This is a genomic window from Paraburkholderia sp. HC6.4b (genome assembly GCF_014200875.1).
In the GTDB taxonomy this organism is placed as follows: Bacteria; Pseudomonadota; Gammaproteobacteria; order Burkholderiales; family Burkholderiaceae; genus Paraburkholderia; species Paraburkholderia tuberum.
On the sequence record NZ_JACHDC010000018.1, the window covers coordinates 57,672 to 115,342 of the forward strand.

A 57,671-nucleotide genomic window follows, 5' to 3' on the forward strand; every position below is an offset into this window, starting at 1 on the left:
CCGAGCCCCGACTGCGATGCAATGTATTCGCCGACGACCGCGCCGATCAACGCGAAGCCGATGTTCACGCGCAGCGTCGAGAAGATCCACGGCAGCGCGCTCGGAACGATGAGCTTGGTGAAGATCATCGACGGCTTCGCCTTGAACGAATGGAAGAGATTGAGCAGGTCCTTGTCGACTTCACGCGCGGCGGCGCAGGACGAGATCATCGCGACGGCGAATGTGGAGATGCCGGCGAGCCATATCTTCGACGAGGCGTCGGAACCGAACCAGATCACGATGAGCGGTCCGAGCGCAATCTTCGGAATACTGTTGAGGATGACGGACAATCCTTCGGCGACACCCGAGACTGTCGGCAGAAACCACAGCAGCAGGCCGAGACCGATCCCGAGGCCGCTACCGATGGCGAGACCCGCCAGCGTTTCATAGAGCGTGACCCAGGTGTCGGACACGAGCGTGCCCTGCGTCAGCCCGATGACGGCGGCCTCATAGATGCCGGACGGCGAGCCCAGCAGCTTGCCGTTGATCCAGCCCGCGCTAACGGCAAGTTGCCAGGCAAGAACCAGCGCAACGACGATACCGAAGACGGCGCCCGTCGTGCCGAACTTGCGGCGCGTACGGCGTACGGCTTTCCTTGGCGTGACGTTGGTGGACAGAACGGCTTCAGTCATGGACGGCTCCTGCAAGGATGCTCGATGGAGCGACTTCATCTGCGTCGCGCGAGGTGACGTGTCCGCGCAAACCGTTCCAGACACGCGCGTGATAGCCGCGGAACTCGGGCGCCTCGCGCGCGGAGACGGCATTGCGCGGTCCGTGCGTCGTCAGTTCGATGTCGATCTGGTCTTCGATGCGTGCGGGACGCCCGCCAAGCAGGATCACGCGATCGCTCATCGCGATGGCTTCTTCGATGTCGTGCGTGACGAGCACGACACTCGTGCCGCTTTGCGCACGCAGCGCGATGATGTCGTCCTCGAGTGCGAGACGCGTTTCGTAGTCGAGCGCGGAGAAGGGTTCGTCGAGCAGCACGAGCGTCGGATCGACGAGCAGTGTGCGCGTGAGCGCAACGCGCTGTCTCATGCCGCCTGAAAGCGAATGCGGATAGGCATCGGCGACGGCGCCGAGCCCGTAGCGCGCGAGCATCTGCCGCGCGCGGGCGATATCATCGGGCCGGACCTTGCGATACAACTCAATGCCGAGCAGCGCGTTTTGCAGCACCGTGCGCCACGGCATCATCAGGTCCTTCTGCAACATATAAGCGATGCGGCCCGCTTCCCCATCTGCGCGTCTGCCGACCGATATCTCGCCTGACTGCGGCGTGAGCAGGCCTGAAATGAGATTGAAGAGGGTGCTCTTGCCCGCGCCGCTTCGTCCGACGATGGACACGATCTCGCCATGTCCCACGGAGAAGTCGAGCCGGTCGAAGATGGTCACGGTCGAGCGATCGGGCGATTGAAATCCGTGACTGAGCTGCCGCACGCGCAGCGGTTCCGCGAACGTGTTGACTGTTGCGTTCGATCCCTTCATGTCGTTCCTCGCAAGGTCTCGTACTGGTGAAGTAGTTGCTGCAATGCATAATGCACAATCAAAAATCGGAAGCTGTCCTCGTCAAAAAAGTTTTTTCTCGGTGGACTCGCATGGGATGCGTCGGTGCGCAAACTTGGTGCCGCTGCGCCTCTGCAGTGCGCGTCGCTGTGCGAATCGGTGCATGTTGCGATGAAACTGTGCGGGGCGAGGCGTGAATTCAATGGCACATTAATCGCTTCGTGCAAGTCTCTGGAACGACGTTCATTCCGTTGGAAAGCCACTGCAAAGAGACGATTGCAAAGACAGGAAGTGTTCGATCCGTGCACGAGCGATCAGCCGATAGCCGCCCGAATCGTCAGCTTGCTCGACGGCGACAGCCTTGATGCTGTCTATCGCGACTGGCCGCGTTCGGACGCCGCACCGATGGCGCGTGTCTCGAGAAGCGCTGACACCGATCGATGGCGAAGCGCGGCGCGCGCTGCTCGACGAGGCGCGAGATCGCGGCTGGGAGACTTACGTCGACGATTGCGCGAACCTGTTCTTTCGTCGCAACGGTCTCGAGGATCTGCCACTGGACCTGACCGGCAATCGATACACACGCAGGCGGACGCCTGGACGGCGCTTACGGCGGGCTGGCAGGGCTCGAAGTGCTTCGCGCGCTGGATCGAGCGGGCATCGCGACACGGCATCCTGTCGAGGTCGTCGCGTGGACGAACGAGGAAGGCAGTCGTTTTGCGCCCGGCGCGGGGGCTCGAGTGCGTTCGTCGATCCCGCGTTGCTCACGGCTACCGCGAATCGCGCGACGCCGGAGGCATCCGGTTTGGAGATGCGCTGGATGAAGCGCTTCCGGCAACGCCCGTCATTGCGGTTACATGAAGGCCCGCTATCGTGGTTTGATGACGAACATCGCCCAGATCACCACGGTTCGGGAAAGTCGAAGGACGCGATCGGACAGCAGCTCGCCGGTGAGAAATGCGACGGGAATAACGCCTGCCCACGCGAAATGACGCCTAATGCTATCAGCACCCTCCTTGCCAGTGGCTCCGTCGCGCGGCCGGATATCGGTGACGATGAGATCGGGAATGCGGCTGTCATCGGCGAGGATGACGTCAAATCCATCCATCGATTCTGCGGCGTGCACGAACGCGCCCGCGCTCGCGGCACGTTTCAGTGGAATGGTGACGAGCAAACCGACGACATACATCATCGGCACCATCGTGGCGTGCGCAATCACCGACTCCACGCGCGCGTCGACGCTCTGGCCGCTGGGCTTGAAATAGAGCATGACCAGGTAACTGACAACGCATAGCCCGATCAGCCACGCCGCCGTGATCCCTCGGAGCCGGAATGCCATGAATATCACGAAAAGGGAAAACGTCAGGATCGGATAGGCTTGCCGCCAAGCCAGGTCGCCCGGATAGATCTGCACCATTCTCAGGACCGCGCACCAGCAACTGATCGTCCAGACACTGAGCAGCTCGACGGCCCTCCGCTCGACGAAATAGCATCGTTGAGATCCAGAACTGAGGGATCTATACACGCCGACGACGGTGAAGGTGACGGTTCGATAGTCGAAACATCCTTCTGGCCCGCGCCCCTCACCTAGCTGCCTCGGTAAAGCTCGACCATCTTCGCTGCTTCGCCATTTTTCTGGAAATCCTCCAGCTCGCGCATCACCTGCTCGCGTGTTTTTCCGGGGAGAACAGGATCTGCCGATGTGGCAGCCGGAACCGCGACCGCCGGAGCCTGCTGGGTGCTGCCAGCCGCTACGGACTCCTGCTGGTTGGTCGCTGATTGGGCGAAGCATCCATCTGCTGTCACTCCAGCCACCACGACAAGACAGACGGTAACCGATTGATAAAGTTTCATGAGAGTACTCCTTCGAAGTTTAAGAGATCGGCGTGTTCACTCTCTCGCCGACCCACAGCATTCTTCGCACGAGCCAACGCAGATTCGGCCTCCTTGCGACGATCAGCCGATCCAGGTGCACTCGATGACTGCCCTGTCAGCGTTGCTGTCATATTCATTCTTGGCCAGCCGAAACGCCATCGCAACGCACATGCGTAGGCGATGAACAACCACCGTCGGCGAAAGATGTATGCACTGTCGATGTCCGATCCCAATCCCGATCCCGATGACGTGTCGGACATTCGCCTCCCGACGGCGGTCCTTCCTGAACGGTCCAACTGCGGGCACGTCACGTCGCTGATACATTTGTGGCTGATGGTAGGGAGGGCGACCTGCTATTCTGTTTTTATCGCACCGCGGCTACGGACGAGGGCGTTGTGCATCCGTGGCCTTCGACATCGCTTTCGCTGCAATTCGCCGCATTGCTCCGTTAGCCACGATCGGTGGAGATCTTTCCAGCCAGTGGTGCGGCGATAAAGCTCATCGATGTGGAGCACTATCCCACGGTGATTTTTCTGGTCCGGCAGGCCTTATGAAATTGTCAGGCTTCGTGGTACGCAAGTTTGCCTCGGCAGATCTCGAGCGCGCGTTCCGTACTGACTATGCGCGCCGCTACGCCGGCCAACGCAGGCTGGCTGGCGCCGCCAGCCTCCTGCTGTGGATCCTGTTTGCTCGCCGCGATTGGTGGCTGCTGACCCGGGTCGATCCCAGCATCATCTTTCACGTTGGCTATCTGCGGCTCGCAGGTGCCGTGGGTATGGCTGTGCCGATATGTTTGATGTGGGGACCGCGTGCCTTCGACGAACGCTGGGTGGTCGGATTGCTTTGCGTATGGATGCTGAGCTGCTGGTTCACCCTCTTGCAGTTGATGGAGCTTTACCCGGCGGCCTTGGCTTTCCGGGAAGTATTCCCCGAATTTTTACTTGTCCTTTTCACGATATTCACATTGCTCCGACTTCGAGCAATCACGGCAGCGTGGTTAGTCGGGCTGGGCGTTGTAAGCTTTCACCTTACCCTTTCTCTCTGGCCACGGACGGGCGCTTCCACGGTGGGCGCTGGCTGGGCGTCCCGTGGGTCTGTGTTGGCCATCATGTATTTTATGGGCGTTGTCATCTGCATTCAGTTTGAACGCGCTGCCCGCCGTGAATTTATGTTCAGGCGGACATTGCGCGCAGCAAACGCACGCGTTCAGGCGGCGTCCTCCGCTGTCAAACGGCAGAATGAACGCATGAGAGAGCTGGTCAGAGAGAAGGAACGGTTCTTTTCATCGGCCTATCACGACATCCAGCAGCCGCTCGCCGCAATCAACCTCTTCATCCGCAGCGCGCGGACAAAGCTCGAAGCTGGTCACGCCGCAACGCATGATCTCGACGTCATCGAGGAGACGGCAGGCGACATCCTCGACATGTTCAAGAACATTCAGGACTACAGCGAACTAGGTTCGTACGTTCCAAGCCTGTCGCCGATCGATACACAAGCCGTGCTGGCCGATGTTTTTGAACAATATCTTGAACCGGCGAGATCGCAGGGCATCGAAATCAGAAGCACCATGCGCTTGCGCCGCCCGCCGCCCATTGAAAGCGACCGCTCGCTGTTCAAGCGGGTATTGTCCAACCTCGTATCGAACGCGATCAAGAACACCCGCATGGGAGGCGTCGTTATCGGGTGGGTGGAGGTCGGTGAACGGCTTCGCATCGACGTCTGGGATACGGGCGTCGGTATCTCGCCCGCACATCGGGATGCGATATTCGCCGAGTACTATCAGATTGACAACCCGGGCCGCGATCGCTCGAAAGGCTTGGGGCTCGGGCTGTCCATCGTCCAACGGGTCATTGGGATTCTGCCGGGGCACAGCTTGAGGTTCTATTCGGTCGAAGGGCGCGGGTCGCACTTTTCCCTGTACGCTCCAATTTCGATAATGACGCCGGTCATCGGGACGGAGGACCGAAAGGATGACGCATACACGTCCGTGCTCAAGGGCAAATACGTCCTGCTTTGCGACGACGAACCGACCGTTCTCGAAGGTCTGCGGCGGCTGTTTATCAGCGCGGGCGCACTCGTGGATACTGCCGGGTCAATGACGGGCTTCGAAGCGATTCTGGCCGATGAAGGCCGCGCACCCGACGTCCTCGTCACCGATATACGGCTGCGCGAAGGGCCAAACGGCATTGAGCTTGCCGAACGGATCAGGCGGCGTTTCGACTGGGCGGGCGCGCTGCCCGTTGCGTTCATCACGGGCGAGCTGATTTCCCCGCCCTCACTTCGCGATTTTTCCCAGCCTTTCGTGTTGCTGCGCAAGTCTTCCGCGCCAGAAAACACGCTCGTTGAAGTCAGCCGGTTCGTTGCCGCCCAACAGCCGGCAGACTTTTGTCATGTGCGGGATCCGTGACTGGCGGAACGCCAAGTTTGATCCCTCTATCTGCAAGCATCACGATCAGTTCCGTACGGCGCCGCAGATTGAAATGCGCGAGCAGATGACTGATGTATTTCCGTACGGTAATGTCCTCGAGCCCCATTTTCAGCGCGATGACCTTGGATGGAAGCCCGCGCACCAGCCACGCCAAGGTTTCGAACTCTCTCGGAGTCAGTCCCAGTTCAGATGCGGTGCTCATTTCTGAGTTGCCTCCCGACTGGTGGTTCCGAGGTTCATCCGCGGGGGCGTCGTCTGTGCTCATGTCACGCCTGAGCGTCGCGATGCTTGACGCAGGCAGGAATACGCCGCCGGCCAGCACCGCGCTTATCGCCGCATGGAGCGCTTCAGGAGATGACGATTTGGGCACGTATCCCATGGCGCGAAGTTCGATGCATCGGCCAATGGTTTCCACGCTACCGTCGGCCGAGATCACAATCACCGGTAAAGACGGGCGCGACTCCTTCAATTCGGCAAGCGCGTCGCAACCGTGACCATCGGGAAGGTCGAGATCGAGAAAAACGATGTTCAGGAATTCGCCGAGCGCATGATTCAAACCTTGTGACAACGTACTCGCGTGCAGCAACTCGATGTCCGGAAAGATCTGTCTCAGCAGAAGCGCCAGTCCGGCTCTGAACAGTTCGTGATCGTCGACGATCAGTACGCGCATTCCATCGTCTCCCTGAACCGCTTTCGAAGCGGGCCGCAATGACGCAGCGGATGATGCTACATCCGTGGCGGTCTTGCGTTGTGTCAGACCAATAGTACATGCAGTGTACCAATGCCCCGGACGGCGACGGCTGACCAATAGGACATTTCCTCGAATGTGGCGGTTTTTGCCCGTCGTCCGGCGATTCAAGCCTACCGGAATGGGGATAAACTCACGAGCGGACGCTTCAACTTCACCTGCTCGCGCAGCGGTTGGCGCAAGAAATCTCCCTCTGGCACCGGCGTCTTCGGGCCAATCCCCACTTCGTCAAAATTTGCAGGATTCGTGCGGCAATATGCATGCACCATGTAAATCACGCAACTCCATTTCCGCATCGGATTCTTGCTGCGTAAGCCGCTGAGAGTTGTTCGGGAACGCCTACTTGGGCAGAGCGATGTTGGCACTCAATTGCGCGAATTCAGTTTTGCTCATCGATAATTAGCCGTTAGTCTTAAATCGTTGCACCATTTATCTATTGAGTTGACTAAGGCCAAATTCAAATTCCCGTCTCAGTACGCCGGACACATCAATGAACATTTGTTCGGCCGTCATCTCGTTCTGCTCGATCTGAAGCGACATGAAGACGCCGTCCAGCAATTGAAGTAACATTCGCCCCATTCTTTGGGCAAGGTGCTTCGCACCGTCGGACTCATAGCCCTCTAAAAGGGGGGCCACAGATCGCTCGACATAATCCCTCCATTCGCGCCGGATCTTGACCGCAGCGTCCCGTATTTCATGGCGACTGGCTTGATGTTCGGTTGCGACGATCATCATAAGGCGCAAAAATTCCGGTGCCTGAACGAAGCCAGAAGCGAATACCATCAGCTTTTCATAGGGGTCGGTCTTCTGATCCGAAAAAGGCTTAAATTTCCGCCTCCATTCCTCTGCAGTAATGGTAAGGACTTCTGCAAAGAGCCTCTCTTTGGATTCAAACGCCCAATAGATTGACCCCGAAAGCACGTTCGCTTTTTTTGCGATCTTTGATATCGATGCCGCTGTATATCCTTGCTCGGCAAACACCTCGCGCGCGGCCGCCAAGATACGGTCGCGAGCGAGCTGCGGATCGACGTTTTTTTTTATTTTTTCGTTTGCATTAGGCATAAATCTTCTTTCTGAGTTTGTTTCAGCCCTCCATGATAACTGGGTTTTCCAGTCTGATCGGGGTGAATGACGACGCGGTGCAAATCGCGCAGGGACGCCTCGGCGGGTGCATCGAGGGTGCTGCGATCCAGCGGGGGCGCTGCATGCATGAGGGACGCCTCCTGGCACGAACGGAACCAGGCTCGGCCGACGGCGCACGCGGGGACCGCATCGAAACCCAGTCTACTCGAACATGCGAGACGATGTGTCTGCCAGCCCGCCGTTGCCGTCGAAATCGCCTGGCAAGGCAGCCACGCGAGCGCGGGCCGATCCTGCCGGCGCAGACCGGACGACGCTCGCGGCGTAACCGCGCAGCCGGCGTGGCTCGTCAGTGTTCGTCGGGCGCCACCAGCCCCGAGCGCTGCTGCCGGCCCCACGAGCGCCCGCCGCGCAGGAAGTGCAGCCAGCCGAGCAGCGCGCCGGTATGGCGAATCAGCTGGAACGTGAAGGGCTCGGCAAGCGCCGCCGCCATGGCCATCCACAGACTCGAGCTGGGGCGCTCGCCGGTCCAGCGCCGGTACAGGTGGATACACCAGAGATAGAACGCCAGGTCGATGGCGGTTTTCAGGCCGATCACGCAGAAAATCGACACCACGATCGCGCGGTGCCCGCCGAACAGAAAGCCGGGCAGCAGCGCGAACGCGGTCAAGCCGTAGATCGGCTGCATCGTATCGATCGCCTTGACCGGCAGCATCAGCATCCCGAGCGTGCCGTAGCGCGGATTGCCGGTCATGTCGCGATTCCAGTACTGAGTCTGCAGAAAGCCGGCGAACCAGCGGCGCCGCTGCCGCAGAAAGCTGCCGAGCGTGCCGGGCGCGTCCGTGCGCGCATGCGCGTCGCCGACCACGCGCACCGCCCAGCCGAGCCCGTGATCCGCCGAATGGCGGCGCAGCCGGTGAATCAACTCGTAGTCCTCCACCAGACACTGCGGGTCGAAGCCGCCTACCGCCAGCAGCGCATCGCGCCTGAACGCGGCGAACGCGCCCGACACCAGCAGCAGGCTGTCGGCGCGCATCCACGCAAAGCGCGCGATGAAGTTGCGCATGTACTCGTAGGTCTGGAACCACTGGAACACACGGCCCGACACGCTCTTGCCGCAGACCGGCACGAGAATGCCGGCCGCCGCGACGAGCTTCGGCTCGCTCGCGAACGCGGCGCGCATCGCGTAGGTGGCGTCGTCATCGAGCAGCGTGTCGGCGTCGACGGTCATCACGGTGTCTGTCGTCATCACGGTGATCGCTGCGTTCAGCGCGCGCGCCTTGCCGCCATGCGGCACGCGCAGCCAGTACAGATTGGGATAGAGCGAACTGGGCGCGCTCAGTTTGCCGTCCGCGGCCGGGGTCAGGCCGAAGCGCTCCGTGAGCAGCGCGCGCGTGTTGTCGGTGGAGCCGTCGTCGGCGATCACGATCTGCGTCAGGCCGTGCACCTGCCGCAGCAACGCGGCAAGCGTCATGGGCAGCACGGCGGCTTCGTCATGCGCGGCGACGATCACGCCCATGGCCGGCAAGCTGCGCGTCTCCGAGGCCGGATCGAGCGGCGCCGCGGGGCGCAGGAGCGGCAACGTCTTCAGTGTGACGAAGCCCAGCAACAAGGTGTCGTAGGCCACATACGCGAGGCCGGTGGACCACGCCACCACGCCATGCAAAAAGAACGCCCGGGCGAACAGCAGTAGCCATACCACGACGACACTCAGGTGAATCAGCGTGCTCGGCAGCGGGGCGGGGCGCGGCAGAATGCGCGGCGATATGAGCGCGAGCGCCTGTTCCAGTGATCTCTTCAAAATGGCTGCTGAATCTGTCGATACCGCGTTGATAAAAGGCCTGCGTCAAAAGGAACAGCGACGGCCGTCACGGCACCATGCGTTTGAGCACCGACTTGCGATCGATCCATTGATGCTTGAGCGCACCGCCCACATGCATCAGAAGCATGGCGTAGAGCGCATAGCCGAGCCACGCATGCAGGGCGCCGAAGCGATCGTGCAAGCTTTCCTTCAGCGCCGGATCGAGACGCGTCACGTAGCCGATGCGCGGCCACGGGAACAGGTTGAACAGGCGCATCGGATGAGTCGCCGCGTCTTTCCAGGCCGAATCGTGCAACCAGCCCGACAGCGGCAAGCCGATCATGAGCAGATACAGCACGAAATGCGCGACGTGCGCGGCGCGCATTTCCCAAGCCGGAAAGTCGGCCGGCAACGGCGGCGGCCGGTGCGACACGCGCCACAAGATGCGCAACAGCACGAGGCAGAGCACGGTGATGCCGATCGATTTGTGAGTATCGATCACCGGACGCACCCAGTCGTCAGGCAGCGAATCCGCGCTGAGCCCCAACACGACATTGCCGATCATCAGCACCGCGATGATCCAGTGCAGCAGCATCGCCGTGCGGGTGTAGCGCCACGAAGCCTGCGCAGCGCTCGACTGCGCAAGCGGGACAGGGGCCGGAGTGGTCATCGATGATTCCGTCCGGACATGAAGGCGATCCTGCACAACCTGTTTAAAACGGCGTCGTCGAAATAGTGCCTGCGTCTATAAATTGACCCCGATAGAACGTTCGCTTTTTTTGCCATTTTTGATATAGATGCCGCCGTGTATCTTGCTCGGCAAGCACCTCACACGCGGCCGCCAAGATGCGGTCGCGAGCGAGGTTCGGATCGACGGTCTTTTCGTTTTTCCGTTTGCATTAGGCATCAATCTTCTTTTTGAGCTGGTTTCAGCCCTCCACGATAACTGGATTTTCCAGTCTGCCTATGCCTTCAATTTCTACCGAGATGGGCTTGCCTGAGCGTCGGAGATCCCAATGAGCCAGCATGAGATACTTGCCACCGATCCGCGGCTGCATCGCAGTGCCGCAATGCAGCACATCGCCTGGTTCAAGCGTCATGTATTTGGACGCGTGGGCGATAATCCTTTGTACCGAGAATGTCAAATTAGCCGTTGAATCTTCGAAGACAAGATCATCGCCGTCGAAGGAGTTGATCGTCAGCCGATTGGGGTCCTGAATTTCATCGCGCGTGACGATCCAAGGCCCCATCGGACCAAAGGTATCGGCACCTTTGGACAATGTGTGATACGTCAGATAGATCGAGCGCTCGTGCTCCTCGTCTCGTACGTGACGCCAGGTCAAAAGTTCCCGGTATCCGCCACGGACCACCCCGGGAAGAACAATCTCCAGGCTGTCTTGTTCCTTCAGCCCGGGTGAGGTCACGTCATTCACGATGGTGTAGCCAAAGACGTGGTCGAGTGCCTGCGACTCCGCAATCATCTTGCCGCCGCGCCCAATCACTACCCCAAGCTCTGGCTCGGGGTGAGTCAGACCGAACTCTTCTCGCACGATTACGGGTCGTCCGCAACCTATCAGCGAGCTGGCAGGCTTGAGAAAGAAGGCGGGATTTGCAAACGGCCGAAATGCCAACTCTTGTCCCATCCGATTATTGATGGCGACGCCGATGATCTTACCAGGTCGAGAAAGCGGAGGGCACCACGAGACCTGGTTCAATGGAATTGGCTGGACTCCCAACAATGCGGCCGTGATCGTCTCCTGTCTCAAGCGATGATCGGCCATCGCTGCAATGAGCGCCTCAAGGGATTCCGGTGCTTGCGCACCCAATGCACCCTTAAGATCCACGACACCTGCGTCACACACGACGCCATAAGTCCGCCGCTGAGCGGTCTCAAAACTACAGAACTTCATCTCGGAACCTCCACGTTGCTTGACCAGTAGAAGTGGCCATGATACCGTGCCTTGGTTGATCGATCAAGCAAGAGACAAATTTTTGTTCTCGGGCCGCCCGGCAAAAGGGCTTAGATGGCGGCGCGAGCCGCTCTGGAGTGAGTAAATGGATTTCATGATGGTGTGCGCGTCGCACTCTCCCATCCTGGACTTCCCTGCAAAGCAGAGTCGTTCAGTGCGCAACGTTCTCGAGGCACTCGAGGGTCAGCGCGCGCGCATCGCTTCGTTCGCACCTGATCTGGTGATCCTCTTTGGCGTCGATCACTATGGGGGGCAGCAAATGAATTGCATGCCGTCGTTCTGTGTCGCGGTGCAAGCGACGGCGCTTGCTGATGTGGGCGGGACGCCGGGCCATCTCAATGTCCCCAGGGACCTGGCGGTGCAGGCGGTAAAGTCGATACGTGGCCAAGGTGTGGACACGGCCGTTTCATACGCCATGGAGGTTGACCACGGTTTCTCGCAGGCACTGAAGTACCTGACCGGCGGGCTGGCCGCCTATCCTGTCCTGCCGATCTTCGTGAGCTGCCTCCAACCGCCATTCAGCCCCTATGCGCGCGCCCGGGCATTGGGGGAGGCGGTCGGCAACTTTGCGCGCTCGCTGCGTCAAGCTCGCGTGCTCTTTATCGGTACCGGCGGGCTGGCCCACGACCCGAGCAGGCTGTTTCCTCCGATCGACTCGGTTAAGGACCGATGGAGACCCTACATCCTGCAAGGCAAGGCGCAATCGCAGGTGACGCAACAAGCCTGGATCGACTACGAGATCAAAGCCCACCGAACCGTTGCAAAAATCCTCGCTAGCGTCCTCATGCCTGCAAAACTGGCCGGGCTCAACGACGGCTGGGACAAGGCGTTCATGGAGGCGTACTGCTCCGGTCGATTGAACCAGTTCGACGACTGGGATCCCGAACAGGTGATGGCCAAGGCAGGAATTGGAGCGGTGGAAACCCAATCCTGGGTCGCCGCCGCAGCTGCCATGCATGTCGCAACAGGCGCTGTTCCTCACAAGGTATTTCAGGAGCTATCCAAAGAAATTGGCATTGGTTTTGGCATTGCGGAAGCCGGTCCAGCAAAAGGGCGCAGTGTCTGCGCCCCCCAGCTTTGAACTGCTTCGGATCCGAGCCAGAGATCGCAGACAAATTTCGATACATAGGTCTGCGAAATGACGCTCCGCGCCGATTTAAATGGTGTTGAGACTTCGGCTTGTTGCAAGCGCCTCCGCATGCGCCGGCCGCCAGACTTCGCACGATCCGGACGATTAGCCCAAGCCTGTTTTTTGTGCCGGCTGCCGCTTCCGGCAAGCCGCGATTTTGCCCAGGACAGGGTGCACGGATCTCATCGCGGCCGCGGGCGATGCAGACCGCTTCGATATCCAGAAAAAGAAGCCTCCAAAAGGCATCGGGTCCATGCATGCACGAACAGTCCGATTCTCCCAAACCACGTGTTGCCCCTGCCGCCTAGGTATAAACGACAGTATCGTCACGATGACGATACTGTCACCATGAACACCACATAACGGCCATTGCGTCGTGTAATGGGTGATGCGCATGCCGCATGCAACACCAATGCTGGCCGACGGCAGACATAGCCCTATCGGCGCGGTCAGGCTTGCGCCGAGCGAAGCCCCGACAAGCCACCGTGCGCGGCATCGCCTACCGCTGCTGGAGAAATCATGGAGAACACGATGCGGCTAACCAGATATGCAACCTTGCCCGGGCTGCTGTTGCTGCTCAGTTCATGTGGCCGATTGCGAGATCCGTTCATTGAGTCGCAGGTACGCGATCGGACCGACTATTCGGTGATTCAGGACAAGTCGACGAATTGCGTAATCGTTTGCGGCACCGGGTCGCCGCAGATCACGTCGGTGTGCGCTCAGGGCTGTACCCTGGCGGCGTCCGGAACGCAACGATTCCTGTTCCGTGCGGGCGAGAACGCCATGCGCAACATCGAGGTCAGCCACGTACCACTAAAAAGCGGTTGACGGAGCATTCATCCCTGTGGTTCCAGAGCTTTCATCCCGCACCGGCGTGTAAAAACGCTGGTCCAGAGCAGTCCGTTGCCCAGCTAACGCGCCCGCCACGCTTCTTTCAACTAGGAGAAACACATGTCTTCCGGAGCCGATGGATGGCTCCGGTGGGACACCGGTTGCCGTAGTTCTACAAAAAAGAGGAGGAGACACAGATGTTGCATCGTTCCATTTATCTTGGCTTGGCGGCGGTAAGCAGCCTTACCTCCATCGTTGCGCATGCAGGGGAAGATTTCCAGGTGAGGTACAACATTGCCGGCGCCATTGGCGGTGAAATGTTCGCGCCTCCCGATTCCTCAGGGCTTGCCGTCGGTGTTGCCGCGACCTACATCGACATTAAGAAAGTGACCGGTAACGACGGCAATACGCTCACAGCCCCCATTCCGGGCGGAACCGTGCCGCTGCCCGCGCCGAACCCCGCGGCGCTGTATCCCTCCTATGGCGCCAGCACCGCCCAGGTCGACGCCACAGGCACGTTCAAGATTTTCAACCTCGCTGTGGGCTACATCACGAGCGACACCTACGGCGGCGGTCGCCTGGTTTTTGGCGGCCTCCTGCCGTACGGCACTCAGACAAAGACGACTCAAGTCAACGCTTCAACGCCCGCTCTGCATTGGAATCCGGCGGTTCCTTCCGCAGCGCAAAGCGCTGTGGCGGCCCAGTTCGGCGCATCGTATCAAGGGAGCCTTGCTAGCCAGGCAGCAGCTGGCTCTGGCGACGTATCGGGTATCGGCGACCTTGAATTGCAGGCTGGCTGGCTCTATGCCGCCGAGCAGCTTCGTGTTCTGGCAGGCGTTTCACTTGTGCTGCCGACGGGCCAATACAACGCGTCGAACCCATCAGCCCCAGACATCGGCTTCGGCAATTTCTATACGGTGCGCCCGGCTATCCAGGTGGCTTACCTACCGACCCCGCGCACTGCGCTCACAGTGAAGCTGAGCCTGGGCTTCAACACCACGAACCGGGACGACAACGTGCGCAGCGGCAATTGGCTGGGTCTGGAAGGGGCGGCAGCATACAAGGCTTCCATCGGGGTGTTCGGACTACATACCGTCTTCGTTCAGCAGTATCAAAGCGACTCCAACAACCCCTGGGGCTCGAGTCGTTACCAAACGCTGAATGCCGGGGGGTTCTTCACCACCAAGGTGCCGGTCCTCAATGCCGCGCTGACGCTTCAGTACATGGCGACGGTCAGTTCACGTAATGCAAGGGCGGGCAGCTTCAGTCAAATACGACTGATCAAGGTCTTTTGACAGGGATATCGGCGAGGACTCGGCGAGAAGCCCGGCTGCACATCAGCGTGCTCGCGGTCGAACGAGATGTCTATCGTTCGTCGTGTAGCATGCGTAACGACATTTGTGTCATGATGGCAATATCGTCATTATTATATGGGGACACGATGCTGCGCTCAACACGCTCGACCGGCCGTGAATGTCAACACGAGCTCGATCCTGCGCGCAGACGCCGCGCCGTCCGCAATTTCCGGCAAGAGCTTTCGAGTATCTTTCCAGTAGCACCGAGGACGTCATGAATCTGCATCGAAGACAACTATTGATAGGCGCCGGCATTGCGGTTGCCGGCGGAATGATAGCTGCCCGTGCTTTAGGCAACGCTAAGCGTCCGCGCGCACACTTTGGTGCGCGCCGCGCCCGGCAGCCGAACATCTTGCTGGTTGTCACCGACCAGGAGAGACACGGTTCCATGCTTCCCCAAGGTCTTCATCTACCTCATCGAGATCGGCTGTACGAACGCGCGATGAGATTCTCGGGCATGAACGGAGTAACCGGCCTTTGCTCGATGGCGCGCGGGAACATTTACACGGGACTCCACTATCAATACAACGGTGTCTACGAGAACGTGCCCGTTCCATTTGCGCACGACCTCTATGAGTCGGTTCCCACGCTTGGAACCATGTTGCAGGATGCCGGTTACGAAACCGCCTATTTCGGGAAGTGGCATCTGAGCCACCTACCTTCCCAGCCGGTCGGAACCGATCGGATGCGGGCCTTGTTTGGCAGCTACGGTTTCGCCATCAGCGACCAGGATCGCGAATTCGACGGCGCCCTCGCCGGGTTCGATGCCGATCGCGGCATCGCGGAGAAGGCCGCGCAGTTCATCGGCAGCCGACGAAACGCCCGCCAACCGTGGTTTGCGGCCGTCAACTTCGTCAACCCGCACGACATCATGTATTTCCTGGCGACGCAGCGCCAGTTCGAGACCTATGTCCAGCTGCCGATCGGCGGCGTGTCGCTCAAGCCCGCGCCCGACGATCCGCTCTTTCGGCAGAACCTCGGCTTCGACCTGCCAGCCAATTTCGGCAAGGATGCCGACAGTGGGCGGGTGTCTGCGCACAAGCTCTTCGAGTTGGACTATGACATGGGGCTCGGACGCATTCCGCTCGATGATCGCGACGCCTGGCGGAACTACCAGAATTACTACTTCAATTGCCTGCGAGACGTGGATCGCAACATCGGCATCGTTTATGACGCGCTGGATGCCTCCGGAGGGTGGAACGACACAGTGGTCGTCTTTGTGAGCGATCACGGAGAGCTAAGTGGGGCGCACGCGCTGCGAGGCAAAGGCAACGTCATCTATCGCGAGAACTGCTGCCTGCCGTTTGCAGTCTGGCATCCCGATATGCCCGCTGGCGGGGACACCGCTGCCCTTGCCAGTCACATCGACATCGCGCCAACCCTCCTTTCATTCGCCGGGATCAATGAGGTCGAGCGACGTGCGGCGTATCCGCAGCTGCAGGGAGTGGACTTGTCGGAGGCAATCCATGCCAGCGACCGCGGAACGACGGGCAGTGGCCGCAAAGGCGTTCTGTATCAGTGGGACAGCCGCATCTACGGCGTGCCCCCCCAGGCGATCCAGGAGGTGACCTCGGCGCACGGCGCCCTGTCGAGGACACTTTTCATGACCAAGGGTCTGCTGCTGGAAAGCATGAAAACGAGGAGCGGAATGCGGGGCGTGTTCGACGGGCGGTACAAGTTTGCCCGCTACTTTCGGTCTACTGAACACAATACGCCGCGTTCGTTTGCCGAGCTCGTGCGATTCAACGATCTGGAGCTGTACGACACCTTGGCGGACCCGCTGGAGCAGACCAATCTGGCCGCCCGGCCGGGAAACGAGGCACTGCTTTGGAAGATGGCCATGTTGTGCAACGAATTGATTGCCCTGGAGATCGGCGAGGATCGTGCGCAAATGCTGCCTGGTCCCCAGCTGCTGTGGAACGTAGGTTGACACCCACAACCGAGTGCCCCGTCAGGGTGATCAATGTCACAAAGAGCCGGTCGGAACCGGCGAAACGGATAAGCGGAGTTCCTAGTGGAAACAATTGCGCAGATGAGCGCTCGGCCCGGTGGGTGCGTTGATTCGTTGCGGCGGACAGTCGGAGCGCTGCCGTCGGTCGTCGACGTGCTGGTCGTCGGCTTTGGGCCAGTAGGCGCCGCGCTAGCCAATTTGCTCGCGAGTCATGGCGTGCAGGTCCTGGTCATCGACAAGGCAACCGACATCTTCATGGCGCCGCGGGCCATCGCGCTGGACAACGAGGCACTGCGTATCTTGCAACTGGCGGGCGTGGCCGAAGGCGATTTCGAGACGCTGGCCATACCCTATGTGCGGATGCGCTCGCCGGCGCTGGGCGAGTTCGGCAAGGCCAACACGCTGGGTAGCCTGGACGGTCACCCGAAGCTCGTGACGTTCTATCAGCCGGACCTCGAGCGGTGCCTGCGCAGCCGGCTGGCGGGGTGTGGCCACGTGCAGACCGCCCTCGGGGTTTCGCTCAGCGGATTCCAGGCAGGGCACGAGTTTGTCGTCGCGTCGCTGGACCTGGGTCAGGGCCGTACGCATTCGGTCCAGGCCGGCTACCTGGTCGGCGCAGATGGTGCCAGCTCGCTCGTGCGCCAACTGATCGGGCAGGAGTTCAAAGGCAAGACCTTCGTCGAGGACTGGCTGATCGTCGATGCCCGCAACGTGCCACGCCCGATCGACCATGTCGAGTTCAATTGCGATCACCGGCGGCCGACTCCGCATATGCCCGCACCCGGCGGGCGTGAGCGCTGGGAATTCATGCTGCGGCCCGGGGAGACGCGCGAGGACATGGAGTCCGAGGCGCGCATTCGCGAGCTGCTCGCTCCGTGGGGCAACGTTGACGACATGGTCATCGAGCGCAAGGCTGTTTACCGCTTTCACGCCAGGACGGTGAACGCGTTCAGCCAGGGACGCGTTTTCCTGGCGGGCGATGCCGCGCACATCACGCCGCCATTCGTCGGGCAGGGACTGGTCGCCGGGCTGCGCGATGCAGCCAATCTGTCCTGGAAGCTCGCCTGGGTCATTCGCGGGCGCGCCGCTGCGCAGATTCTCGAGACCTACGATCAGGAACGGCGTCCCCATGTGAAGGCGATGATCAACTTCGCGAAGTTGATGGGGAAATTGGTGATGCCGCGCAATGGCGGTCTCGCGCTGTTCACACACGGCTTGATGCGTATGGTGCGGCTCGTGCCACAGCTGCGCGCGCATTTCGAAGAACTGGGCCTCAAGCCGAAGAACGCCTACTCGCGCGGGCTCTTCGTCAAGGGCCGGACACGGACCAGGCTGGTGCGCGGCGCCGTCATTGCTCAGGGCTGGGTGCGCGGCTGCGACGGCACAACCTGCCTGAGCGACAACGTACTCGGCAAGGGCCTCACGCTGGTCGGGTTCGGCAGCGACGCGGGCGCTGCGCTCGATAACGAGACGGCCACCGCGTTTGCCGCTGCCGGCGGCACTGTCGTTCAGATCGCGCATCGCGGGCAGCGGCTGCATCTTGCGCCAGGCGGCAGCTGGGAGGACCTGGACGGCGTCTTCCTTCCTCGCGTCGTATCGGTCGGCTGGGCCGCCGTGATCCGCCCTGACCGGACGATCCTCCACGACGGACCGGCGACCGAAGCGAGCCGGCTGGTGCGCGAGAGCCTGGCCTTGCTTGGCGCGCCGATCAGCGCCCCCGTCGGCGCGCCTGCGCCCTCTGTCGCACTTACCGTACCCGCCGCCTGAGGCTTCCGCCATGAACCTGACCACTGTACAACCGGCTCGCCATCCGCGCCCGACGACGAAAGCGTCGGCGCTGGCGTACCTGATTTTTGATCGCCCCGACCTCGCAAAAGCCGAGCAGTTTTTGAACGACTTCGGGCTTCGTACCGTGTCGCGCGACAGCGAGCGGATGTTCCTGCGGGGCACCGGAGCCGCGCCTTTCTGCTACGTGGCTCGCAAGGCGGCGAAGGCCCGTTTCGTCGGCTTCGGCTTGCGCGTGAACAGCAGGGCCGATCTTGAGGCGCTTTCGCGCGTGCCCGGTGCATCGGACGTGGAGTCGTCGAAGTGGCCAGGCGGCGGCTACCGTGTGGGCCTGGTCGACCCGTCGGGTTTCCGCGTCGACGCAATATTCGGCCAGGCGCCGGCGTCAGCGCTACCTCATCGGCCGCCGCTGCCGTTGAACTCCGTGGACGCCGCAGTGCGCATCAACGGGACGCAGCGCCCGCCGGTGGGGGCGCCGGACGTCATCCGCCTCGGGCACGTCGTGCTCGAACTGGCCGACTTTCAGCAGACCTGCGCGTGGTACACGCAGCACTTCGGGTTCATCCCAAGCGACGTGCAGGTGCTTCCTGACGGCTCGCCCGCGGTCACCTTCATGCGGCTCGATCTCGGCACCACGCCCGCGGACCACCACTCGCTCGCGTTGGCCCAAGGCTTCGCACCGCTCTACAGCCATAGCGCTTACGAGGTGGTGGACGCCGATGCGGTCGGGATGGGACAACGCGTGCTGCGCGAGCAAGGCTGGACGCACGCCTGGGGTATCGGGCGACACATCCTCGGCAGCCAGGTGTTCGACTATTGGCAGGACCCGTGGGGCGACAAGCACGAGCACTACTGCGACGGCGACCTGTTCACCGAAGACGCACCCCTGGGGGTGCATGCCGTCAGCCGCGAGGCGATGTCGCAGTGGGGGCCGACCATGCCGCGCAGCTTCACCAAACCCAGGTTCACGCCGGCCAGTGTGGCAGCGCTCATCCGCAACCTCCGGCACAGTCCCGACGTGACGGTGGAGAAGCTGAAAACGCTCGCCAAGCTGTTCGCCTGACGCGAGTCATTTTGCAAAGCCATTCGAGGCGTATTTATGTCACTGCACGTTCTGCATTACAAGCATCAAGGCCGCGCCCAGTGGGGCGTCGTCCGCAAGGGCATCGTCACGCCGATTCCGGGCGAGTTCGAGACGACGGCCGACTTCATCCGCGTGAACCATATCGAGACGCTGTCCGCGTTGACCGGGCCGGCGATTCCCGAGTCCGAAGTGGAGTGGCTCTCGCCCGTCACGCGTAATCAGCAGTTCGTCTGTCAAGGCGCGAACTACCGCCAGCACATGATCGAATCGGGCATGGACCCGGATGCGAAGACGTTCAACATGATCTTCACGAAGGCGACAAGCTGTGTCGTCCCGGCCGACTCGCCCGTCGTGCGGCCCCAGGAGGTGCGGTTTCTCGACTACGAGATCGAACTGGGTCTGGTGATGAAGCGCGACATCACGTCCCTTCAGTCGATCACCGATGCGAATCTGCACGAGTACATCGCAGGCGTGGTGATCGTGAACGACTACTCGGCCCGCGACATCCAGATCCCGCAGATGCAGTTCTATAAAGGCAAGAGCTACCGCACCTTCGGCCCGGTCGGCCCTTACTTGTGTCTGCTCGAGCCGCGCGACATCCCGAGGCTGCGACGACTCGATCTGACGCTGACCGTCAACGGCGCCGTGCGCCAGAAAGACTCGACGGCCAACCTCGTCTATGGTCCCGCCGAGACGCTGACCGAGCTGTCGGGCGTGCATGACCTGTATGTCGGCGACCTGCTCTCGACGGGCACGCCGTCCGGCTGTGCGCTCAGCGTTCCGTCCCCGGGCAAACAGAAGATTGCCGCACTGCTGCCTGAAGCAGTCAAGTGGAGGATGTTCATGAATGTGCAAGCGGGCAGGAGTCAGTATCTGAAGGCCGGCGACCTCGTCGAAGCGCGTATCGCCAGCCCCGACGGTCTGATCGATCTCGGCGTGCAGCGCAATCGCATCGTCGGAGAGGCGGCATGAAAGGGATCGCAAGCCAGGCGGACGTCCTTGCGATCGAAGCGCAAGGAGTGCCGGCGGATCTGCCCGCGAGCACCTACGAGATGATCTGCCGCGGTGCGGCCGTCGATCCGTCAGCGCCCGCGCTCTCGTTCTTTCTGCGTGCCGACGATCACCGGAAGGCGGAGTGCTGGACCTACCGGGAGCTCCTCCGTGACATCACTCGATCCGCGAATCTGTTTGCGCGCCTGGGCCTGCGCAGCGACTCCGTGGTGGCCTATGTGCTGCCGAATCTGCCGGAAACCCATTTTGTCATCTGGGGCGGGGAGGCGGCCGGCATCGTCTGCGCCATCAATCCCCTGCTGGAGGGCGCGGCCATTGCCGACCTGCTCAATGCATCGGGGGCCAAGGTGCTCGTCACGCTGGCCCCGTTCCCCGGGACCGACCTTTGGCCTAAAGTGCAGGCCGTCCTCGACGAGGTGAAGTCTCTGCAGCATCTGGTGCTCGTCAATCTCGCAGACCGCGTGCGAGGCCCGAAGCGGCTCGCGGCCCGGTTCCTGCAACGCCGTGAGTGTTCGAGGCTGCATGGCGGCGGCGGTGTTCGCAGCGCCGTTCCTTCGCACGTCACGATCCATGATTTCGGCAGTGCGATCGCCCGGGAGTCCGGGGCCGCACTGGACAGCCGGCGCCGCTTCAGCGCCCACGAGTCGTCCTCCTATTTTTGTACCGGCGGCACGACCGGGTTGCCGAAGATCGCCATGCGCCGCCACCGCAATGAGGTCGCCAACGCCTGGAGCGTCGGCCAATTGTTCGGCGACAGCATCGGCCCGGGCAAGACGGTGTTCTGCGGGCTGCCGCTCTTTCATGTCAATGCCGTTCTGGCGACGGGGCTCGTGCCGTTCTCGCGGGGCGCACACGTGGTGCTCGGTACACCGCAGGGTTATCGCGGCGAAGGCGTCGTCAAGCGTTTCTGGGAAATCGTCGAACACCACCGCATCAACTTTTTCAGCGGTGTCCCTACGCTCTACGCGTCGTTGCTCGATGTTCCCGTGGGCGGTCGCGATATCGGTTCGCTCGAATACGGCCTGTGCGGCGCGGCGCCGATGCCGGTCGAGGTGTTCCGTGTCTTCCAGGAGCGCACCGGCATCAGGATTCTCGAGGGCTACGGGCTCACCGAGGGGGTTTGCGTGAGCAGCGTCAATCCGCCGCTCGGAGACCGCCGGCTGGGGTCGATCGGGCTGCGTATTCCAGGGCAGGCGATGAAGGCCGTCATCGTCGACGACACCGGCCAATATGTCCGCGACTGCGTCGCGAACGAAGCCGGGATTCTCGTGATCTCCGGCCCGAACGTCTTTGCCGGTTATGCGCAGCCCGAGCAGAACAGGGGGCTCTGGCTGGATCTGGGCGACGGCAAGCGCTGGCTCAATACGGGAGACCTGGGGTGCTGCGATGCCGACGGCTATTTCCGGCTCACCGGCCGCAAGAAGGACCTGATCATTCGGGGCGGCCACAACATCGATCCCGCGACGATCGAGGAACCGCTTCACCGCCACCCCGCAGTCCAGATCGCCGCGGCGATCGGGCGGCCCGACGCGCACGCCGGAGAGTTGCCGGTGGCTTACGTCCAGCTCAAGCCCGGCGCAAGCGCCACCGAGCAGGAACTGGCGGAGTTCGTGCGCCGCGAGATCAGCGAGCGGGCCGCACTGCCCAAGCAGATCCGGATCGTGGATGCGATGCCGCTCACTGCCGTCGGCAAGATATTCAAGCCGGAGCTGAAGCGGCGCGAAACGGCCGACGCGCTACGCTCGGCGCTCGTCGAAGCCGGCATTGCGGGCGCCCGCGTGAGCGTCGACGAGAACAAGTCGAGCGGCATCTCCCTGCATATCGAACTTCCGGAAGCTGCGCTTGAAGCGAGGGCCAGTGCGGTAGTGGGGCGGTTCCCGTTTCCCTTCTCGATCGCGGCAGCCGCAGAGGCGGTGCGGGTGGGCAACAGGAAGACGGCAGGCGCGGACAATGAGGGCGGCCAATAGTCGGGTCGACAGGAAGCTATACAGATTTGTGGTGATATGAACGAAGACCTTTTGGAGGCATTTCTAGCCATGACTTCTGCGGGAAAGAAAGCATTGGAGCCGCCCCTTGGGTGGAGAAGCCTGCGCGCACCTCGGTTGAGCCCACTGCGCCGGGACCAACTCCCGTTGATTCCGCGCGTGATGTTGAGGATCTTGGGAAAACGCGCACGCGTCAATGCACCCAATCTCTTCTTGACGTTGATGCGGCACCGGCGGCTCATCCGTCCCTGGCGGAAGTTCGCCTCGACGCTGATGCCTTACGGGACGCTGAGCCGCATTGATTGTGAACTGGCCATCTTGCGCGTTGCGTGGAACTGCCGAAGCAAATACGAGTGGTTTCAGCATGTCAGCATCGGGCTGGGCGCCGGCTTGAGCCCGACCGACATCGCGAGGGTCGCCGAAGGCCCTGATTCGCCCGCATGGAGCGCACACCACGCGGCCGTGCTCAGAGCGGCGGATGAAATCCATCATGACCGGGTCATTGCCGATGCGACGTGGAGGCAACTTGCCGAGCAGTACGACGACAAGAAGCTGATTGAACTCTGCATGTTGATCGGCCACTACGAGATGTTGGCGTCTGTGCTGAATTCACTGGGGATCCAGGTCGAAGAATCGCTTGACAAGCGCGTCCTCGCCGCCGGTATTGGCGGCCCCGTGAACGATGACCGAGCCCAAAGCGCGATCGGCGCGAGCCCAATGAACGCGGGGCGGCAGCGCTGACACCCCGTCAGTGGCTTCAGGCTGTCACGCCGCGCCTCCTGACGGTGTTCTCCTCCGCAGTGGCCGGTTGGTTGAGCACCTCTGACATCAGGCCCGTTGGGAAACTCGCGAGCGTCGGGAGCGCTCGTGTCGCTAGCCGATCGGCAGTTTTGCCCGGCAGGCCGAGCGCGCGAAGGGCTGCGGCTGCACTTTGTTCGGCGAAATCCGGATCGCAGCCCGGCTGCAACATCGAATGCGTTGCGCCGAGGACGGCGCCGGCGACAACGTTGAGCGCCAGCGCAAGCGGCATTGGCCTGAAGCGGCTTGTTCGTATGCCGTTGGCCAGATCCCGTCGCGCGAAATCGAGCAGAAGCCCCGGTCCTTGCGCATCGGGCCAGCTCACGCGCACGAGGAAGCTGGCAACGACCGGGTAGTGCAGAGCGAGTCGCGACACCAGACGAATGCCGCAGGCGATTCGTTCAGCCGGGTCTTCGGATTGCAGGACGACCGGCTCGGCGAAAGCAATCAGCTCGTTTGCGACCGTCCCGGCCAGTTCCCGGATCAGCGCTTCCGGAGAGGCAAAGTATTTGTAGAACGTTCCCCGGGAGACTTCCGCGGCAGAGATCACATCATCGATCGACGTCGATGCGGGGCCTTTCTCCGCTACGAGACGAAGTGCGCTCTTCAGCAAGCGCGCCCGCATGCGCTCTCGGCGCTCTGCTGCGACGCGTGGGCGATGGTCATGAGTTTTCATTCACACGATTGTACGCTGTCCGTACTCGATCAAACGACGATCCTGTCATGATGACTACAAGATCACTCGGACACGCGCGAAAACCACGCCAACCCCGCCACGATGGCACGGGCCGCATGACGTGCCGTTGACGTCATTCATACGTCGGGCTCGGACCAGCGCGAGGCGCGTTTTTTTCAACCGCCAGGCGCCCAACCGGAGGCGACGGCACTGGAGTAGCAGCGTTCCGGATGCATTGTCGAACAGGTATGAGTGTCATTATTGTCATTGTGACATATGTGTTATTATATGAGCGCGTGCTGTTCGCCATGTCGGTCGAACAGTGCGCGGCGGAGGAAGCAGGCCTGCTCTCATCCTGTGAGCTCCTTGTCTTCCCACCTGCAACGGTTAGTTCAGCCGCCATCGAGCGACGCCATCGAGCGCGCGTTTGCATTGAAGGCTAATTGACTCTCAGAAGGATTTCCTATGGCAGGCTCATGCAAGACCATTGCGATCTATGGCGGCGGAATCGGCGGTGCATTGCTCGCGCGGCGCCTGAGCAAAGACTTCAATGTCACGCTGATCGATCCGCTCGACTACTTCGAAGTACCGATGTCGGTGCCGCGAAGCCTCGTCGATCCTGAATTTGCCGAACCCGCGATGATCCCGTTCGCCGTCGCGTTGCCAAACGTCACGCACGTCCGAGCGCGGCTTGTCGAATGGACCGCGAACGGGGGCAGGATTGCCGACGCGGACGGCCTGATGAGCCTGGTGCGCGCCGATGTTTCCGTGCTTGCGACGGGCAGTCGTTTCTCCAGTTCGCTGATGCGATCGGAGGGCGAGACGATGGACGAGCGCAAAGCGTTCTATCGTCGCTTTCATGCGAGGTTGCTGGCCGCAGACAGGATCCTTATCGTCGGCGGCGGCCCCATCGGAATCGAAGTGGCAGGCGAGATCAGCGAAGCCCTCCCGCAAAAGCGCGTCACGGTCATCGAGGCAGGTGCACGAATCCTTGGCGGAACGTCTTTGCGACTGTCCGAGCATGCCCGAGGAGTTCTCGCGGCGCGCGGGGTGACGATCGTGACTGATGAGCGCCTTGCCGATGGCGCTGCGCCGTTACACGAGACTCTCGCACCCGCCGGGGAGGCGCTGACGAACCGTGGACGGTCGATCCGGTATGACCTCCTGATCTCGTGCATCGGCGGGCGGCCCAACACCGACTTCATGCGCTCTCAGTTCGGGCATCTGCTCGATTCAATGGGGCGCATCCGCGTCGACGGCCACCTGCGCGTGGCTGACGAGGATCGCGTCTTCGCACTGGGCGACATCACCGATCTGGCGGAGAACAAGATGGCTTGGCATATCCACGGGCAAGTCATCGTCGCCGAATCTAATATCCGTGCGGTACTGTCGGGCAGAGCCGGACCGCTGAAGGTCTATCGTCCGAAGACCAACGTCCCGACCATGGTGGTGACTCTCGGTAGTCGCGAGGGCGTCGCGCATCTGCCGGTGCTTGGCTTGGTGACGACGCCGTGGGTCAACAGGATGGCGAAATCGGCGCACATGCTTGTTCCGAAATTTCGCAAGGCGCTCGGGCTTGTCCAGGGCTAAGGACGGCCGGCGGGCCACCGTCGCTACCAGCGGTCTGCGGCGGGAAGTGCGCGGAGCTGGTTCCGGGACTGGTAACACTTGACGCCGCATCGTTGCGAAGTCCGCCGGGCATGGCGGCAAGGCAGGCTTGCGCCGCCTGTACGCCGGCCCGCCGTCCGGATGCCGTGGCCAGCAACACTTCGTCAGCAGCCGGCGCAGCAACCGCTGACGCGCTCGGCCGCTTTCGGGGAATCCACGTAGTGACATAGTCGTCACCGTGATGATAATGACACTATGCAGCGCGTGGCATGCTAATCCGCCAGCAAGGCGCCAATGTCATGAGTTAGAAATTCGCATTCAAAGCTCTCGCCATGGTAGCCATCGACACAGTGCCGCAATAGCCGTCTGCGAGTCGTGCAGAGGCATCGAGTTCTCAATGACACAGGATTCGTAGCCCTAAGCCTGACAGGTGGATGGCTGAATCAAGGAGAGCGAAGTTGAAGGAGAAGTCGATGGGTATGGCGGACAGGTCTTTGCGTTTGGTGGTCGAAAAATGGCTTGGGCCGACTCCGACGATGCCGGTTCGGGTAACCCGGTTTGGTCGCATGCCCTCGAGTCAACGACGCTATGTGTGCGTCGAGGCATTGCGGCCAGCAGGCGCGTTGGCAATTTATTTCTTCCTTCACGCTGACCGTACGTGGTGCGTGTTTCCGCCTGAGGTCGAGCGTCCGGCGATGAGCGTTAATGACATGCATCGTTATCGCGGTAATCCCTGGGCTTTTTAACGACAGCCTCGTCTGCACGTACAGTGCGTGACGTGCCGCGAGAAGCGCACGATCGTCGCCGGCATGACGCTGCGCAGGCGTCACGTAACGGATGCCGCTATGACGATGCTCGAAGTTGTACCACTGCACGAAGCCGGCAGCCCAGTTGCGAGCAGCGTTCAGGTCCTCGAAGCCTGTGACCGGAAACTCCGGCCGGTACTTCGCGGTTCGGAACAGCGCTTCGGCGTAGGCGTTGTCGTCGCTGACACGGGGGCGTGAGTACGACGGCTTGACACCCAGCCAGTGGAGCATCGCCAGCACGGTCGTGGCCTTGAGCGTCGCACCGTTATCGCCGTGCAGCACCGGCCGGGTCTCAAGGACGGCAATGCCTTCGGAGAGCGCCGTACGACGCACGAGATGAGCAGCGTGTTCGGCTGCGTCGCTGTCGTGCACCTCCCAGCCGACAATCTTGCGGCTATACAGGTCCAGGATCAGGTACAGGTGGAACCATCGACCTGTTACCGTTGCCGGCAGAAACGTCATGTCCCAGCACCACACCTGGCGCGGCGCCGTTGCGACGTGCGTGGTCGGCGGCCGGGCGCTCGAAGGCGTTCTGGCACGACCACGGCGCGTCATCTGCCCATGCTCGCGCAGCACGCGCGCAAAGGTCGATTCGCTGGCGATGTACACGCCTTCGTCAGCCAGCATCGGCACGATACGCGCCGGTGGCATGTCGGCAAAGCGTGGCTCGTTGGCTACGCGCAGCACGTTTGCCCGCTCCTGCGGGCTCAGGGTGTGCGCGGGCAGTGGGCGCATCGCGCCGGGCCTGGCGTCGCCCTTGACGAGCCCCTGATGGGCCTTCCAGCGTTGCAGCGTTCGCACATCGATTCCGGCGACCTCGCAGGCCAGACGCAACCGTGCGCCAGCCCGATTGGCCGATTCGATTTCCCGGGCCAGCCGCTGGCGATCCTCGAGGCCGATCATTCGTCCTCGCCCTTGTCCGTGTTGAAGATCGCCGCGACTTTTTTTGACAGTACCAGCAGCGCTGCTGTCTCAGCCAGCGCCTTCTCCTTGCGCCGCAGTTCGCGTTCCAGTTCGTTGATGCGGCGCTGATCCTGCTTCGTCTGCTGCGGGCTCGTGCGGGCTTCTTCGGGCTCGGCCAGCGCCTGCGTGGCCGCTTGCCGCCACTGCGCCAGTTCCTGCGGATACACGCCATGCTCGCGGCACCACGCATTGCGCGCCGTCTCGTCCATCGCTGCCGTGTTCAACACCGCCTCGAAACGCGCGGCCGCTGTCCATGCCCGCTCGCGAGCGGGCATGGACAGCGCATCACTGCGCCAGCGCTCCAGCGTCTGCGCGCCAACACCGATCTCTCGCGCAACCTTTTCCACTGATGCGCTCTCCGGCGGCAGCAACCGCGCCACCGCTCTGTCCTTGAATGTCTTTCCGTAACGCGCCAACTTGTTCTCTCTTTATCGCCCCCAGATTCCAATTTTATCCAGGCGACAACCATTGTGACGCGGGGGGATTAGACGGCGGCCGAAGGTCTGAAAAGTCCTTCGAAGCACTTTCATGGTAGATATCAATAACGACTGCGATCGCAAAGTTAACCGATAGTTGACCTTTCTAGAGGTAAAGCGATAGCTTGTCTCTTGCATCAACTATCGCTTAATTCCTCACCCGCACACACCGAAACCCCGCATACACATACTGATAATGCGGCTGAAACCAGTTGCGAAATTCCGGCCGCAGCATGCACAGCGCGGTACGCGCCGAGCCGCCCTTCAGCACGTAGTGCTGCCCATCGAAGAAGTTGGCCGAATAGCCGGGATAGAACGGAAACGCTTCGAAGCCCGGCAGCGCTTCGAAAAGCGTCGAGGTCCATTCCCAGCCGTTGCCGAACTGACCTTCCGCGCCGAACGTGCTGACGTTGTCCGGATGCGCGTCGACGGGCCGTGGATCCCAACTGCGGAAATCGAAGTTCCCCGACGCCGCTTGCGGCGCACCGTGCGCCGCGCGTTGCCATTGCGCCTCGGTCGGCAGGGTTTTGCCGGCCCAGCGCGCGTAGGCGCTCGCTTCGGCGTGGCTCACGTAGACGGGCCAGTCGAGCGGCAAGGGCACGTCGTCGAACATCGTGCGCAGCGTCCATGCCGGGCGACCGTCTTGCGCCGTGGGTTGCGACCAGCCAGCGGGATGCTCGATGCGCTCCGCTTCCTTCCATGCCCAGTCCTTCGGCGACCACCACTTCGGCTCGCGATAACCGCCGTCTTCGATGAACTCGAGGAACGCACCGTTCGTGACCATGTATCGATCGATCTCGAACGCGGGCACGTCCACGCTCATTTCGCCGAACTCATTATCCCAGCCGAAGCGGCCGGCCTCGCGCGGCATGCCGAGCACGGCCGTGCCGGCCGGCACGCTAACCATCGACGACAACGCGTCGCGCTGCTCATCGCTCGTCACCACCGGCTCGCGCAACGCGGTGTTCTTCTGCGCGAGAGGCAACTGATGGAGCATGTACGCGAGCGTTTCCGCATGCATCAACCGATGCTCGATCGCGACGTTCAGCAGTTGCACGGCCGCCTTGTCGTGCGCCGCGCTGCCGAGTTCGTCGAGCGCGGTGTCGATCTGCCGGCGCGCGCGCGTCGCATACTCGCGCACGGCGGCGAGCGACGGCCAATCGCCGGGTTGATCGGTGGGAAAGCCGCCGTCTACCGGATCGATGCCGAAGGCGAACAACTGGTCGAGTTCCGGCGCGAAAGCCGGCAGATCGAACAGACGCTGGTCGAGCAGATTGCGATCGAACGCTTCGAGATGGCCGATGTAGAACACGACGCGGTGACGCTCGCGGATCGGCCGTTCATAGAGGTAGTCGGGTTTGACGATCGCAAACAGGTCGTCGGTGACTTGACGCGCGTCGAGCAGGCGCTGCACGAGCGGATGATGCGGGACAGGGTCGCGATTCATTGGGGCCGGGTCTCCATGCAACACGGTTGCCGTAGGGGGACGGTCTGAAAACTCTACCCGCTCGCAGGCGGCGTGCCAAGACTAACAGCGCGACCGTCCAGGCCACTCTGGCCGCTAGATCTGCCGCAAGCCTTGGAGATCGACGATGTGAATGTGCTTGCCCCGCGTGTCGATCAGGCCGCGTTTTTGAAATCTTGACAGGGTACGGCTGACCGTTTCGAGCGTCATGCCGAGGTAGCTACCCATGTCCTCGCGCGTCATTCGCAGATTGAATTCCGACCACGAGTAGCCGCGCTGCGCATTGCGCTGTGACACGTCCAGCAGGAAGGCGGCGACGCGTTCGTCGGCGGACAGCGAGCCGAGCACCATCATCTGCGCGGCTTCGCTGACGATCTGCGCGCCCAGTAGCTTGTGCATGCGTTCCTGGATCGAACTGATTTCGCGACACAGCAGCTTCAGCGCGCTATAGGGAACGATGCACACCGTGCTGTCTTCCAGCGCGACGGCGCTGCACGCATGGAGGTCCGCGCTGATGCCGTCGAGCCCGAGCGGCTCGCCGGCCAGACGCAGCCCGGTGACCTGTTCGCGGCCGTCGCGGTGGACCATCACGGTCTTCATCGAGCCGGAGCGCACCGCGTAGATATTGTCGAAGCGGTCGCCGCTGCGATACAGCGCTTCGCCGCGCGGCACCGAGCGCGCCGAACAGATCAGCGTTTCGAGCTTCGGCAGTTCCTCCGCCGACAGCCCCTGCGGCATGCAGATCTCACGCATCGAACAGCTGGAGCAGCGCGCGGCGGTACGTGCGGCTGCGCGTGCCGCCACGGCCTCGCGGTTGCCGGCGGAGCGGGTCGAGGAACGGGTCACAGCAGTAGGATTCAGCATGTTCGATTATTGGTAGTGGTGAAATTGTCCCACCCGCTATGACCCGCAACTGGCGGCAAAGTGACGCGTTCGCTGCTCGGCAGTCCGAGCAACGGCGGTGCTCTGACGAAGGTGAGAAGGTGAGCCGCCGCGGCCTATATCGACGTCGCCCGTCGACGGGTAGCGTGGCTCGATTCCGGCAAGGCAGGGCGTGGCGTGCCGCCCCGCGCCTGATGAAAGAGTCAGGCGGGTTCCTTGTCGGTGCCCGCGGCGGACGGTACCAGCAGAACCGGAAGAGTGGCCTGGCGCACGCAGCGTTCAGCGACGCTGCCGAGAATCAGCCGCTGAAAGCCACGCCGGCCGTGCGTGCCCATCACGAGCAGGTCGGCGTTGAATTCAGCGGCGGCCTGCAGCACGATCTCGGCGACATCGCCGAGCGACAAAGCCTCGGAGACCGCCGGGTCGCCCTTCACACCTTGCTCGGCCATCGCTTTCGAAAACTCGGCACGCAGCTCCTGGCCTTCCTCGATCAGGCGGTTGCGCAGGATCGACGGGTCGTAGCCGGGCGCCTCAAAGTACATCGGCGTGTTTTCGACGACATAAAATGGCCGCAACACCGCGCCATTCGATTTGGCGAGATCGAGCGCCGCTTCGAACGCACGGCGCGAGGTATTGCTGCCGTCGACCGCTACAAGGATGCGAGTGTACATATCGGCTCCGAGTCAAAAATGCGTCTGCCACATTGCTAACCGCGGCAGGTTTATTGATCTTTTATACCAATGAAGCTTAGATGATTGCCCGAAAAGATGCACCGGACCAGGATGTAAATCAAACACTGGCCAAATATTCCGGCGCGGCGCGGACAAAATGGCGGACGCGGCGGCGTGCGCGAAGCAGCCTGGCATGCTTACAACCCGTAGAACTTTGCTGAAGCCGAAACAGGGTTGGCCTTACAATCAAGCCATATTCAGACAAGCTGGCCAGTCCGCTGATGAACGATCGAAAAACCAAGGGCTTACCCGACCAGATCTACGGCGACATTCTCAACCGCATCCTCGAAGGCGAGTACAAGGAAGGCGAGCGATTGCCGACCGAGCACGCGCTGGCGGAGCGTTTCGCCACGTCCCGACCGACCGTGCGCGAAGCGCTCGCGCGATTGCGGGCCGACGGCATCATCTCGACGCGGCACGGCTCTGGCACGACCGTCGCGCGGCGCCCCGATCCGGACGTACGCCGCTTCGCGCCGCTCGAAACGCTGTCCGATATCCGCCGCTGCTATGAGTTTCGCATCGTGACCGAGGCGGGCGCGGCCGCGCAGGCAGCGCTGAAGGCCGACGCCGACGACATCGCCGCGATCCAGCACGCGTGGGACGAGCTCGAGCGCATCATCGAGGCGCAGGGGATCGGCGCGAAGGATGACTTCCTGTTTCATCAGGCGGTCGCGCGCGCGTCGAAGAATCCGTTTTTCATCACGGTGATGTCGTTCATCGAGGAGCAGATCCTGTTCAGCATGAACCTGTCGCGCAATCTGTCGCTCGTCAAGACGGTGGAGCGGCAGCGGCTGGTGCAGGCCGAACACATGGCGGTGCTCGACGCAATCCGCCGCAAGGACGCGGCGGGCGCAGGGGCCGCAATGCGCGCGCATCTCGAGAACGCGCTGGAACGGATGTTCGGTTCCTGAGTCCGCGCGCGGGTGAAGGCGTCGCGACTTTTGTCAGGCCGCGCTTCGGCGCGGCTCAAGCAGCGACGGCGACCGGCCCGAACAGCGAGGTCAGCGTTTTCGCGCTCACCGCGACGTCGAGCGCGACGGCCCGCTCGATGCCAATCTGCAGCGGCGGCCCGAGCCGGCTGATGTCGAGGCCGGCTCGGCGCAGCATCCTCTCGATCGGCGTGGTGGTCACCGTGACGTAATGCGTGATGCCCATGTGCTGCGCGAAGCACATCACTTCCTGAATTGCGCGGATTGTCATATCCGTGAAACCAAACGACTGTTCCTCACCGCCGGTCTCGATCGCCCAGCGGCTCAGTTCCCAGATATGTCGCCCGACCGGCGCGGCCGCGCCATGCAGTAGCTGCGGGAAGGTGTCTTTCAGCATGTTCGGACCTTCGGTCGGCATCAGGCGCCAACAGCCGCGCAACCGTTCGTCTTCGCCCTGAATCAGCATGTAGTACGGCCCGAGCGCGTCGTAGCCGTCTATCTCCATTCCCGCGATGGTCGGAATTTCCCAGCCGAGCCGGCCGTGAAAGACACGGGCGCGCAAGCGGTACATCTCGTTGATCAGTTCGTTGTCGAATTCCTGCCGGAGTCCAATTCGGATCGTGGTTTGCATGACGTTCTCCTGTACGCGTTGGGGGGCTGCCAGATACGCAGGAAAACTTATGCATTCTGAATCTTTGCGCCACCTACCTACCTGGATAGGTGTGGATGCTTATCGGGTATATCAGAATTCAGACACGTCTCCGCCCCCAACCTACAAGGGTCCAAAATGGAACTCCTCGACAATCACTGGCAACCGCAAACCCACCTCCAGGCGCGTCCTTCGGAGGTCTCTTCGGCAGTGGATCGCGTTCTGATCATTGCCTACCGGAAGAAGAAAAAAGAGAGCCAGCGCCGTTTCTGGGCTCGCTTTGGCGTCACGCAATCGCGCGGCAGCCGCTTCGAGTCGGGCGCGGAGATCCCGGCGCCGGTGTCGATCCTGCTGGGTCTGTACTTCATGAAGACCGTGTCGGACGCCGATCTGGGTCGCGCCGAGCGCGTGATGTACAGCCGCGACGCGGCCGCGCTGCTCAACCCGGGTCAATAAGCCCAAGCTGCGCCGCGATCACGGCTGCCGCACGCCGCGAATTCACGCCGAATTTCGCCCTGATGTTTTTCATATGGAAGTTCACCACCGCTTCCGAGCAACTCAGGATGTGAGATATCTCCCACGTGGATTTGCCGCGTGCGGTCCATTTCAGACATTCTCGCTCGCGCGGCGTGAGCTTCGGCATCAAGGTCTGCGCATGTGAATTCAGATGCTGTTTGCTGGTGTCGATCACCAGGTCGCGCAACAGCACGAGGTTCGGCAACGCGGCGTTCACATGGCGCCTGAACCCGTCTGACGGCTTGTCGTCATTGACGAAGCACATCATGCCGGCTTCCTGATTCGGCCCATGAATTGGCAGCGTCACGCCCGCGCTCAGGCCGTACGAGCGAGCTTCCTCATACAGGGATTGCTGCGCCGGGCTGGCGAAAATCTCGGGCGTCCAGACCAGCGGCGATGAGCGTGACAGGCAGTGTGCGACCGTCGGATCGATATGCACCATGCCTTGCTCGTCGTGCGTCTGGCGCCATGCCGGTGCGTAAGTGCTGCGCAGGTAAGCGTCCTCGAGACGCATGGTTGGCCGCGGCAGCATCGCGACCAGAATCTTGTCGAAGCCCCACGTTTCGGCAAAGCCCGTAATTACGCCGAACCATTCCGCCTCGTCGGCGGCGTCCAGTAGCGGTGCCATCTGCTCGATAAAGTGTAGCGGCAATTTTTGGGCTCTCTCAGGCTCGCAAACATCCCGTTCGCGGTTATTGGCAGACAAACTTCGGTCCGCTCTTTTGGTCCGCATAATCTATCACTAAAAACTCGAACGCAATGCGCCGGTGCTCCGCGGGGTAAACGATAGCCGCCACGTGATAGCAACGCCGGCGTCGCCTATTATTATGCTGATTGAAATAAATCTTTAACCCGGCCGGGCTTCTCGGGTGCGCGGCGCGGCTAATCGGCATCCGGCGACAGATTTTAATATGTTTCGTTGACGGCATTATTTCGTCGCGCTTTAAACTAAATCGTATTTACTCGATTATCTCGGAAAGCGGGTTATTGCTCGCCGTGTCCTTGTTGCCAAAAAAGCCTGCGCCGATTCCGCTGGCTGCGGGCCCGCTTCATTGTTATACAAAAGGAAATTTCGTGATCGGCTCCCGCGCAATTGGCCGCCGACGGCATGCTGGGCGATCGTCACGCACAGGTTGTTTGACAACATTGTGATGCCGATGCTACCGTGAAACCTCCGCCTAACGCGTTTCCGCGTCAACCATCATGAACGAATCACCGCTTAGCGACGGCGAGTTCGCCGCGTCGGTCATGGCCGTGCCGCCGCTCGCGCGCCGGGCCGACTACACGCTCGACCCTGCCCAGAATCTCGCGCTGATCCGCCATATCGAAGCGGGCGGTGTACGCACGCTACTGTATGGCGGCAATGCGAACCTTTATCACGTCGCGGTCAGCGAATACCGCGAGCTGCTGGACCTGCTCGCCGAGGCTGCGGGTTCCGGGACACGGGTGATTCCGGCGCTGGGTCCCGACTACGGCAAGATGCTCGATCAGGCGCGCATCCTCGCGCAGACGCGTTACCGCACGGCGATGGTGCTGCCGCTCGGCGGCTTCACGACGTCCGAGGGCGTCGAGACGGGCCTCACGCGGATCGCCGACACGGCCGGCACGCCGCTCACGCTGTATATCAAGAGCGAAAACTACGTCGCTGTCGATACACTCGCGCGGCTCGTCGAGCGTGGGACGCTGAGCGCGGTCAAATATGCGATCCCGCGCGACAACCCCGCTGACGATCCATATCTGCGCCGGCTGCTGCAACGCGTGCCGGCCGCGAAGATCGTATCGGGCATGGGCGAGCGGCCGGCGCTCGTGCATCTGCGCGAGTTCGGGCTCGCAGCGTGGACGACCGGAAGCGGCTGTATCGCGCCGAGCATGGTGATGGCGCTGCTGCGCGCGGTGCAAAGCGGCCGGAGCGCCGGTAACGCCGTTAGCGCCGATCACGACACCGCCCAACGTCTCTACGATGCGTTCATGCCGCTCGAAACGCTGCGCAACGACATCTCGCTGATCCGCGTGCTGCACGATGCAATCACGTTCACGGGCCTCGCCGACATGGGGCCGCTGCAGCCGCTGCTCAGTTCGACACCGCGCGAGCATCATGCGAAGATCGCGCAGACCGCGCGCACGCTGCTCGCTCTCGAGCGCGAGTTCGCGCCCACCCAATCGAACCGCCCCGACACGCAGACAACCCCATGACCGATCACAGCCGACGCTATCCCGATCCTTCCATCCGTGTGTTCGATCCGCGCTTCAAGTCGTTGATCATCGCGTCGGCGTCGGTCGAATGCCTGTATCAGGGCACGCGCTGGTCGGAGGGGCCGGTGTGGTTCGGCGACGGCCGCTATCTGCTGTGGAGCGACATTCCGAACGACCGCATCCTGCGCTGGGACGAAACGACGGGCGCGGTCAGCACGTTCCGTCAATCGTCGAACAATGCGAACGGCCATACGCGCGATCGCGAAGGGCGTCTCGTCAGTTGCGAGCACCTGACGCGGCGTGTGACGCGCACCGAGTACGACGGCTCGATTACCGTGCTCGCCGATCGCTATCAAGGCAAGCGCTTCAATTCGCCGAACGACGTGGTCGTCAAATCGGACGGCTCGATCTGGTTTACCGACCCGACCTTCGGCATCGAAGGTTTCTACGAGGGCGAGCAGCAACAGTCCGAGCTGAAGGCGTGCGCGTATCGGATCGACGGCCAGTCGGGCGAGGTGTCGATGGTCGTCGACGACGTGCTCGCCCCGAACGGTCTCGCGTTCTCGCCGGACGAATCGCTGCTGTACGTGGTCCAATCGCGCGGCGAGCCGCGCAAGATCCGCGTATTCGATGTCGAGGCCAATGGCAAAGGCACGACGCTGTCGAACAACCGCGTGCTGATCGACGCGGGTCCGGGCACCCCGGACGGTTTTCGTGTCGACACGCATGGCAACTTGTGGTGCGGGTGGGGCATGGGCACCGACGAGCTCGACGGCGTGCGCGTGTTCAGCCCGCAAGGCGAGCCGCTCGGCCACATCGCGTTGCCAGAGCGTTGCGCGAACGTTTGCTTCGGCGGACGGCATCGCAACCGTCTGTTCATGGCGGCGAGCCACGGGTTGTATTCGCTGTTCGTCAATACGCAGGGCGTGCGCGGAGGTTGAGCAGTTGTCCGCTAACCAGACAACATGTATTGCTACTCGCGGCGAGGGCTCGGGTTTGCCCTTAACCCGCGGTGCCGGGCATTGAACGACAAGGATTTCAGGTTAAACGAGCCATTTTCTCGCCCGACCCACATCTCGACTATTTGCTTGACATCGGCTGTTGCGCTTCGCTATGTTCCCTTGGTAGAAAGACACCGCCCGCAACGCAACGACCAGCGGGCTTCCATACCAAGAAGCGAGGAGACGCAATGACTGTTTCGCACAGGTTGTCGTTCAAGCTGGTATCCGTCTGTATCGCCGCGAGCGCGGCGTTCACCCTTGCCGCGCACGCGGCCGATCCGGTCACGATCAATATCGTCGACGTGGCCGGCGATCTTCAACTCACTCAGAAGGGCTTCGAGGCGTTCAAGGCGAAGAATCCGAATCTCGTCGCGAACATCACGTTCACGAACGCGCCCGCGCCGCAATTGCCCGGCAAGATCAAGGCGATGCAGGCCGCGGGCCGCTCCGACATCGACCTCGTTTTGACCGGCACCGACGCGCTCGCGGCCGGCATCGAACAGAACCTGTGGATCAAGCTGCTGCCCGACAACGCGGCGCAGTTCCCCGGCGTGCTCGACAAGTACGCGCCGGGCCCGCGCAAGATGCAGGATCTCGCGCAAGGCTACGGGCTCGAGGTCGCGTATATGCCGGCTGGTCCGCTGCTCGAATACAACCCGGCCAAGGTCAGCGATCCGCCGAAGACACCCGAGCAACTGCTGCAATGGTGCAAGGCCCACCCCGACAAGCTGATCTACGCGCGGCCGGCCAATTCCGGTCCTGGCCGCACGTTCCTGATGGGCTTGCCCTACGTGCTCGGCGACAAGGACCCGCAGGACCCGGTGCACGGCTGGGACAAGACGTGGGCGTTCCTGAAGCAGTTGAACGACTGCATACCGTACTATCCGGGCGGCACCTCGGCGGTGATGAAGGAACTGGGCGAAGGCACGCGCGACATGACCGTGACCGTGACCGGCTGGGACATCAATCCGCGCGCGCTCGGCATCGTGCCGGCCGACTTCCGCGTACAGCCGTTCGACAACATGACGTGGGTCAACGATGCGCACTACATGGTGATTCCGAAGGGCGTGCCGAAGGAAAAGCTCGACGTGCTGTACAAGATGATGAACTTTATGCTGGAGCCCGCGCAGCAGGCGCTGACCTATGACGACGGCTACTTCTATCCGGGTCCGGCGATCAAGGGCGTCACCGTCGAGCAGGCGCCCGCGCACAGCCAGGAGGTGCTGAAAAAGTATGGCCGCCCCGAATACGCGAAGATGTTGGCCGATCATCCGCATGCGTTGCCGCTGAACGCAGCGGCGATGGTCGCCGCCTTCAAGAAGTGGGATAGCGAGATCGGCGCGCAGAAGACCCAATAGGCCTTCACCAATGCGACGGGAAACGGGGCAAAACGCAGCGCGGCGTGAGGTTCCGCCGCGCTGCGTGTTTTCAGCGATCACGCGCGTCTCGGCTTGAGTGCCTGATGCGCCGCGCCCACCGCAAGCGCGGCACTCGCGACATCCGTCGCCTCACGCGGAGCAGGGAACCGCCATGAAGCATCACTTTGAGCAGTTGCGGCTCGATTCAGTGAGCCGCAGTTTCACGAACCCGCAAGGCCACGCGATCGCCGCGCTGCAGGGTCTCGATCTGACGATCCGGCGCGGCGAGTTCATCGCGCTGCTGGGGCCGTCGGGTTGTGGCAAATCGACGGCGCTGAACTGCATCGCCGGATTGCAGCCGCTCACCGGCGGCGGCATCTGGCTCGACGAGCGGCGCATCGACGTGCTGCCGCCGGAAAAGCGCGGCTTCGGCATGGTGTTCCAGAACTACGCGCTGTTCCCGCATATGAGCGTGCTGGAGAACGTCGGCTTCGGGCTGAAAATGCGCGGCGTCGGCAGAAGCGAGATCGCGCGCCGTGCACGCGAGGCCTTGAAACTGGTGCAACTGACCGGTCATGAGCACAAGCTGCCCGGCCAATTGTCCGGTGGCCAGCAGCAGCGTGTCGCGATCGCGCGTGCGATCGTGATCGAGCCGCCGCTGATCCTGATGGACGAGCCGCTGTCCAATCTCGATACGAAGCTGCGCATCGAAATGCGCGCGGAAATTCGCCGCATCCATACGCAGCTCGAACGCGCGACGCTGTACGTGACGCATGATCAGGACGAAGCGCTGTCGATGGCCGATCGCATCGTCGTGATGAGGGAGGGCGTCGTGCAGCAGGTCGCGACGCCGAAGGAGGTCTATACGCGGCCGCGCAATCTGCATGTCGCGCGCTTCATGGGTTATCGCAATGTCGCCGAGTTCACGCTGGAGGGCATGCAAGGCGATGGCGTCGTGGTCATTGCGAACGGCGTGCGGCTCATCGGCACGCCGATGGCCGGCTTCGACGGCAAACGCGTGAGTGTCGCGCTGCGCCCCGAAGACATGGAGCGCGCCGAGCCCGGCGCCGACAACGCGTTCGAGGCGCTGATCGACGCGGTCGAATACGGCGGCCACGATTCGCTGCTGCGCGTGAAGACCGCGTTCGGCGACGTGTGGGCGCGCGTGACCGGTGAATGCGCGGAGGGCGAGCGCATCACGCTGCGCGTGCGGCCGTCGTGCGTGCTCGTCTACGACGCCGAGGCCGCATGAACACGCCGACGCTCGTCCCCCCGCTTACGTCCCGCGCGCCGCGCGATGCCAAGGCCTGGCTCGTCGCGCCCGCGCTGCTCTTTATCGTCGCGCTGTTCATCTATCCGTTCGCGTATGGTCTCGCGCTGTCGTTCCGGCCGATGAACGGCGGCGGCGTGTGGGCCAACTATCTGACGTTCTTCACCGACACGTCGATGTGGCCGACGATTTTCGTTACGCTGAAGCTGTCGGTGCCGGCCACGCTGATCAACGTCGGCGTGTCGGTGCCAGTCGCGTTCGCGCTGCGCCGCTACTCGCGGTATCAGAAGATCGTCACGACGCTGTTGGTGATCCCGGTGACGCTCGGCACCGTGCTGATCGCCGACGGCATGCTCACGTACTTCGGTCCGCACGGCTGGCTGCCGCAGGCGTTGCAGGCGCTGCATCTGTACACCCAAGAGGTGCGGCTCACGCACAACTTCACGGGCGTGTTGCTGTCGCTGATCGTGTCGGGCTTTCCGTTCGCGTTTCTGCTGACGCTGTCGTACGTGACCGGCATCGACCCGACGCTCGCAAGCGCGGCCGCGACGCTCGGCGCGAGTCCGTGGCAGCAGTTTCGCCGCATCTATCTGCCACTGCTCGTGCCGGGGCTCACGATGGCCGCGTGTCTGTCGTTCGTGCAGGCGTTCTCGGTGTTTCCGTCGGCGGTGCTGCTCGGCGCGCCCGCGGGTCCGACGCGCGTGATGTCGATTGCCGCGGCCGAAGCCGCGTTCGAGAGCTACGACTATTCGCTCGCATCGGCGATCGCGATGGTGATGGGCTTCGTGCAACTGCTGGTGGTCGCCGCGCTGCTCGGCGCGCGCCGCTGGTTCTATCGTGGTCCCGTAACGGGAGGCAAAGGCTGATGACGACCGATCGTCGCGCGACGCAGCCCGACTGGTCCGCGTCCACCTCCGCTTGCGCGGCGCCTCAGCCGGGCGACGGCGCCCGCGAGCCAGCACAACATGCGCGTCAGCGCGCGAATCTGCCGGGCCGCATCTGGCAGGTGCTGGTGTGGGCCGTGATGGCGTTCTTCCTGATCAACGTCGTGCTGCTGATTGCGACCGTCGCGGTGAATTCGATCGCGACGCGCTGGTTCGGCACCGCGTTGCCGCAAGGTTTCACGTTGCACTGGTATGCGCAGGCGTGGAGCGACTTCCAGCTCGCGAGCGTGCTGTGGGTGACCGTGCAGGTGGTCGGCGCGGTCGTGTTGCTGTCGGTGCTGCTCGGCGTGCCGGCTGCGTATGCGCTCGCGCGCGTGCAATTCCGCGGCAAGCGCCTTGCGATGCTGATCTTTCTGCTGCCGTTGATGGTGCCGCCCGTCACCTACGGCATTCCGATGGCGACCGCGATGTACAAGGTCGGACTCGCCGGCACGCTATGGGGCGTGATTCTTGCGAATCTCGTACCGGCGCTGCCGTTCGTGATTCTGGTGATGACGCCGTTCATCGAGCAGATCGATCCGAATCTCGAAGCGGCCGCGCGCATTTTCGGCGCGAACACGTTCCGCTATTTCCGTTACGTGCTGCTGCCGCTGCTCGTGCCGGGCATGCTGGCGGCGGGGCTGCTCGTGCTGGTGCGCACGATCGGCATGTTCGAGCTGACGTTTTTTACAGCCGGTCCGGCCACGCAAACGCTGGTGGTCGCGTTGTATTACGCTGTGTTTTCGACCGGCGTGCGCGCGCCGCAATCGATCGATGCGATGGCGATGATCTATATGGCGATCACGTTGATCTGGGTGCTGATCGCACTACAATTCGTGAGCCCGACGCAGATCGTGTCCCGCGTGAAAGAACAGAGGCGCTGACGCATGGTCGGCGCCAATCGTGGAGTAGACGTTGACGAATAGAAAGACCCCCGAGGAATTGCGTAGTCATCGCTGGTACGGCGCGAACGATCTGCGTTCGTTCGGCCACCGCTCGCGCACCGCGCAGATGGGCTACAACCGCGACGAATACGCGGGCAAGCCGGTCATCGCGATTCTGAACACGTGGAGCGAGATCAATCCGTGCCACACGCATTTCAAGCAGCGTGTCGAGGAAGTGAAACGCGGCATCTGGCAGGCCGGCGGCTTTCCGATCGAGCTGCCTGTGCAGACGCTGTCCGAGCCGTTCCAGAAGCCCACCACGATGCTGTACCGCAATTTCCTCGCGATGGAAGCCGAGGAGATGCTGCGCTCGTATCCCGCCGACGGCGTCGTGTTGATGGGCGGCTGCGACAAGACCACGCCCGCTTTGTTGATGGGCGCGATCTCGATGGATCTGCCCGCCATCTTTCTGCCTGCCGGCCCGATGCTGCGCGGCAACTGGAACGGCGTGACGCTCGGCTCGGGTTCCGATTCATGGCGCTACTGGGCCGAACTGCGCGCGGGCACGCTGAGGCCGGACGACTGGCAGGGCGTCGAGGGTGGCATCGCGCGCTCGCCCGGTCACTGCATGACGATGGGCACCGCATCGACGATGACGAGCGCGGCCGAAGCGCTGGGCTTCACGCTGCCCGGCTTCGCGTCGATTCCCGCGCCCGATTCGCGGCATGCGCAGATGGCCGCGCAAACCGGCATGCGTATCGTCGAGATGGTGTGGGAGGATCTGAAGCCGTCGGACCTGATGACGGCGGCATCGGTCGATAACGCGGTGACGACTTGTGTCGCGCTGTCCGGGTCGACCAATTCGGTCGTGCATATGATCGCGCTTGCACGGCGCGCGGGCATCGAGTTGACGCTCGACCGCTTCGACGAGATCGCGCGCCGCACGCCCGTGCTCGCGAACATCAGACCGACCGGCGCCTATCTGATGGAGGACTTTTTCTACGCGGGCGGTTTGCGCGGGCTGCTCGCGGAACTGGGCGAACTGATCGACGGCTCGCAGAAAACCGTGAACGGCCGCACGCTCGGCGAGAACCTTGCCGGCGCGCGCATTTTCAATGACGACGTGATCCGCCGCCGCACGAATCCGCTACTGCGCGACAGCAGCCTCGCGGTGCTGCGCGGCAATCTCGCGCCCGACGGCGCCGTGATCAAGCCGGGCGCGGCCGAGCCGCATCTGCTCGTGCATACGGGCCGTGCGGTCGTGTTCAGCGACTACGACGACATGGCCGCGCGCATCGACGACGACGCGCTCGACATCGACGAAAGCTGCGTGCTCGTGCTGCAGCACGCGGGGCCGGTCGGCGCGGGCATGCCCGAATGGGGTCAACTGCCGATTCCGCGCAAGCTGCTGCAAAAAGGCGTGCGCGACATGGTGCGCATCTCTGACGCGCGGATGAGCGGCACGAGCTATGGCGCGTGCGTGCTGCACGCGGCGCCCGAGGCATTCGTCGGTGGGCCGCTGGCGTTGGTGCGAAGCGGCGATCTGATCGAGCTCGATGTGCCGCGCCGCAGGCTGAATCTGCTGGTATCGGACGAAGAACTCGCGCGCCGCAAGGCCGCGTGGGTCAAACCCGCTGCGCGCTTCGAGCGCGGCTATGGCGCCCTGCATCAGGCGCACGTGATGCAGGCGGATCAAGGCTGCGATTTCGACTTCCTGCAGCGCGGCGGCGTGAGTCCCAATAGCTCGGGCGAGCCGGAGATTCACTGAGGTTCAATACCCCACGCGATACACGCGCCCCGTCTGCGCCCCTTCCACACTGCGCAGATAAGCAAGCGCCGCGCGTTGCGCGCTGACGGGCTCGAAGCCGCGAAAGAACGGCGCGTAAGCCTCCATCGACTCGGTCAGCACGGTCGGACTCACCACGTTGATGCGCAGCCCGCGCGGCAGTTCGATCGCGGCGCCGCGCACGAAGCCCTCGAGCGCGAGATTGACGGTCGTCGCGCTCGCTCCCTGCGGGATCGGCTCGTCGCCCAGAATGCCGCTCGTCAGCGTGAACGATCCGCCGTCGTTCACATACGGCAGCGCCGCGAATACGACGTTGATCTGGCCCATCAGCTTGTCGCGCAGCCCGACCCAGAACTGCTCGATGCTCATCTGCTCCAGCGGACCGAAATGCACCTTGCCGGTCGCGGTGACGACGCCGTCCACCTTGCCGATGTCGCGAAACAGCCGCTCGACGCTCGCCGGGTCCGTGCTATCGACGTGATATTGCCCGCGCGTCGCGCCCACCTCGATCACTTCGTGACGCGCCTTCAGCTCCGCGCGGATCGCCTGGCCCAGCGTGCCCGTGGCACCGATGACGACGATTCTTTTCATCCGCAACTCCGTTAAACGAACCCACGTTAAACCAAGCAAAGCACGCACCAGAATAAAACGGTGCGTGCTGCGTGATTGCCTGATAAATCGGAATAAACCCGGTAATTCAAACGCGCGCGTCTAAAGGGATGATGCGCGCGCGCCTATTTCACCCGATGTAATTCGATTACGCGCGCGGGCCGCAAATGATTGAGCGCATAGTGAATGCGGCCACGATCGTGGCGCTGTCCGACCGGACGCGGGTCGTCGTACTGATGGTCGGCCGAGTAGACGTCGAGCGGCTCGGCCATGCCCTTGTCGATCACCGAGTAGCCCGGCTCGAGCGCGAGCAGCAGGTGGTTGCCGCCGACCCTGCTGTCGAAGCCGGCCATGCCATCGAGCGACTCGGGCACGCTGTTGTCGAGCGTCGCATTGCTGGTCGTGACCGCGTCGGGCGAGATCGCGCCGTGGCCCGCCAGACGGGCCGCTTCGCGGTTCTTGCCGTCGGTGTCGACCGTGCTGTCGTGCGTGCGGTCGTTGTGCAGGTCCGTGCTTCGTGGGTCCTTCGGGTCCGGCTTCGTACCGGCGTTTTCGGGTTTGCTGATCGCGCTGTTCATCGTGCATTCTCCTGAAGCGGACATTCGAAGAAAAGAGCAAAAGCCGTTCCGACTGACACGGCGCCGCGGTGCGCGAGAGTCGCGATGCGTTCTCCGCCATCCTTCGATGCGAGTGGCGTTACCTCGCGATTAAACGGCGATGACGTCCGCGATTCATTTCGTTTTTTTCAATGGACGCGTATTTTCTACAGAGTATGATCTTACTCCTGCGACCGACGCGCGGATAAATTGGCGGCATGCTCCGGCTGTTCCAGCATGGTCGGAAAAACTAACAAACAAATGGCCGCGCGACTGAGAAAATGTTACGGGGCTTCAGGGGCGGGTGACTCATGCACTTCGATGCTGCATTCACACATCGCGGCTATCTTTTGAATTGCGAACCGGCGCGCTCGGGCGACGGCTCCTGGCAACCGTATGTGGTGATCTCGCGCTCGAGCGACGGCGAACTGGTCGCTAACCGTTTCTTTCCCACGGAACTGCGCTTCTCCGACGAAGCCGCTGCCATCGCGCACGCGCGCGATTGGGCAGTGCGCTGGATCGACGCGAGCAGTCTGACTATCTGAAGTCAGGGAACGATGCGTGCGTGCCAGCGCACGTCGATGCAATGAATCCGAGCCGACCGGCGCGCTGCCGGCGGGCACCGCTAAAACGCGGTAATCTCTGCTCGATAACCACTTCGAACCGTGCACGCCGCACGGCGCCGTCCCTTATGCCCAACGAGCCTTCCCATAACTGGGGCCTTGAACAGATCGTCGCCGACCTGCGCGCCTCGCGCGAGCAATTGCATCGCACCCGGCATCCGCTCGGCATTCGCGAATTGCCATCGCGCGAAGCGGTGGTCAATATCGTGGCCGGTCTGCGCGCCGCGATGTTTCCGACGCATTACGGCGCGCCCGATCTAACCGACGAAACGGTCGACTACTACGTCGGCCACACGCTCGAAAGCACGTTGCGGCTGCTCGCCGAACAGATTCGCCGCGCGCTGCGCTTCCTGCCCGAGTTCGGCGAGACGCCGGACGCCGAGTTGCGGGAGCGCGCGTTCGCGGTGGCGCGCGAGTTCGCGACGCAGCTGGCGGGCATACGCGCGCTGCTCGTCAGCGACATCCAGGCTGCGTACACCGGCGACCCTGCCGCGCAGCACATCACCGAAATCCTGCTGTGCTATCCGGGCGTGTGGGCGATGACGCATCATCGGCTCGCGCATGCGCTGCATCGGCTCGGCGTGCCGCTGCTGGCGCGCTTCATCAACGAGATCGCGCACTCGGCGACCGGCATCGACATTCACCCGGGCGCGACGATCGGGCCGAGCTTCTTCATCGATCACGGCACCGGCGTGGTGATCGGCGAGACAGCGATCATCGGCGAGCGCGTGCGCGTGTACCAGGCGGTCACGCTCGGCGCGAAGAGCTTCGCGGCCGATGAGGACGGCACGCTGATCAAGGGCAATGCCCGGCATCCGATCGTCGAGGACGATGTCGTGATCTACGCGGGCGCGACGATTCTCGGACGCGTGACGATCGGGCGCGGGTCGGTGATCGGCGGCAACGTGTGGCTCACGCATAGCGTGCCGCCGGGCAGCAGCGTATCGCAAGGCAAGGTCCGCGAAGGAGAGCGCACCGACAACGGACGGCAATGATGCACGGCTAGCCGCCGCGCCCGCGCGCCGGGCCGATTGCATCGCGCTGCGCCTAGCCGATCGGCCAATGGCGCAACCACGGCAACGCATGCATGCCATGCAGCCACACATGCTCGCCGATAAACCACGCGGCCGCCCAGGACGCCGCGACGACGATCAGATCGCAGTGCCCGCTATTCCATAGATTCAACGAATGTCGCCCGGCGATCCACGGCACGCCGAGCGGATTCGGCCAATCGGCGAGCAGATGCGTCAGGCCGCCGCACGCGAAGCCGAACGCGGGCGCCGCGAAGATCGAATGTCCGAGCGTGTGATACGACACCGCGAGCAGCGCGAGCCAGCCGATGCCCCAATGTGTCAACGTGCGATGCGTGATCCACAGCCGCCGCGCGCGCGACCACCATGCGACTTCGAGCCAGTCCGGCGCGGTGCTGCCGGCCACGCCGGCGATGAAGCTCAGCAGCACGCCAGCATGAAACGGACCGCCGCCGTTGCGCGCGACGATCGCCGCCGCGATGATGCCGGCTGCGAAACCGGTCGCATGATGCGCTTTGCTGGATGCCTTCGAAACTCGCGGCACACGTGCCGCGCGAAAGACAAAGGGCGGCTATGTTCGCAGATGGGCGCGTAAAAAAATAGCCGATGCGCCAGATAAAAATTCGCGCACCGGCCTTCCGTGCATGACGCGCACGGCGTTCAAGCGCGCCGCGCCGCTCAGGTCGCGCAGCGCGCGATATCGAAGCGCATTTCCTCCTCGGGCGGATCGTCGGGCGCATTGGCCGGATGCACGACCTTGATGACCGTGTTGCCGTTGAGCGGGGTCAGCGTGACGAAGTACGAGTTGTGCGAATCGGCACCGACCGCAAGTTCGGTCGCCGCGCCGGCGTGCGAGGTGCGCACGCGCGGCAGACGTTCTTCGAGGCAGGCGGCGATGGACGCAGGCGTGCGTGACGACGACACGTACACGAGCGGTGCGGACGCATCGCGCGCGGGGCCGCCCGATGAACCGCAAGCGGCGAGGGTGGCGGTGAGGGCGACAGCTGGGGCAAGCAGGAGAAGTCTTTTCATGATCCGATCGTCGGCATTCCCGGTCATGCATGGGAAGGGTGAGGCGCGGGCGAAGCGCGATGCGCTGACGTACAGCGCGATGCTTCGCGACGAAGCTGCCGTGCAGGCGGCGCGGTTTCGCGGCGTCGCACGGCGGCCGGGGCAGTATACCGAGCATGTGTCGACGTCGTCACTAGCGCGGCCATGCGTTTATTGGTGTCGATGCGCAGCGAAGTGTAATTGCCGCTATGCGGATATTTAATTGCGCGCCTCACAACGGTTTAATTTTCGAATCCGGGATTATGTGAATTAATCGCGTAAGTGCAGGTCCGCAAAAGGAAATTATTTTTAACGATGAATGGCGGGACGCGCTGTCAGGTCAGGGGCTTTTGTCGGGCGGTAACGGCTCAAGGCCTCGCGGCGAGCACAAGGGGAAAGCGGATGAGGCCGTTTGCCCTGATTCCCACGATTTTGCGCAATGCAGTCTTTCGAAGAAAGCCTTAAATCGAGGGGGGATGCCACTTATAATTTTGATAGACCCCTTCGACCAAAGGGTGTCTTTTTCATTTTTACACGCGGCTTTCGGGCCGCGTTTTTTTATCTGAAATTTAAAGCGGATTGATAAATCGTCGCGTAGGTAAATATAACTTTTTGCGCGTTGAGCGGCGGCGCCGTTCCGAACGCGCCTTGTCCGTTCGTCAGAGCGAGCAGGGCCAAGCGGCTGGGCGGGTAGAATCGCGGGTTCGAAATCTGTTTGTGCGCCCCGCGAAGTGAGTGAACCTGTGATGACCGACACGCCCTTTCCCTCGACCGACACGAATGCCGAGTTCCTCGGACCGGACGACAGCGTGCATGAAGAACGTCTGTGGCGCGACAACGGCTGGACCGCGCGCATCATCAAGAACGAAGACGACGAAGGCTGGGCCGTCGAAATGATCAAGGACGGCGAGGCGGAGCCTGCGCTCGTCGGACCGTGGACGATGGGCCGCAACAAGAAGGATCCGAAGCCGCTCGACGTATCGGCGTTCAACACGCTCGTGAAAACCGCGACGGAAGTGCTGCGTCGTCACGAGCAGCAGCTGCGCGCGCAACTCCACAAGACAGTGCGCGTGCCGAGCGCGGACGGCAACGACGAACTCGACATCACGCTCGACATCGTCCCCGACGAAGACGAGCCGTACGCACTGTTGAGCGCGCTCGATATTTTCGGCGAGCAGATCGCGCAAGTGCAGGTTGCGCCGACGTTCAAGCTCAGCAAGGCGAGCGCAGCGGCGTGGGTGGCAAACGAGTTTCGTCGGCCGGGGTAAGTGGCGGTTATAGGCGCGGTTGCGTCGTGATCGGCTCCGCTGGTCGCTGACACTGCCGGCGATCATGGCTGGCCACTCGAACTGGCTCGTGGTCGAAGATATCGACGATCGTGGCGAAACGGTCGGATACGACGTCTCGCCAAACCCTAGCTGCGCTTGCAGAAAATCGCGGTGATGAGCGGCGCGACGTGATGCACGATCGCCGTGCTGCCGGCGTTTTCAAGCGCGCTTTTAACATTGTCGTCGCTGCCGAACACGACCGCGCCATACGCGGACTGGGCGACCGGTTCGCCGTCGCCGACCCGGAACATCGGGTCGTCCTTTTCGAAGCCCACCACCGCGAATACGCGGAAACCGAACGCGGTCAGATGCACATCGGGCATCGGCGAGAACGCGTTGATCGAGTTGCTTTCGACGTGACTTGGCTTCGGTTTGATCAGCTGCTGCTGCATCAGATCGGCAATGAACTGGTGGCCGCTCTCATTGCATGTCAGCGGCGCGTCGAGCTCCACGGCGAACGAAGAAAGGGGCAGCGCGGCGGCGGCGGCAAACAGCAGAGGGACAAGGAGACGGTTCATGAGCGTAGGCGGGCGTCAACAGTCGATGTTCGTGGATTAGCAACCACTGCGCCATCCCCCGGAGGGCACGAGCGGTGCTGCACATCGAACAGATTCCGCGTGACTGGCACAACTGGATTCGCACTTTACAGCGATTCGGTGAATTCCGCTTTGTGACGGACACACGAACGGCATCTGCAAATTGCAGAGAAACGTACGGCATAACAGCAAGCTTTCAGAATCCCGTATATATTTCCGCCCTATGACTTCGCAACCCCGACCTCCAATCAACGTTCCGCCGCCACGTACGTGGGACGCCCGGCTCGCCCGCCGGCTCGTGACACCGCTAGTCGACACCTGGGTCACCCCGAACCATTTGACCACGCTGCGCCTGCTGATCGGCGTCGCAGGCGCGCTGTGCCTTGCGCACGGGGGATTCGCGTGGGCCAATGCGGGCGCACTGCTGATCGTCCTGTCGAATTTCGTCGATCACACGGACGGCGAACTCGCGCGAGTGGGCGGCAAGTCGAGCCGCATCGGTCATTTTTACGATCTCGCCTGTGATGCGCTCGTGACCGTGATGCTGTTCGTCGGCATGGGTATCGGTGTCGGCGGCGCGCAGATCGACGCTTTGAAGCTCGCGCCCGGCGTGCTCGGCGCGGTGGCTGGTGTCGCGGTCGCCCTGATCTTCTTTTTGCGCATGCGGATCGAGGAAATGGTCGGCAAGGCCGGCACGAAGCAGGCGTCGATGGGGGGCTTCGAAACCGAGGACGTGCTGTACCTGCTGCCCATCGTCACGCTGACGAATGTCGTCGCGCCGTTCGTGGTGATCGCGTCGATCGGCGCGCCGCTGTTCGCCGTATGGGTGGTGATCGACTACTGGCGCGTCGCGCGCCGTAGCGCTCGCCCGACGGCCAAGGCTGCCAGCGCGTCTGAATCCCGTCAACAGTGGGCCAGCAAATGAATCTGCACGCCGAAGACGAGGTTATCGCGCCCGTGTCGTCAGGCACGCCCGTGGCGGCGCTCACGCCCGCGCCCGATGCCGACCGCGCGGTCGCGAGCCGTACCCGCACGTTCGACAACGCGCGTCTGCGTAAAGACTTCGCCGCGCAGGACGCGTTTCTGTATCTGGACGATTTCCTCGCCCCGGAAGTGACCGCGCAGCTGGTACACAGCGCGCGCTCGCTGCTCGACGAAGTGAACCGCAACTATCTGCCGGGTCACAAGCAGGGCGGCAGTGTCAGCCGCCATACGATCGACCGTCTCGCGCCGTTCATCGCCGAGCTGTATCGCTCGAAGGAGTTGATCGGCTGGCTCGAGCAGCTGAGCGGCGACCAGTTGCAGATGTCGCCCGCCGACGATCCGCACGCATACGCGCTCTACTACTACACGCGCCCCGGCGACCATATCGGCTGGCACTACGATACTTCGTATTACGAGGGACGCCGCTACACGCTGCTGCTCGGCGTGATCGACGAATCGTCGTGCCGGCTCGACTACGAACTGCATACGCGCAATCCGGAGGTGCCGGACCAGCCGGGCTCGGTGCAGATTCCGCCGGGCGGCCTCGTGTTTTTCGATGGCGACAAGCTGCGTCATCGCATCACGCCGGCCGGGCCGAACGAGATGCGTGTGTCGCTGACGTTCGAATACGTCACCGATCCCAACATGCGGCCGTGGCGCCGCTTCGTTTCCAACATGAAGGACGCAATCGCGTACTTCGGTTTCCGCCAGGTGTTCCGTCAGATGGCCTCGCGCGGCAAGGACGCCGCGTGAGTCGGGCGGCCCTGCTTCTGCTGTCGATCGGCTCGGCGCTGTTCGTCGGCCTGCTCGCCTGGCAGGGCTTCGGCTCGGTGGCGTCGACCTTGCTCGCAGCCGGCTGGGGCCTCGCGGTCGTCGCCGCGTTCCACGTGGTGCCGCTCGTGCTCGATGCGGCTGCGATCGCCGTGCTGTTCAGGCGCGATCAACCTTCGCGTGACGGTGCGCATGAAGGTCCGGCAAGCGGTGCAACCAGCGGCGCGACGAGCGCTGCGCGAGCCGAACCCTCGCTGCGCGATGCGTTGTCCGCGCGCTGGATCGGCGAGTCGGTGAATAGCCTGCTGCCCGCTGGGCAGATCGGCGGCCCGGTGGTGATGGTGCGTCAACTGTCGCAGCGCGGCATGCTGCTGCGCGACGCGGCCGCCGCGATCACCGTCAGCACGACCTGGCAGGCGCTCGCGCAAATCGTGTTCGCGCTCGGTGGCCTCGCGATGTTCGGCGCGTACGCCGCGCACGGCACGCTGCACGACCTGCGCACCGCAACGCTGATTGCGACCGGCGTGCTCGGCGCGCTGATCGCCGCGTTCTACTTCGCGCAGCGGCGCGGTCTGTTCGGCCGGCTGCTGGGCGTGGTGTCGAAGGTGTTCGGCAAGCGCGACTGGTCGTCGCTGATGACGCGCGCGGAAGCCGTCGATGCCGCCGTGCAGTCGCTGTACCGCGAGCGCGGCCGCGTGGCGGCGAGCTTTGCGCTGAGCCTCGTGGGATGGGTCGTCGGCACGGCCGAGGTATGGCTCGCGCTGCGTTTTCTCGGTCATCCGGTCGGCTGGATCGACGCGCTGCTGCTGGAAAGCATCGGCCAGGCGATTCGCGGCGCGGCCTTCATGATCCCGGGCTCGCTCGGCGTGCAGGAGGGCGGCTATCTGCTGCTCGCGCCGCTGGTGGGTTTGCCGCCCGACGCGGCGCTGGCGTTGTCGCTCGCCAAGCGTGCGCGTGAACTCCTGCTGGGCCTGCCGGGCCTGCTTGTATTGCACTTCAGCGAACGAAGCTGGCAACGGCGGCGCGCTCCACGGCGCGTGCCGGTTGCCGATTGACCTCCGTACTTTTTTCAAAGGACCGCGCATGCGCGCAATCATTCTCGCAGCGGGCCTCGGCCTGCGTCTCCAGCAGCCGCCGCAAGCCCAGTTTCCGAAATGCCTGTTGCAGTTCGACGGCATGAGCCTGCTCGAACGGCATCTGCAGATGCTCAAAACCGCTGGCGTGACCGACGTCGTGCTGGCGCTCGGTTTCCAGCCGGAATCCGTGCAGTCGGAACTCGCGCGCATCGACTGGCCGCACAAGGTCGAGACCGTGCTCAATCCGCGCTTCGATCTTGGCAGCGTGCTGACCGTGCATACCGTTGCCGACGCGTTGACGCGCGGCGGCGACGTGCTGCTGATGGACGCCGACGTGCTGTACGACGAGCGCATCCTGAGCGCGCTGGTGGCGGGCGAGTCGGTCAACCGTCTGCTGATCGACCGCGATTTCGAAGCGGGCGACGAGCCCGTCAAGCTGTGCCTGAAGGACGGCGTGCCGGTCGAGTTGCGCAAGCAGCTCGCGGTCAATCTGGAGTACGACACGATCGGCGAGTCGGTCGGCTTCTTCCGCTTCCGCGAGGAAACCGCGCGACGCTTCACGCAGATCGTCGCGGGCTATATCGACAGCGGCCGCGCGAACATGCCGCACGAAGAGGCGGTGCGCGACCTGCTGCTCGAGCGCAGCCAGCTGTTCGACACGGCCGACGTGAGCGGCGCGCCGTGGATCGAGATCGACTTCCCGAACGACGTCGCGCGCGCCGCCAACGAGATCCTGCCGCAGTTGCAGCCGCTCGTCAGCGCATCGCGCTGAGGCGTCCGTGCCGCGCGCGAAGATGCACGGCAGCGCGCGATGGCACACGGCAAAATCCCCTCGCGCGACAACATTTGTTGTCCCCGCGATGCCATAATCGACGCTTTCCATTGATGGCTGGCCGCCCGTCGCCATGACAATGCTGCTTGCTTTAGGCACTTTCATCGTTCCGCTGATCGTCGCGTGCGCGATGTTCATGGAAAACGTGGACGGCACGGTCATCGTGACGTCGCTGCCGGTTCTGGCACGCGACCTCGGTCATGATCCGATCACGCTGAAGCTTGCGGTCACCGCGTATGTGATCGGCCTTGGCGTCTTTATCCCGATCTGCGGCTGGGTCGCCGACCGCTTCGGTTCGCGCACCGTGTTCCGGACCGCGATCGGCATCTTCCTGGCGGGCTCGCTGTTGTGCGCGGCCTCGACTTCGCTCGATACCTTCGTGCTCGCGCGCTTCGTGCAGGGCATCGGCGGCGCGCTGATGGTGCCGGTGGGCCGCATCATCATCTTCCGGTCGCTGCCGAAGTCGGAGTTCATTCGCGCGATGAACTATCTGACGGTGCCGGCGTTGCTCGGTCCGGTGGTCGGGCCGCCGCTCGGCGGCTTTATCACGACCTATCTGCACTGGCGTCTGATCTTCGTGATCAACGTGCCGATCGGCCTGCTCGGCATCTGGCTCACCAACAAATACATCGCCAATACGCGCGAGCCGCATCCGGGCCGGCTCGACTGGCTCGGCTTCGTGCTGTCGGCTAGCGGGGCTTCGCTGTTCATGCTCGGGCTCTCGCTGGTCGGCGGCGAACTGGTGTCGACGGGACTATCGGTCGGCATGTGCGTGACCGGCATCGTGTTGCTGCTGCTTTATGTGCTGTATGCGAGCCGCGTCGCGCTGCCGGTGCTCGATCTGCGTTTGCTGCGCATTCCAAGTTTTCATGCGAGCGTGATCGGCGGTTCGCTGTTTCGGATCGGTCTTGGCGCCGTGCCGTTCCTGTTGCCGCTCGCGTTGCAGGAAGGGCTCGGCATGACCGCGTTCAGAGCCGGCGCGATCACGTGCGCGTCCGCGTTCGGTTCGATCTTCATGAAGACGGTGGCGTCGCGCATTCTCGAACGCTTCGGCTTTCGTACCGTGCTGATGGTCAACGCCGCGTGCGCGGGTCTCGCGATCGCCGTGTACGGGTTGTTCTTTCCCGGCACGCCGCATTGGGTGATCTGGGGCATCGTGCTGGTGGGCGGCTTCTTTCCTTCTCTGCAATTCACGTCGCTCAATACGCTGGCCTATGCCGATATTCCGGGCAGCGACGTGGGCCGCGCGACGAGTGTCGCGAGCGTCATCCAGCAGATGTCGCTCGGCCTCGGCGTGACGATCTCGGGCATCGTGCTGCAGATTTCGCATCGTGTGCAAGGGCATCCGAACATCGTGTTCTCCGATTTCTGGCCGGCGTTTCTCGTCGTCGGTCTGTTCTCGTGCCTGTCGATTCCGATTACGCGGCGGCTGCCGCGAGACGCGGGCGATGAGATCTCGCGCGGCCGTCGCGGGCGCGCGTAAGCCATCATGCGGATGTCGTCGTCGATGAGGAGGTCATGAAGTTGTTTCGCAACGTCAAAGCTTCAACCAGTGCTTCGATCAGCGGTCTTGCCCTGATCGCAATCCTCTGCGTTTCAACCGGGTTTCTCGAGGCGGCGCCTGCTGTCGCGAAAGCGCCCGCGAAGACGCAACCGGCCGTGCTTGCCGGTTCGGCGATTGCGGTGCCGGACTCATACAGCGCCGATGCCGCCGAGCAGATCTTCAACGAAGGTGGCAATGCGGTCGATGCGGCCGCCGCGATCGCCTTCACCCTCGCGGTCACGTTCCCGGATGCGGGCAACATCGGCGGGGGCGGGTTCATGACGCTGTACGTCGACAACAAGCCGTATTTCCTCGACTATCGCGAGCGCGCGCCGCTCGCCGCGACGAAGAACATGTATCTCGACGACAAGGGCGAGATCATCAAAGGCATGAGCCTGGTCGGCTATCGCGCGGTGGGCGTGCCAGGCACCGTCGACGGCATGTGGCAAGCGCAGCGCCGTTTCGGCAAGCTGAAATGGCAGCAGGTGCTCGCGCCGGCTATTCACTATGCGCGCGACGGCTTCGTGGTCGCCCCGCAACTGCAGAAGCGGCGCGACGATGCGGCGAAGAACTTCGCGGGCAGGACCAATTTCGACACCTACTTCGGCAATCTGAAGCAGGGCGTCACCTTCAGGCAGCCTGACCTTGCCGCGGTCCTGCAGCGTATTTCCGATCAGGGCGCGAAAGATTTCTACACGGGCAAGACTGCGGATCTGATCGCCGCTTCAATGCGCGGCCACGGCCTGATTACGAAGGCCGATCTCGCGCAGTACAAGGCGGTTTGGCGCGAGCCGGTGCAGGCGAACTGGAACGGCTACCGCGTGATCACCGCGCCGCCGCCGAGTTCGGGCGGCGTCGGGCTCGTGCAACTGCTGAAGATGAAGGCCGATATCGCGCCCGAGTTCAAGAACGTGCCGCTCAATTCCGTGCAATACGTGCATCTGATCGCGGAGCTCGAGAAGCGCGTGTTCGCGGACCGCGCGCAGTATCTCGGCGACCCGGATTTCTACAAGGTGCCGGTCGCGCAACTGATCGACGACCCGTATCTGGCCAAGCGCGCGGCCGAGGTCGATCCGAATGCGCCGTCGGACACGAAGAGCATTCAGCCGGGGCTCGGGACCTCGATGCCGGAGAAGGCGGAGACCACGCATTTTTCGGTGGTCGACAAATGGGGCAACGCGGTGTCGAACACGTACACGCTGAACGGCGCGTTCGGCTCGGGCGTCGTGGTGGATCGGGCAGGCATCGCGCTGAACGACGAGATGGACGACTTCTCCGCGAAGCCGGGCGCCGCCAACATGTTCGATGTGGTCGGCAGCGACGTGAATGCGATCGAGCCGAAGAAGCGCCCGTTGTCGTCGATGGCGCCGACGATTTTGACGAAGGACGGCAAGGTCGCGCTCGTGATCGGCACGCCGGGCGGATCGCGCATCTTCACGACGATCTTCCAGGTGATCACCGACATCTACGACTTCGACATGCCGTTGCCGGATGCGCTCGCCGCGATGCGTTTCCATCACCAGCTATTGCCGCCGAATACGATCTATTCGGAGCCGTACAAGCCGATCGAGGGCGAACTCGCCCAGCAACTCGAGGCGAAGGGCTACAAGCTGGAAGGGCAGGAATTCACCGGCGATGTTCAGGTGATCAGGATCGATGGGAACGAGCCGGAGGCGGCGGCCGATCCGCGCGGGCGAGGGGTGACGCGGGTGGTTCGGTAGGGAGGAGAGCCGGTCGCAGCCATTCTCTTCGACGATCAGCCTAGTCCTGATCGACTTCGGGCCATAGTCTCGGGAATAGAAATCGAAGACTCTTCAATGGGAGACCGAACGAGAGATTGCCGCGATGGGAAGGCGAGTCGAGCAGTCCAATATCAAGTAGAGAGCGCGTAATTCGGCGAGCCAGAACATCAGTAACGCCAAGTATCTGATTGAATTCGGCGCGGCTGACTGCACGCCGCGTCGCCACAAACTCCATCGCCAGTGCCGAGGCCTCCGGTTTGATCACCGATTTTTCGGAGCCGATCATCCACGGATTCGAATCGAGGTAACGCAATAGATCGAGCAGGCGATCTGCAATGCCATCGAACTCGGTCATGCGAACCATAAAGCTTACCTGGTCCAGGCAGCAATCGAGAAAGAACCGCGCGAAACGCACCAGGCCCTCCTGGGATAGATTGCCTCGGCCATCGAGGTCATTGCGGCGCGTCTGGTCGGCTTCGCTCAATCTTGCGTAGTACAGCTCATGTTCGCGTGCGAGACCGCGAAGCGGAGACCATAGGCCATGCGTCAAGTCGGCCGATTGTAAAGCGAGATGTGAATGCAGACGTGCCACCCGGCCATTGCCGTCTGCGAACGGGTGAGTCCATGCCAACCGATGATGCGAGCAGGCGATGCCGATCAACTGATGGTCCTTGATCCGTAGGCGCGCATATCGCTTGGCCCATGCATCGAGCAATGGCGCGATCATTTCAGGTTCTGGCGCGAGATGCCGGCCCACGGTGACGTCCGATCTGCGAAGTTCGCCCGGCACGATTGGTTCGCCCTCGCTGGTAAATCTCTCAGCGACCGGCAAATAGGAAAAAAATCGCTCATGAATGGCCGTAAGTCGTGCGGGCTCGAACAGGGCGGGCGTCGCAAGCAAATCCCACTCTTCTTCGAGCGAGGATTCCGTTGCAATATGCGCCATCGCAAGGCGCTGCTTTTTGCGCTCGGCGACGTCAGCTGAATAGTCGCGCTTGAGAGCGGCCTCGATCCTGGCGGGCGTGGTGTGCTGGCCTTCGATCTTATTTGTGTAGTACGAATTCATCGCACGCAATTGCGGGACGAGCGCCGCGGCAAATGGCGTCCCGCTTACGGCAAGGAGCTTTTGCGATGAGTCGACGAGTTCGGTCGTGCGCTCGATCAGCGGATCCAATACACGGTCCTCAGGAAACAAGGGTTCGAACGATACGACGGTCGTCATCGCGGATTGTAGGGTTTAATGTAGAGTTAGATGTTGTTGATTATATCGTTCAATAAATTGATTTATAAGGATTTTAATTATTTCTTGTAGAGTCTAATGTAGGGTTTGCGGTAGGGTGGCGCCTGACTGTCCACCCCGCAGTCCCCCGGCAATCCCCCCATCACCCTGCCTGCTCCACCGGCGTCACCGTCAACTCCACCCGCTGCGCGCCGCGCAACACCGTCACGTTGACCGGCTTGTCGATACGCGAAGCATCGAGCGTGCGTTGCAGTGCATCCACATCCTGCACCGGCTGCGCGTCGATCGCGACCATCGTGTCGTCGGTGCGCAAGCCGCCGAGCGCCGCCGGACTGCCTTTGACGATCTCCATCACGCGCACGCCGCTTTGCGTGCCGAGCCCGAAGTAGCGCTGCACGCGGCGCGACAGCGGCGTCGTCGTGCCGGCCACGCCGATATACGCGCGTCGCACGCGACCGTGCGCGAAGATCTGCATGATGACCCACTTCGCGGTATCGATCGCGGTCGCAAAACAGATGGCCTGTGCGCCAGGAATGATCGCGGTATTCACGCCGATCACCTGACCCGCCGAATTGATCAGCGGTCCGCCCGAGTTGCCCGGATTCAATGCCGCGTCGGTCTGGATCACGTCGTAGATCATGCGGCCGGAGTTCGAGCGCAGCGACCGGCCGAGCGCCGAAACGACGCCGGTCGTCACGGTCTGTTGCAGCCCGAGCGGGTTGCCGACCGCAATGGCGATCTGCCCGACGCGCAGCTTCGATGATTCGCCGAGTTCGACATGCGCCAGCGGTTCCGGCGAACCGATGCGCAGCACCGCGAGATCGCTGCCGGGATCGTCGCCGACCAGATCGGCGTCGAACTTCGCGCCGTCGGCCAGCGTCACCTGGATATGCGTCGCGCCATGCACGACGTGGCTATTGGTCAGCAGGTAGCCGTCGGGCGTGAACAGGAAGCCCGAGCCGGTGCCGCCGCGCGCGCCGCGCCCATGCGCGGACGCGTCGCCGGGCAGCCGGCGTTCGACGGCGATAAACGCGACCGCCTGCTGCACGCGCTCCAGTGCACCGATCACGGTGCGGGAGTAGGCGTCGAGCAGCGCGTCGTCGTCGTGGGTCAAAAGGTCGGTGGACTGGGGCCCGGGGGCGTCGGATGCGGCGCTCGACAGGTCATCGATGAAGCGTGGGCGGCTTCCCATAACGATGCTCCGGATAGACGGGCTCCGAGATG

Annotated in this window: 52 protein-coding genes and 1 pseudogene (1 of these 53 only partly in view); 30 read left to right on the forward strand and 23 right to left on the reverse strand. The window is 62.7% G+C overall.

Annotated elements, in window-relative coordinates:
- Positions 1-671, reverse strand: partial view of an ABC transporter permease gene (locus HDG34_RS25710; RefSeq protein WP_184063209.1) — the 5' portion only. The gene continues 142 nt to the left of window position 1, outside the view; the window shows 671 of its 813 coding nt (coding positions 1-671); it begins with the start codon at positions 669-671; the stop codon falls past the left edge of the window.
- Positions 664-1,524, reverse strand: a complete 861-nt coding sequence (locus HDG34_RS25715; protein ID WP_184063211.1) for an ABC transporter ATP-binding protein — start codon at positions 1,522-1,524, stop codon at positions 664-666. Before HDG34_RS25715 ends, HDG34_RS25710 begins: the two co-directional genes overlap by 8 nt.
- 647 nt (positions 1,525-2,171) lie before the next feature.
- Here HDG34_RS25715 and HDG34_RS40235 point away from each other — a divergent pair.
- Positions 2,172-2,363, forward strand: a complete 192-nt coding sequence (locus HDG34_RS40235) for a hypothetical protein (RefSeq protein ID WP_409259560.1) — start codon at positions 2,172-2,174, stop codon at positions 2,361-2,363.
- A gap of 44 nt (positions 2,364-2,407) precedes the next feature.
- Here HDG34_RS40235 and HDG34_RS39460 read toward each other — a convergent pair whose 3' ends face one another.
- Together HDG34_RS39460 and HDG34_RS25730 are read right to left on the reverse strand one after the other, a co-directional pair.
- Entirely contained in the window at positions 2,408-2,956 is a 549-nt protein-coding gene (locus tag HDG34_RS39460) for a hypothetical protein (RefSeq protein ID WP_184063213.1), read from the reverse strand.
- Positions 2,957-3,126: 170 nt separating this feature from the next.
- Positions 3,127-3,393 carry a hypothetical protein gene (locus HDG34_RS25730; RefSeq protein ID WP_184063215.1) on the reverse strand — a complete coding sequence of 89 codons (267 nt, stop codon included), beginning with the start codon at positions 3,391-3,393 and terminating at the stop codon, positions 3,127-3,129.
- A gap of 424 nt (positions 3,394-3,817) precedes the next feature.
- On the opposite strand from HDG34_RS25730, the gene HDG34_RS39890 reads away from it, so the two are divergent.
- Positions 3,818-5,821: a hybrid sensor histidine kinase/response regulator gene (locus HDG34_RS39890; protein ID WP_184063217.1), complete on the forward strand. Its 2,004-nt coding sequence runs from the start codon at positions 3,818-3,820 to the stop codon at positions 5,819-5,821.
- On the opposite strand, the gene HDG34_RS25740 is transcribed toward HDG34_RS39890, so the two are convergent.
- From HDG34_RS25740 to HDG34_RS25760, 5 genes are all read right to left on the reverse strand, one after another.
- Positions 5,763-6,512 (reverse strand): response regulator transcription factor, encoded by a 750-nt coding sequence (locus HDG34_RS25740; RefSeq protein WP_184063219.1) that lies wholly within the window; start codon positions 6,510-6,512, stop codon positions 5,763-5,765. The genes HDG34_RS39890 and HDG34_RS25740 overlap by 59 nt on opposite strands.
- 507 nt (positions 6,513-7,019) lie before the next feature.
- Positions 7,020-7,652, reverse strand: coding sequence for a TetR/AcrR family transcriptional regulator (locus HDG34_RS25745; RefSeq protein ID WP_184063221.1), 633 nt, complete (start codon positions 7,650-7,652; stop codon positions 7,020-7,022).
- A 367-nt stretch (positions 7,653-8,019) separates the two neighbouring features.
- Entirely contained in the window at positions 8,020-9,471 is a 1,452-nt protein-coding gene (locus HDG34_RS25750) for a glycosyltransferase (RefSeq protein WP_184063223.1), read from the reverse strand.
- A gap of 67 nt (positions 9,472-9,538) precedes the next feature.
- Entirely contained in the window at positions 9,539-10,141 is a 603-nt protein-coding gene (locus HDG34_RS25755) for a cytochrome b (protein ID WP_184063226.1), read from the reverse strand.
- A 259-nt stretch (positions 10,142-10,400) separates the two neighbouring features.
- A complete protein-coding gene (locus HDG34_RS25760) occupies positions 10,401-11,381 on the reverse strand; it encodes a fumarylacetoacetate hydrolase family protein (RefSeq protein WP_184063229.1) in 981 nt (326 codons plus the stop codon).
- 145 nt (positions 11,382-11,526) lie between these two features.
- Between HDG34_RS25760 and HDG34_RS25765 the strand changes: the two genes are divergently transcribed.
- The 9 genes from HDG34_RS25765 to HDG34_RS25805 all read left to right on the forward strand — a co-directional run bounded on the left by HDG34_RS25765 (position 11,527) and on the right by HDG34_RS25805 (position 23,313).
- Positions 11,527-12,522 (forward strand): hypothetical protein, encoded by a 996-nt coding sequence (locus HDG34_RS25765; RefSeq protein ID WP_184063232.1) that lies wholly within the window; start codon positions 11,527-11,529, stop codon positions 12,520-12,522.
- 567 nt (positions 12,523-13,089) lie between these two features.
- Positions 13,090-13,398 carry a hypothetical protein gene (locus tag HDG34_RS25770; RefSeq protein ID WP_184063235.1) on the forward strand — a complete coding sequence of 103 codons (309 nt, stop codon included), beginning with the start codon at positions 13,090-13,092 and terminating at the stop codon, positions 13,396-13,398.
- Between the two features lie 200 nt (positions 13,399-13,598).
- Positions 13,599-14,696, forward strand: coding sequence for a transporter (locus HDG34_RS25775; protein WP_184063238.1), 1,098 nt, complete (start codon positions 13,599-13,601; stop codon positions 14,694-14,696).
- Between the two features lie 274 nt (positions 14,697-14,970).
- Entirely contained in the window at positions 14,971-16,686 is a 1,716-nt protein-coding gene (locus HDG34_RS25780; RefSeq protein WP_184063240.1) for a sulfatase-like hydrolase/transferase, read from the forward strand.
- A 102-nt stretch (positions 16,687-16,788) separates the two neighbouring features.
- Complete coding sequence (locus HDG34_RS25785) at positions 16,789-18,474, forward strand: bifunctional 3-(3-hydroxy-phenyl)propionate/3-hydroxycinnamic acid hydroxylase (protein ID WP_184063558.1); 1,686 nt, start codon at positions 16,789-16,791, stop codon at positions 18,472-18,474.
- Positions 18,475-18,484: 10 nt separating this feature from the next.
- Positions 18,485-19,555 carry a VOC family protein gene (locus HDG34_RS25790; protein WP_184063243.1) on the forward strand — a complete coding sequence of 357 codons (1,071 nt, stop codon included), beginning with the start codon at positions 18,485-18,487 and terminating at the stop codon, positions 19,553-19,555.
- 36 nt (positions 19,556-19,591) lie between these two features.
- A complete protein-coding gene (locus tag HDG34_RS25795) occupies positions 19,592-20,548 on the forward strand; it encodes a fumarylacetoacetate hydrolase family protein (protein WP_184063246.1) in 957 nt (318 codons plus the stop codon).
- The gene (locus HDG34_RS25800) at positions 20,545-22,554 is read left to right on the forward strand and encodes an acyl-CoA synthetase (protein WP_184063249.1); all 2,010 of its coding nucleotides are present in this window, start codon (positions 20,545-20,547) and stop codon (positions 22,552-22,554) included. The genes HDG34_RS25795 and HDG34_RS25800 overlap by 4 nt, the downstream gene beginning before the upstream one ends.
- A gap of 36 nt (positions 22,555-22,590) precedes the next feature.
- Complete coding sequence (locus tag HDG34_RS25805; protein WP_184063252.1) at positions 22,591-23,313, forward strand: carboxymuconolactone decarboxylase family protein; 723 nt, start codon at positions 22,591-22,593, stop codon at positions 23,311-23,313.
- 16 nt (positions 23,314-23,329) lie between these two features.
- Here HDG34_RS25805 and HDG34_RS25810 read toward each other — a convergent pair whose 3' ends face one another.
- On the reverse strand, positions 23,330-24,046 hold the full coding sequence (locus tag HDG34_RS25810) for a TetR/AcrR family transcriptional regulator (protein ID WP_184063255.1): 717 nt from the start codon (positions 24,044-24,046) through the stop codon (positions 23,330-23,332).
- A gap of 465 nt (positions 24,047-24,511) precedes the next feature.
- Between HDG34_RS25810 and HDG34_RS25815 the strand changes: the two genes are divergently transcribed.
- A complete protein-coding gene (locus tag HDG34_RS25815; protein WP_184063259.1) occupies positions 24,512-25,636 on the forward strand; it encodes an NAD(P)/FAD-dependent oxidoreductase in 1,125 nt (374 codons plus the stop codon).
- Between the two features lie 770 nt (positions 25,637-26,406).
- Here the strand turns inward: HDG34_RS25815 and HDG34_RS25820 are convergent.
- From HDG34_RS25820 to HDG34_RS25835, 4 genes and pseudogenes are all read right to left on the reverse strand, one after another.
- Positions 26,407-27,839, reverse strand: a pseudogene (locus HDG34_RS25820) (IS3 family transposase); the annotation flags it as partial.
- Between the two features lie 208 nt (positions 27,840-28,047).
- A complete protein-coding gene (locus HDG34_RS25825) occupies positions 28,048-29,346 on the reverse strand; it encodes an SUMF1/EgtB/PvdO family nonheme iron enzyme (RefSeq protein ID WP_184063261.1) in 1,299 nt (432 codons plus the stop codon).
- A gap of 114 nt (positions 29,347-29,460) precedes the next feature.
- Positions 29,461-30,228, reverse strand: a complete 768-nt coding sequence (locus tag HDG34_RS25830; protein WP_184063264.1) for a helix-turn-helix domain-containing protein — start codon at positions 30,226-30,228, stop codon at positions 29,461-29,463.
- Between the two features lie 221 nt (positions 30,229-30,449).
- A complete protein-coding gene (locus tag HDG34_RS25835; protein ID WP_184063267.1) occupies positions 30,450-30,917 on the reverse strand; it encodes a universal stress protein in 468 nt (155 codons plus the stop codon).
- A gap of 281 nt (positions 30,918-31,198) precedes the next feature.
- Between HDG34_RS25835 and HDG34_RS25840 the strand changes: the two genes are divergently transcribed.
- On the forward strand, positions 31,199-31,888 hold the full coding sequence (locus HDG34_RS25840) for a FadR/GntR family transcriptional regulator (protein ID WP_090807327.1): 690 nt from the start codon (positions 31,199-31,201) through the stop codon (positions 31,886-31,888).
- A 55-nt stretch (positions 31,889-31,943) separates the two neighbouring features.
- Here HDG34_RS25840 and HDG34_RS25845 read toward each other — a convergent pair whose 3' ends face one another.
- The gene (locus HDG34_RS25845) at positions 31,944-32,537 is read right to left on the reverse strand and encodes an acyl-homoserine-lactone synthase (RefSeq protein ID WP_184063270.1); all 594 of its coding nucleotides are present in this window, start codon (positions 32,535-32,537) and stop codon (positions 31,944-31,946) included.
- Positions 32,538-32,693: 156 nt separating this feature from the next.
- Between HDG34_RS25845 and HDG34_RS25850 the strand changes: the two genes are divergently transcribed.
- The gene (locus HDG34_RS25850; protein WP_013092374.1) at positions 32,694-33,011 is read left to right on the forward strand and encodes a hypothetical protein; all 318 of its coding nucleotides are present in this window, start codon (positions 32,694-32,696) and stop codon (positions 33,009-33,011) included.
- Here the strand turns inward: HDG34_RS25850 and HDG34_RS25855 are convergent.
- Positions 32,995-33,699, reverse strand: a complete 705-nt coding sequence (locus HDG34_RS25855; RefSeq protein WP_184063273.1) for a LuxR family transcriptional regulator — start codon at positions 33,697-33,699, stop codon at positions 32,995-32,997. The two genes, HDG34_RS25850 and HDG34_RS25855, sit on opposite strands and share 17 nt — an antisense overlap.
- Before the next feature lie 575 nt (positions 33,700-34,274).
- Here HDG34_RS25855 and HDG34_RS25860 point away from each other — a divergent pair.
- The 7 genes from HDG34_RS25860 to araD all read left to right on the forward strand — a co-directional run bounded on the left by HDG34_RS25860 (position 34,275) and on the right by araD (position 42,468).
- A complete protein-coding gene (locus HDG34_RS25860; protein WP_184063276.1) occupies positions 34,275-35,264 on the forward strand; it encodes a dihydrodipicolinate synthase family protein in 990 nt (329 codons plus the stop codon).
- Complete coding sequence (locus tag HDG34_RS25865) at positions 35,261-36,205, forward strand: SMP-30/gluconolactonase/LRE family protein (protein ID WP_184063279.1); 945 nt, start codon at positions 35,261-35,263, stop codon at positions 36,203-36,205. The genes HDG34_RS25860 and HDG34_RS25865 overlap by 4 nt, the downstream gene beginning before the upstream one ends.
- A 248-nt stretch (positions 36,206-36,453) precedes the next feature.
- On the forward strand, positions 36,454-37,623 hold the full coding sequence (locus HDG34_RS25870; protein ID WP_090807316.1) for an extracellular solute-binding protein: 1,170 nt from the start codon (positions 36,454-36,456) through the stop codon (positions 37,621-37,623).
- A 172-nt stretch (positions 37,624-37,795) separates the two neighbouring features.
- On the forward strand, positions 37,796-38,875 hold the full coding sequence (locus tag HDG34_RS25875; RefSeq protein ID WP_184063283.1) for an ABC transporter ATP-binding protein: 1,080 nt from the start codon (positions 37,796-37,798) through the stop codon (positions 38,873-38,875).
- Positions 38,872-39,759, forward strand: a complete 888-nt coding sequence (locus HDG34_RS25880) for an ABC transporter permease (protein WP_090807312.1) — start codon at positions 38,872-38,874, stop codon at positions 39,757-39,759. Before HDG34_RS25875 ends, HDG34_RS25880 begins: the two co-directional genes overlap by 4 nt.
- Positions 39,759-40,700, forward strand: a complete 942-nt coding sequence (locus tag HDG34_RS25885) for an ABC transporter permease (protein WP_184063285.1) — start codon at positions 39,759-39,761, stop codon at positions 40,698-40,700. Before HDG34_RS25880 ends, HDG34_RS25885 begins: the two co-directional genes overlap by 1 nt.
- A gap of 31 nt (positions 40,701-40,731) precedes the next feature.
- Positions 40,732-42,468 (forward strand): L-arabinonate dehydratase, encoded by a 1,737-nt coding sequence (araD, locus tag HDG34_RS25890; protein ID WP_184063288.1) that lies wholly within the window; start codon positions 40,732-40,734, stop codon positions 42,466-42,468.
- A 3-nt stretch (positions 42,469-42,471) separates the two neighbouring features.
- Here araD and HDG34_RS25895 read toward each other — a convergent pair whose 3' ends face one another.
- The gene (locus HDG34_RS25895; RefSeq protein ID WP_090807306.1) at positions 42,472-43,077 is read right to left on the reverse strand and encodes a short chain dehydrogenase; all 606 of its coding nucleotides are present in this window, start codon (positions 43,075-43,077) and stop codon (positions 42,472-42,474) included.
- A gap of 143 nt (positions 43,078-43,220) precedes the next feature.
- Positions 43,221-43,673, reverse strand: a complete 453-nt coding sequence (locus HDG34_RS25900) for a DUF3005 domain-containing protein (protein ID WP_184024819.1) — start codon at positions 43,671-43,673, stop codon at positions 43,221-43,223.
- A 329-nt stretch (positions 43,674-44,002) separates the two neighbouring features.
- Between HDG34_RS25900 and HDG34_RS25905 the strand changes: the two genes are divergently transcribed.
- Positions 44,003-44,236, forward strand: coding sequence for a hypothetical protein (locus tag HDG34_RS25905; protein ID WP_013092363.1), 234 nt, complete (start codon positions 44,003-44,005; stop codon positions 44,234-44,236).
- Between the two features lie 146 nt (positions 44,237-44,382).
- Positions 44,383-45,309 carry a serine O-acetyltransferase EpsC gene (epsC, locus tag HDG34_RS25910; RefSeq protein WP_090807303.1) on the forward strand — a complete coding sequence of 309 codons (927 nt, stop codon included), beginning with the start codon at positions 44,383-44,385 and terminating at the stop codon, positions 45,307-45,309.
- Between the two features lie 52 nt (positions 45,310-45,361).
- On the opposite strand, the gene HDG34_RS25915 is transcribed toward epsC, so the two are convergent.
- Both HDG34_RS25915 and HDG34_RS25920 read right to left on the reverse strand, forming a co-directional pair.
- Positions 45,362-45,889: a metal-dependent hydrolase gene (locus HDG34_RS25915; protein WP_184063291.1), complete on the reverse strand. Its 528-nt coding sequence runs from the start codon at positions 45,887-45,889 to the stop codon at positions 45,362-45,364.
- 134 nt (positions 45,890-46,023) lie between these two features.
- Positions 46,024-46,377 (reverse strand): hypothetical protein, encoded by a 354-nt coding sequence (locus HDG34_RS25920; protein WP_090810230.1) that lies wholly within the window; start codon positions 46,375-46,377, stop codon positions 46,024-46,026.
- Between the two features lie 764 nt (positions 46,378-47,141).
- On the opposite strand from HDG34_RS25920, the gene HDG34_RS25925 reads away from it, so the two are divergent.
- A complete protein-coding gene (locus HDG34_RS25925) occupies positions 47,142-47,663 on the forward strand; it encodes a hypothetical protein (protein ID WP_184063294.1) in 522 nt (173 codons plus the stop codon).
- A gap of 146 nt (positions 47,664-47,809) precedes the next feature.
- On the opposite strand, the gene HDG34_RS25930 is transcribed toward HDG34_RS25925, so the two are convergent.
- The gene (locus HDG34_RS25930) at positions 47,810-48,241 is read right to left on the reverse strand and encodes a hypothetical protein (protein WP_184063297.1); all 432 of its coding nucleotides are present in this window, start codon (positions 48,239-48,241) and stop codon (positions 47,810-47,812) included.
- Between the two features lie 241 nt (positions 48,242-48,482).
- Between HDG34_RS25930 and HDG34_RS25935 the strand changes: the two genes are divergently transcribed.
- From HDG34_RS25935 to ggt, 6 genes are all read left to right on the forward strand, one after another.
- On the forward strand, positions 48,483-49,184 hold the full coding sequence (locus HDG34_RS25935) for a CDP-alcohol phosphatidyltransferase family protein (protein WP_184063299.1): 702 nt from the start codon (positions 48,483-48,485) through the stop codon (positions 49,182-49,184).
- On the forward strand, positions 49,181-49,996 hold the full coding sequence (locus HDG34_RS25940) for a 2OG-Fe(II) oxygenase (RefSeq protein ID WP_184063302.1): 816 nt from the start codon (positions 49,181-49,183) through the stop codon (positions 49,994-49,996). The genes HDG34_RS25935 and HDG34_RS25940 overlap by 4 nt, the downstream gene beginning before the upstream one ends.
- Entirely contained in the window at positions 49,993-51,069 is a 1,077-nt protein-coding gene (locus HDG34_RS25945; protein WP_184063318.1) for a lysylphosphatidylglycerol synthase domain-containing protein, read from the forward strand. The genes HDG34_RS25940 and HDG34_RS25945 overlap by 4 nt, the downstream gene beginning before the upstream one ends.
- Positions 51,070-51,097: 28 nt before the next feature.
- The gene (locus HDG34_RS25950) at positions 51,098-51,862 is read left to right on the forward strand and encodes an NTP transferase domain-containing protein (RefSeq protein ID WP_184063321.1); all 765 of its coding nucleotides are present in this window, start codon (positions 51,098-51,100) and stop codon (positions 51,860-51,862) included.
- A 139-nt stretch (positions 51,863-52,001) separates the two neighbouring features.
- Positions 52,002-53,405: an MFS transporter gene (locus tag HDG34_RS25955; RefSeq protein WP_184063560.1), complete on the forward strand. Its 1,404-nt coding sequence runs from the start codon at positions 52,002-52,004 to the stop codon at positions 53,403-53,405.
- 35 nt (positions 53,406-53,440) lie between these two features.
- Entirely contained in the window at positions 53,441-55,186 is a 1,746-nt protein-coding gene (gene ggt / locus HDG34_RS25960) for a gamma-glutamyltransferase (protein ID WP_184063324.1), read from the forward strand.
- A 40-nt stretch (positions 55,187-55,226) separates the two neighbouring features.
- Here the strand turns inward: ggt and HDG34_RS25965 are convergent, their stop codons facing one another.
- Both HDG34_RS25965 and HDG34_RS25970 read right to left on the reverse strand, forming a co-directional pair.
- Positions 55,227-56,381 (reverse strand): Fic family protein, encoded by a 1,155-nt coding sequence (locus HDG34_RS25965; RefSeq protein WP_260321340.1) that lies wholly within the window; start codon positions 56,379-56,381, stop codon positions 55,227-55,229.
- A gap of 208 nt (positions 56,382-56,589) precedes the next feature.
- Complete coding sequence (locus tag HDG34_RS25970) at positions 56,590-57,639, reverse strand: S1C family serine protease (protein ID WP_184063330.1); 1,050 nt, start codon at positions 57,637-57,639, stop codon at positions 56,590-56,592.
- Positions 57,640-57,671: the final 32 nt, after the last annotated feature.

Coding starts and splice junctions, on each gene's coding strand:
- HDG34_RS25715 (WP_184063211.1), bottom strand. CDS start 1,524: ATGAAGGGATCGAACGCAACAGTCAACACGTTCGCGGAACCGCTGCGC.
- HDG34_RS39460 (WP_184063213.1), bottom strand. CDS start 2,956: ATGGTGCAGATCTATCCGGGCGACCTGGCTTGGCGGCAAGCCTATCCG.
- HDG34_RS25730 (WP_184063215.1), bottom strand. CDS start 3,393: ATGAAACTTTATCAATCGGTTACCGTCTGTCTTGTCGTGGTGGCTGGA.
- HDG34_RS25740 (WP_184063219.1), bottom strand. CDS start 6,512: ATGCGCGTACTGATCGTCGACGATCACGAACTGTTCAGAGCCGGACTG.
- HDG34_RS25745 (WP_184063221.1), bottom strand. CDS start 7,652: ATGCCTAATGCAAACGAAAAAATAAAAAAAAACGTCGATCCGCAGCTC.
- HDG34_RS25755 (WP_184063226.1), bottom strand. CDS start 10,141: ATGACCACTCCGGCCCCTGTCCCGCTTGCGCAGTCGAGCGCTGCGCAG.
- HDG34_RS25760 (WP_184063229.1), bottom strand. CDS start 11,381: ATGAAGTTCTGTAGTTTTGAGACCGCTCAGCGGCGGACTTATGGCGTC.
- HDG34_RS25765 (WP_184063232.1), top strand. CDS start 11,527: ATGGATTTCATGATGGTGTGCGCGTCGCACTCTCCCATCCTGGACTTC.
- HDG34_RS25770 (WP_184063235.1), top strand. CDS start 13,090: ATGGAGAACACGATGCGGCTAACCAGATATGCAACCTTGCCCGGGCTG.
- HDG34_RS25775 (WP_184063238.1), top strand. CDS start 13,599: ATGTTGCATCGTTCCATTTATCTTGGCTTGGCGGCGGTAAGCAGCCTT.
- HDG34_RS25780 (WP_184063240.1), top strand. CDS start 14,971: ATGAATCTGCATCGAAGACAACTATTGATAGGCGCCGGCATTGCGGTT.
- HDG34_RS25785 (WP_184063558.1), top strand. CDS start 16,789: ATGAGCGCTCGGCCCGGTGGGTGCGTTGATTCGTTGCGGCGGACAGTC.
- HDG34_RS25790 (WP_184063243.1), top strand. CDS start 18,485: ATGAACCTGACCACTGTACAACCGGCTCGCCATCCGCGCCCGACGACG.
- HDG34_RS25795 (WP_184063246.1), top strand. CDS start 19,592: ATGTCACTGCACGTTCTGCATTACAAGCATCAAGGCCGCGCCCAGTGG.
- HDG34_RS25800 (WP_184063249.1), top strand. CDS start 20,545: ATGAAAGGGATCGCAAGCCAGGCGGACGTCCTTGCGATCGAAGCGCAA.
- HDG34_RS25805 (WP_184063252.1), top strand. CDS start 22,591: ATGAACGAAGACCTTTTGGAGGCATTTCTAGCCATGACTTCTGCGGGA.
- HDG34_RS25810 (WP_184063255.1), bottom strand. CDS start 24,046: ATGAAAACTCATGACCATCGCCCACGCGTCGCAGCAGAGCGCCGAGAG.
- HDG34_RS25815 (WP_184063259.1), top strand. CDS start 24,512: ATGGCAGGCTCATGCAAGACCATTGCGATCTATGGCGGCGGAATCGGC.
- HDG34_RS25825 (WP_184063261.1), bottom strand. CDS start 29,346: ATGAATCGCGACCCTGTCCCGCATCATCCGCTCGTGCAGCGCCTGCTC.
- HDG34_RS25830 (WP_184063264.1), bottom strand. CDS start 30,228: ATGCTGAATCCTACTGCTGTGACCCGTTCCTCGACCCGCTCCGCCGGC.
- HDG34_RS25835 (WP_184063267.1), bottom strand. CDS start 30,917: ATGTACACTCGCATCCTTGTAGCGGTCGACGGCAGCAATACCTCGCGC.
- HDG34_RS25840 (WP_090807327.1), top strand. CDS start 31,199: ATGAACGATCGAAAAACCAAGGGCTTACCCGACCAGATCTACGGCGAC.
- HDG34_RS25845 (WP_184063270.1), bottom strand. CDS start 32,537: ATGCAAACCACGATCCGAATTGGACTCCGGCAGGAATTCGACAACGAA.
- HDG34_RS25850 (WP_013092374.1), top strand. CDS start 32,694: ATGGAACTCCTCGACAATCACTGGCAACCGCAAACCCACCTCCAGGCG.
- HDG34_RS25855 (WP_184063273.1), bottom strand. CDS start 33,699: ATGGCACCGCTACTGGACGCCGCCGACGAGGCGGAATGGTTCGGCGTA.
- HDG34_RS25860 (WP_184063276.1), top strand. CDS start 34,275: ATGAACGAATCACCGCTTAGCGACGGCGAGTTCGCCGCGTCGGTCATG.
- HDG34_RS25865 (WP_184063279.1), top strand. CDS start 35,261: ATGACCGATCACAGCCGACGCTATCCCGATCCTTCCATCCGTGTGTTC.
- HDG34_RS25870 (WP_090807316.1), top strand. CDS start 36,454: ATGACTGTTTCGCACAGGTTGTCGTTCAAGCTGGTATCCGTCTGTATC.
- HDG34_RS25875 (WP_184063283.1), top strand. CDS start 37,796: ATGAAGCATCACTTTGAGCAGTTGCGGCTCGATTCAGTGAGCCGCAGT.
- HDG34_RS25880 (WP_090807312.1), top strand. CDS start 38,872: ATGAACACGCCGACGCTCGTCCCCCCGCTTACGTCCCGCGCGCCGCGC.
- HDG34_RS25885 (WP_184063285.1), top strand. CDS start 39,759: ATGACGACCGATCGTCGCGCGACGCAGCCCGACTGGTCCGCGTCCACC.
- HDG34_RS25895 (WP_090807306.1), bottom strand. CDS start 43,077: ATGAAAAGAATCGTCGTCATCGGTGCCACGGGCACGCTGGGCCAGGCG.
- HDG34_RS25900 (WP_184024819.1), bottom strand. CDS start 43,673: ATGAACAGCGCGATCAGCAAACCCGAAAACGCCGGTACGAAGCCGGAC.
- HDG34_RS25905 (WP_013092363.1), top strand. CDS start 44,003: ATGCACTTCGATGCTGCATTCACACATCGCGGCTATCTTTTGAATTGC.
- epsC (WP_090807303.1), top strand. CDS start 44,383: ATGCCCAACGAGCCTTCCCATAACTGGGGCCTTGAACAGATCGTCGCC.
- HDG34_RS25920 (WP_090810230.1), bottom strand. CDS start 46,377: ATGAAAAGACTTCTCCTGCTTGCCCCAGCTGTCGCCCTCACCGCCACC.
- HDG34_RS25925 (WP_184063294.1), top strand. CDS start 47,142: ATGACCGACACGCCCTTTCCCTCGACCGACACGAATGCCGAGTTCCTC.
- HDG34_RS25930 (WP_184063297.1), bottom strand. CDS start 48,241: ATGAACCGTCTCCTTGTCCCTCTGCTGTTTGCCGCCGCCGCCGCGCTG.
- HDG34_RS25935 (WP_184063299.1), top strand. CDS start 48,483: ATGACTTCGCAACCCCGACCTCCAATCAACGTTCCGCCGCCACGTACG.
- HDG34_RS25940 (WP_184063302.1), top strand. CDS start 49,181: ATGAATCTGCACGCCGAAGACGAGGTTATCGCGCCCGTGTCGTCAGGC.
- HDG34_RS25950 (WP_184063321.1), top strand. CDS start 51,098: ATGCGCGCAATCATTCTCGCAGCGGGCCTCGGCCTGCGTCTCCAGCAG.
- HDG34_RS25955 (WP_184063560.1), top strand. CDS start 52,002: ATGCTGCTTGCTTTAGGCACTTTCATCGTTCCGCTGATCGTCGCGTGC.
- ggt (WP_184063324.1), top strand. CDS start 53,441: ATGAAGTTGTTTCGCAACGTCAAAGCTTCAACCAGTGCTTCGATCAGC.
- HDG34_RS25970 (WP_184063330.1), bottom strand. CDS start 57,639: ATGGGAAGCCGCCCACGCTTCATCGATGACCTGTCGAGCGCCGCATCC.